Annotated in this window: 36 protein-coding genes and 1 pseudogene; 20 read left to right on the top strand and 17 right to left on the bottom strand. The window is 43.7% G+C overall.

Translation table 11 applies throughout. The annotated features are described in order from the left end of the window. Positions 1–364: 364 nt before the first annotated feature. The gene (locus BWI44_RS22375) at positions 365–514 is read left to right on the top strand and encodes an ORF6N domain-containing protein (RefSeq protein ID WP_390392789.1); all 150 of its coding nucleotides are present in this window, start codon (positions 365–367) and stop codon (positions 512–514) included. Positions 515–560: 46 nt separating this feature from the next. Beyond that, on the top strand, positions 561–800 hold the full coding sequence (locus tag BWI44_RS22370; RefSeq protein ID WP_374937247.1) for a hypothetical protein: 240 nt from the start codon (positions 561–563) through the stop codon (positions 798–800). A 455-nt stretch (positions 801–1,255) separates the two neighbouring features. Here BWI44_RS22370 and BWI44_RS10530 read toward each other — a convergent pair whose 3' ends face one another. The 13 genes from BWI44_RS10530 to BWI44_RS10470 form a co-directional block, all read right to left on the bottom strand. After that, positions 1,256–1,612 carry a hypothetical protein gene (locus BWI44_RS10530; protein WP_195209561.1) on the bottom strand — a complete coding sequence of 119 codons (357 nt, stop codon included), beginning with the start codon at positions 1,610–1,612 and terminating at the stop codon, positions 1,256–1,258. Between the two features lie 94 nt (positions 1,613–1,706). Then, positions 1,707–3,074: a sulfatase family protein gene (locus BWI44_RS10525; protein ID WP_212746784.1), complete on the bottom strand. Its 1,368-nt coding sequence runs from the start codon at positions 3,072–3,074 to the stop codon at positions 1,707–1,709. Between the two features lie 19 nt (positions 3,075–3,093). Continuing rightward, positions 3,094–4,899, bottom strand: a complete 1,806-nt coding sequence (locus tag BWI44_RS10520) for a family 43 glycosylhydrolase (RefSeq protein WP_195209562.1) — start codon at positions 4,897–4,899, stop codon at positions 3,094–3,096. 30 nt (positions 4,900–4,929) lie between these two features. Continuing rightward, positions 4,930–6,318: a sulfatase family protein gene (locus tag BWI44_RS10515; protein WP_118216333.1), complete on the bottom strand. Its 1,389-nt coding sequence runs from the start codon at positions 6,316–6,318 to the stop codon at positions 4,930–4,932. Between the two features lie 25 nt (positions 6,319–6,343). Then, positions 6,344–8,728 carry a DUF2264 domain-containing protein gene (locus tag BWI44_RS10510; protein ID WP_195209563.1) on the bottom strand — a complete coding sequence of 795 codons (2,385 nt, stop codon included), beginning with the start codon at positions 8,726–8,728 and terminating at the stop codon, positions 6,344–6,346. 521 nt (positions 8,729–9,249) lie between these two features. Continuing rightward, positions 9,250–10,800, bottom strand: coding sequence for a hypothetical protein (locus BWI44_RS10505; protein ID WP_195209564.1), 1,551 nt, complete (start codon positions 10,798–10,800; stop codon positions 9,250–9,252). Between the two features lie 20 nt (positions 10,801–10,820). Beyond that, a complete protein-coding gene (locus BWI44_RS10500; protein ID WP_195209565.1) occupies positions 10,821–12,641 on the bottom strand; it encodes a BACON domain-containing protein in 1,821 nt (606 codons plus the stop codon). A gap of 42 nt (positions 12,642–12,683) precedes the next feature. After that, a complete protein-coding gene (locus tag BWI44_RS10495; RefSeq protein ID WP_044532415.1) occupies positions 12,684–14,288 on the bottom strand; it encodes a RagB/SusD family nutrient uptake outer membrane protein in 1,605 nt (534 codons plus the stop codon). An 18-nt stretch (positions 14,289–14,306) separates the two neighbouring features. Further along, positions 14,307–17,366 carry a SusC/RagA family TonB-linked outer membrane protein gene (locus tag BWI44_RS10490; RefSeq protein ID WP_195209566.1) on the bottom strand — a complete coding sequence of 1,020 codons (3,060 nt, stop codon included), beginning with the start codon at positions 17,364–17,366 and terminating at the stop codon, positions 14,307–14,309. Between the two features lie 128 nt (positions 17,367–17,494). Continuing rightward, positions 17,495–20,521 (bottom strand): DNRLRE domain-containing protein, encoded by a 3,027-nt coding sequence (locus BWI44_RS10485; RefSeq protein WP_195209567.1) that lies wholly within the window; start codon positions 20,519–20,521, stop codon positions 17,495–17,497. Between the two features lie 23 nt (positions 20,522–20,544). Next, entirely contained in the window at positions 20,545–22,803 is a 2,259-nt protein-coding gene (locus BWI44_RS10480; RefSeq protein WP_195209568.1) for a sialate O-acetylesterase, read from the bottom strand. Between the two features lie 210 nt (positions 22,804–23,013). Next, complete coding sequence (locus BWI44_RS10475; RefSeq protein WP_195209569.1) at positions 23,014–25,893, bottom strand: glycoside hydrolase family 2 TIM barrel-domain containing protein; 2,880 nt, start codon at positions 25,891–25,893, stop codon at positions 23,014–23,016. A 22-nt stretch (positions 25,894–25,915) separates the two neighbouring features. Then, positions 25,916–29,908 carry a hybrid sensor histidine kinase/response regulator transcription factor gene (locus BWI44_RS10470; RefSeq protein ID WP_195209625.1) on the bottom strand — a complete coding sequence of 1,331 codons (3,993 nt, stop codon included), beginning with the start codon at positions 29,906–29,908 and terminating at the stop codon, positions 25,916–25,918. Between the two features lie 292 nt (positions 29,909–30,200). Between BWI44_RS10470 and BWI44_RS10465 the strand changes: the two genes are divergently transcribed. Both BWI44_RS10465 and BWI44_RS10460 read left to right on the top strand, forming a co-directional pair. Further along, positions 30,201–30,989, top strand: a complete 789-nt coding sequence (locus BWI44_RS10465; RefSeq protein ID WP_195209570.1) for a LiaF transmembrane domain-containing protein — start codon at positions 30,201–30,203, stop codon at positions 30,987–30,989. A 4-nt stretch (positions 30,990–30,993) separates the two neighbouring features. Next, the gene (locus BWI44_RS10460) at positions 30,994–31,800 is read left to right on the top strand and encodes a LytTR family DNA-binding domain-containing protein (RefSeq protein WP_195209571.1); all 807 of its coding nucleotides are present in this window, start codon (positions 30,994–30,996) and stop codon (positions 31,798–31,800) included. 86 nt (positions 31,801–31,886) lie between these two features. On the opposite strand, the gene BWI44_RS10455 is transcribed toward BWI44_RS10460, so the two are convergent. Continuing rightward, positions 31,887–33,545, bottom strand: a complete 1,659-nt coding sequence (locus BWI44_RS10455; protein ID WP_195209572.1) for a flotillin family protein — start codon at positions 33,543–33,545, stop codon at positions 31,887–31,889. Positions 33,546–33,569: 24 nt separating this feature from the next. Continuing rightward, positions 33,570–34,067, bottom strand: coding sequence for a hypothetical protein (locus BWI44_RS10450; protein ID WP_138292207.1), 498 nt, complete (start codon positions 34,065–34,067; stop codon positions 33,570–33,572). Positions 34,068–34,211: 144 nt separating this feature from the next. Between BWI44_RS10450 and BWI44_RS10445 the strand changes: the two genes are divergently transcribed. The 4 genes and pseudogenes from BWI44_RS10445 to BWI44_RS10430 all read left to right on the top strand — a co-directional run. Beyond that, positions 34,212–34,664, top strand: a complete 453-nt coding sequence (locus BWI44_RS10445) for a DUF8440 family protein (RefSeq protein WP_117706115.1) — start codon at positions 34,212–34,214, stop codon at positions 34,662–34,664. Positions 34,665–34,764: 100 nt separating this feature from the next. Beyond that, a complete protein-coding gene (locus tag BWI44_RS10440) occupies positions 34,765–35,196 on the top strand; it encodes a hypothetical protein (RefSeq protein WP_044533410.1) in 432 nt (143 codons plus the stop codon). Positions 35,197–35,204: 8 nt separating this feature from the next. Continuing rightward, positions 35,205–36,419 carry a sodium ion-translocating decarboxylase subunit beta gene (locus tag BWI44_RS10435; protein WP_009130245.1) on the top strand — a complete coding sequence of 405 codons (1,215 nt, stop codon included), beginning with the start codon at positions 35,205–35,207 and terminating at the stop codon, positions 36,417–36,419. Between the two features lie 192 nt (positions 36,420–36,611). After that, positions 36,612–37,103 (top strand): annotated as a pseudogene (locus BWI44_RS10430) (glycosyl hydrolase 2 galactose-binding domain-containing protein); the annotation flags it as partial. 156 nt (positions 37,104–37,259) lie between these two features. Here the strand turns inward: BWI44_RS10430 and BWI44_RS10425 are convergent. Next, positions 37,260–38,726, bottom strand: a complete 1,467-nt coding sequence (locus BWI44_RS10425; RefSeq protein WP_138292211.1) for a catalase — start codon at positions 38,724–38,726, stop codon at positions 37,260–37,262. A 160-nt stretch (positions 38,727–38,886) separates the two neighbouring features. On the opposite strand from BWI44_RS10425, the gene BWI44_RS10420 reads away from it, so the two are divergent. From BWI44_RS10420 to BWI44_RS10395, 6 genes are all read left to right on the top strand, one after another. Next, positions 38,887–39,552 carry a M15 family metallopeptidase gene (locus tag BWI44_RS10420; protein WP_138292213.1) on the top strand — a complete coding sequence of 222 codons (666 nt, stop codon included), beginning with the start codon at positions 38,887–38,889 and terminating at the stop codon, positions 39,550–39,552. A gap of 62 nt (positions 39,553–39,614) precedes the next feature. Further along, positions 39,615–40,772: a zinc metalloprotease gene (locus BWI44_RS10415; protein WP_138292214.1), complete on the top strand. Its 1,158-nt coding sequence runs from the start codon at positions 39,615–39,617 to the stop codon at positions 40,770–40,772. 78 nt (positions 40,773–40,850) lie between these two features. Then, positions 40,851–41,981 (top strand): AAA family ATPase, encoded by a 1,131-nt coding sequence (locus BWI44_RS10410; protein ID WP_007660834.1) that lies wholly within the window; start codon positions 40,851–40,853, stop codon positions 41,979–41,981. 12 nt (positions 41,982–41,993) lie between these two features. After that, positions 41,994–43,220, top strand: a complete 1,227-nt coding sequence (locus BWI44_RS10405) for a THUMP-like domain-containing protein (RefSeq protein ID WP_195209573.1) — start codon at positions 41,994–41,996, stop codon at positions 43,218–43,220. A 230-nt stretch (positions 43,221–43,450) separates the two neighbouring features. Beyond that, a complete protein-coding gene (gene xyl3A / locus BWI44_RS10400; protein ID WP_138292218.1) occupies positions 43,451–46,042 on the top strand; it encodes a xylan 1,4-beta-xylosidase in 2,592 nt (863 codons plus the stop codon). 22 nt (positions 46,043–46,064) lie between these two features. Then, complete coding sequence (locus BWI44_RS10395; protein WP_195209574.1) at positions 46,065–47,318, top strand: family 8 glycosyl hydrolase; 1,254 nt, start codon at positions 46,065–46,067, stop codon at positions 47,316–47,318. 267 nt (positions 47,319–47,585) lie between these two features. Here BWI44_RS10395 and BWI44_RS10390 read toward each other — a convergent pair whose 3' ends face one another. Then, positions 47,586–48,443, bottom strand: a complete 858-nt coding sequence (locus BWI44_RS10390) for a helix-turn-helix domain-containing protein (protein WP_195209575.1) — start codon at positions 48,441–48,443, stop codon at positions 47,586–47,588. Positions 48,444–48,662: 219 nt separating this feature from the next. On the opposite strand from BWI44_RS10390, the gene BWI44_RS10385 reads away from it, so the two are divergent. From BWI44_RS10385 to BWI44_RS10360, 6 genes are all read left to right on the top strand, one after another. Beyond that, positions 48,663–50,303, top strand: a complete 1,641-nt coding sequence (locus BWI44_RS10385; protein WP_195209576.1) for an alpha-L-fucosidase — start codon at positions 48,663–48,665, stop codon at positions 50,301–50,303. Positions 50,304–50,394: 91 nt separating this feature from the next. Beyond that, positions 50,395–53,472, top strand: a complete 3,078-nt coding sequence (locus BWI44_RS10380) for a SusC/RagA family TonB-linked outer membrane protein (protein ID WP_195209577.1) — start codon at positions 50,395–50,397, stop codon at positions 53,470–53,472. Between the two features lie 24 nt (positions 53,473–53,496). Then, a complete protein-coding gene (locus BWI44_RS10375; RefSeq protein WP_195209578.1) occupies positions 53,497–55,182 on the top strand; it encodes a RagB/SusD family nutrient uptake outer membrane protein in 1,686 nt (561 codons plus the stop codon). A 101-nt stretch (positions 55,183–55,283) separates the two neighbouring features. After that, positions 55,284–55,667: an L-rhamnose mutarotase gene (locus tag BWI44_RS10370; protein ID WP_007660871.1), complete on the top strand. Its 384-nt coding sequence runs from the start codon at positions 55,284–55,286 to the stop codon at positions 55,665–55,667. A 73-nt stretch (positions 55,668–55,740) separates the two neighbouring features. Next, the gene (locus BWI44_RS10365; protein ID WP_195209579.1) at positions 55,741–57,129 is read left to right on the top strand and encodes a family 43 glycosylhydrolase; all 1,389 of its coding nucleotides are present in this window, start codon (positions 55,741–55,743) and stop codon (positions 57,127–57,129) included. 12 nt (positions 57,130–57,141) lie between these two features. After that, on the top strand, positions 57,142–57,671 hold a 530-nt coding region (locus BWI44_RS10360; RefSeq protein WP_286813229.1), incomplete at its 3' end, for a family 43 glycosylhydrolase.

Below are 57,671 nucleotides of genomic sequence, written 5' to 3'. Positions count from 1 at the left end.
TTTGCTTATGATGACTGCCCACTACCGAAATCGGCTGTAATATAGGTCTGAAACGCTATTTGTTGACTAATTAAATAGTGTATAACATACTGATTATCAAAGCGAAAATTAAGAAGCAAGAACAAAAGTTAGATGGTACTTACAACGTAAAGCTAAGATTCACGCTTGACAGAAAAATGAGACGGCTGGCAACAAGTCTATTCCATCCCCCCAGAAATATTTTTATGCCATATACTGAAATTTTATCCGTACATTCTATTTACATTATACAGAGTTGGTTACCATTGCACCACGAAAGATTAAATCAATGGAACAATTACAAGTAATTTAAAGCAAAATATATAAAATCAGAGGTCAGAAAGTAATGCTTGACTTCGACCATGCAGAAATGTACCAAGTAGAAACTCGTGTACTTAAAGTCAAGCGTAACATAGAACGCTTTCCTAAAGGCTTCATGTTTCAACTTACATTAGAGGAATGGGACTCTATCTCATCACAATTTGTGATGAGATAGCGAATGAAACGACCTAAATCCGCTATGCCACTGGCTTTTACGGAGCATGGAGTTTAATGCTTTCAGTGTATTAAGAAGCGATATTGCCATTCAGACAAGTGTTCTGATGGTACGTGCTTTTGTTGCCATGCGACAACTGATTACAGCAGTTCCACAGATAGACAGAGTAGAGCAATTAGAACAGCAAATGAAAGAGTTGAAAGACTACATAGAAGAAGTGTTCGCCGATTACAACGATATTAATGACGATACGCGGATGCAAAATGAATGTTTCAGTAAGCCTTAGGTTTACTCTTAACAGACGAATGAAAAGATTATCTACAAGTCTGTTTGCAACCTCTAAAGACTTAACTAAGGACTTAAGAATCAAACAATCATCTCCCTTGAAACAAGAAGTAAACTACCTCATACAATGCTATCAAAACAAGTGTAACAAACCCCAAATTAAATTGAGCAACTACATGGCAATGTGATGGACTTTCTGGAGAACTTCAAAGCATTCTTGAATAAAGAGTGTGAAGCACGAATCATGAAATTAATACGACAGGGTAAGCATGTTCTTCCTTTTAATCGCTTCCCATCTCTTAACTTGGTAAGTATTAAGAAACTATTCAAAGAAACATAGAAGATGTACAACACAACTCTCTGTTTGTGAATTAATAGGAACATATTCTAATGATATAAAAAGGGCATCCAATTTTATCAGATGCCCTTTTTATACCTATTGAAAATAAGAAACTGTTATTCCAGATACAATGGCTCCACCTCCGTCACATTATCATGGAACCACTCATCGAGTTTAGCTTCCACTTTATCTTTAATCTGGGGAGTGATATATTTCTTTACCTTCTTATAAGCATAGACAGCAGCAAAACCTTTACCTACCATAAAGAGTTGTCCCAGAACATCCTCTATACTGGTAGGGAAGACAATGGCTACCAAAGCAAGCATTATATTGGTGCGCTCACTATCGGGAGTCGTATCAGCAGTCATTACATAATAGACTGTAAACACAGGACGACCTGTAGCACGGCCTGCTTTCTTTATATACTCTTCTACTTTTGTACGGATATCATCCATAGATAAATTTACTTTCATAGCTCTTCTGTTTTTTATTTATCTATTAGACGCAGAAAGAGAATCACAGGTTGCAAAAAAACATATCTTTTTTCATTAATGATACCCTAAAAGTCTATTTTTTAACTTTTAAAGCCTGGTATAGCTGCACTACTTCCTGTAATTCTTTCACCTTCTCTGGATATTCCAGATGAAGATTATTAGTCTCTCCAATATCCCGTTTTAAATTAAACAACTCAGGCACATCACCTTCCTTAAACTTACTATTTCCCGTTTTAGGCAAATAAACCCAATCTCCTTTACGTATTCCATGCACCTCACCACCTTTTACATAGACATACTCATCACGCAACCGCAAAGAAGGATTTTCCAAGAATGATGATATATCCACTCCATCAATCTCCTGCCTGAACGACCTGCAACCGGCATAATGCATTATTGTTGGGAATAGGTCAATACTGGCAATTATCGCATCACTGGTTACTCCTGCCGGGATAGTACCCTTCCAACGCAGAATACAAGGTACACGCACCCCGCCTTCATAATACGAGAATTTACCGCCACGTAACGGATCGGCAGAACCGCTATCTTCTTTATAGCCTAACCACGGTCCATTATCAGATGCAAAAATAACCAACGTATTTTCCGCCAATCCTTGTTGATCCAGATAGTCGAGAAAGCGTCCGACATTCCAATCTATTTCTTCCACAACATCTCCATAAAGCCCACGTTTACTCTTGCCTCTGAACTGCTCGGATGCAAATAAAGGAATATGGGGCATCGAAGGAGTAATGTAAACAAAGAAAGGTTTCTCTTTATTCTGCCCAACAAACTCAATCGCTTTATCAAAATAACGACGGGTAGTAGTAGACTGATCACAAGGATATTCTATGATTTCATCTCCTTCAAACAAAGGAGATACACTATTGAGTCTCTTTTTTATCGTCGCTCTGTTGGGAGCATTTCTCACAAAGTCCTGATCCGCTTTAGCTTCAGACAGAGTATACCCTTCTCTAAACACAGCATTAGAAGCAAATTTTTGAGAAGGACCGATATACATATCGTTACTATAAGGAATACCGAAATATTTATCAAACCCCTGATCTGTGGGTAGATGACCTTTCAAGTCACCCAGATGCCATTTACCGAAACAACCTGTTGCATAACCTTGTTCTTTCAATGCTTCTGCCAAGGTTATCTCTTCGGAAGGCATACCTTCGGATTCCGGGAAGAATACTCCTTTCACTCCATTCCGGGTATTCAGTCGTCCGGTTAAAAGACCCGCACGTGAGGCACTGGAGACAGAAGCAGATACATAGAAGTCTGTCAGTTTTAGTCCTTCCCTTGCCATCCCGTCTATTGCCGGGGTTTGTATCAATGGCGATCCATAGCAACCAAGGTCCTGATATCCCTGATCATCGGTAAAGATGATAACAACATTAGGCTTGTGCTGAGCTTGCATAAGCCCAGCACAAGTCAACATAGGAAGAAGAACCAAAGTCCTACTCCGAAATAACATTACCTTCCGTAATTCCACTGTCATTATAGGTATCCACACGATAATAATACTTCACACCTTTAGTGAGAATATGTAGCAAAAGTTCAGTGGTTTCATTTCCCTTCACCTGAATACATTGATTCAGAAAGTCGGGTTGATAACCAAAGCGAACCAAATAACCGTCGGCACCGGATGCTTTATTCCAGGCAATCGAGGCGTATCTTCCATCTTCCTGGTTTCTTTTCACAGAAAGTTCTTTCACCTGTCCGGGCTTATCCGAATAACCGGAACCGAATACCCGCAAATCCAACAGTGCAAATTTACCTTCTTTGGGAGTATGTACATTCTCCACCTTCATATAAGAAGCTTCTACAGGTTTGGAGAGTTCCAGATATTCATGAGGAACCGCTGTTTTGTTTCCGGACTTATCAGCAAGCAGCTTCCAGGTATGCCCATCGTTCGAAGTATATAGTTTGTAGGCATGATAGTCTGTCTCTTTGGGAGCCTCCGGATTTATATCCTGTTCGGCAAAGTTGATCTGAACAGAGTTAATCTGCACTTTCTTACCAAAGTTCATTACGAAATGCTCACCTGCATTACCGCTTTCTGCCGACCACCACGTCCTGACATTCTCATCCGCTGCTTTCTCCGGTTCAAAACCCGGAAGCGAAGAAGAAGCCATACAAGCTTTATTGAAAGACTGGAGCATCCAGCCAAAAGCAGAGATATCCTGCGGCTCAAACTTCTTCTGAGGTAATAGCATCGGATAATCACCCAATACGGTATGAGTTCTCATCCGCCCTTTCGCATCAAATGATACTGGGAACAATCCGATTCTTCTTTCAAATTCATCGTGGTTACCAATCCACATGGAAGTTGCCTGCCACCAGTTACCATACTTATCTTTGAATACACAACTATGGCCTGCCCCACCAATAAAACCACCGACCTTCAACGAAACAGGATTGTAAGGCTGTTCAACAAAACCTCCATTCGCACTGTCACTCTCCATAACAATATCGCAATACCAGTTACAAATGGTTCCCGGTGTGGCATATTGCAGGTAATACTTATCATTGTTCTTCACAATCCAGGCACCCTCAGGGCAAGGTATCTTCTCGAACTTACCCATCCAGGCAGAAGCGTCGATTTCATCATACAGTTCTCTGCGCCCGAAGTGATAACCGGAAGTGCACTCTTTAACGTCCGTGATATATTCACGGAGCACCTTCTTCGTACCTTCTATTTCCTCAAAAGTCTCAGGATTCACTTCAAAGAAAGTAGTAGATTGTTCTGCACCCAACCCATAATAGAAATAAAAGCGCTCATCATCAATGAACAGACAGGGATCGGCCATACGCCGTACCTCACCGCATTTTTCCCATTTTCCATTTTCCGGGTCAGCAGAGCGAATCACGTCTACTTTCTTTTTGGAACGGTCGCGGGTAAAGTTTATAAAATAGACATAATTATCATCCGCAGCTACAGCAGGTGCCACATAATGGTCAATATCAAGGGCAGATGCATGTATCTCCGGACTAAAATAGACATCCTTCCATGTAATCAAGTCGTCGGATACACGATAACCGCCGATATCCATTGTAGTAAAGAGATAATATTTGTCTTTGAACAATACGATTACCGGATCGGCAGCCGTACGGGCTTTCTTCTCTCTCTTTTGGAAACATCCCCAACCGTAATCCAAATTCATCGGATTACAAAACGTTGTCTGCTGTTCCGTTACCTGTTTGTTCTCCGCACAGGAGAAGAGAAAAAAAGACACCAATAAAAGGGATAATTTATTTTTCATGCCAATACTGAGATTAATAGAGTTTCCGGCTTATTTCTCTGCCGGAAGCTGTTCTGTTATTTTTTTAATTTCCTTCATCAATAAACCGTGCAAGCGTTCTTTCTCTGCTACATAAACCGGATCAGCAACTTTATCGGACATTTCGCCAGGATCAGCCAGAATATCCATCAAAGACGCTTCCTTATCTCCACGCGTAAAGGCTGTATACTTATAACGTCCGTCATTAATCTGATAGCCTGAACTAGACTCTACGATAATATATTCACGGTCAATCTTATCCGTTTGCCCGGTCAGAACCGGTTTCAGTGACTTACCGGACAAGTTCTCCGGTACGGGGATTCCTGTCAGGTCGCATAACGTAGGTACCAGATCAATTCCGCTAGTCAGGCTTTTTGAGTCTACAACTCCTTTCTTCACTCCCGGACCGGAAATAATAAGCGGTGTACGGGTAGCTTCTTCAAGCAAGCGACTTTTAAAAACAAGGCCATGAGACTGTCCCATTTCTCCATGATCTGAAGTAAAGACAACGATCGTATGATCTGCCAGACCGGAGTTTTCCAACGCAGCCAGGATACGTCCGATCTGTTGTTCCACATCTTCTACAAGCCGACAATACATCCAGCGATAGAAATCCCACTGCTCTTCTGTCCAGTCACGGGAACCGGAACCGATTGCTTTCATTTCGGCATACGTCCCGTTGGGTTCCACATTGGCAGGTACGGGAGGTATCTGTGCACGATATTCTTCATCACTTAGTGTTTTACGCAAATCTATATACTTCTGCGTAGCAGCTATCTGATGAGGGCGCAGCTCATCGGGAAATCTCGGATCAAAACCTGCCCCATAACAAATATCATGAGGATTCATGAAAGAGAGATATAGGAAAAAAGGTTCATCCTGAGCCGGATTATAGCCAGCAAGAAAGTTCTCGGCAAAATCGGCAGGACCCTCGTAATAATCCGTACCATTCTGGGTAAAACCATACTCCTCCATGTGAGTCCTTCCACAATAAAAGCCCGGATAACCGGAATAGACTGTCTGATAGCCGGCATTACGGAAAAGATTTCCAACCGAACTTTCACGGGCAACCGGCAAGACTCTTAAAGTATCCGGCTTAGTAGAGTTATTTGTATAACCTATTTCGCCGGCATAACGTCCTGTTGCCATTGCAAAACGTGACGGCATCGATACCGGATTTGCACAATAATTATGTTCAAACCGGACACCGTTCTCAGCCAAACGATCTAATGAAGGAGTACTGACATAGCGATTGCCTGCACAACTCAGCATATCATACCTCTGCTGGTCGGTCATGATGAAAAGGACATTCAGCTTCTTTTCTTCAGCTTTCTGCACACAAGAGGAAGCAAACAATGAAATGCCACATCCATACAACACGACACTTGCGAATTTCTTCATAAGCAATTCTTCTTAGAATTCATCCTTATTTCTTCAAGGCCTTGTCCACATTCAGATCGACGCCTGCCCATCCCTTCTTGCAAGTCCAGTCTGCTGCAGGCGAAGCCCAAAACTCATCTGATTCCGGCAAACCGAGGGCTACAAACACAGCAGAGCACAAGTAGAGGCTACCTGTTGAAATATAACTCTCTCCAATATGAGGCTGATAGCCGGCAAAGCCCACCCGCAGCCATCCTTCGGGGTTGAATGTTCCGGGAGCTTGTGTCTGCCGATTGATAATTGCTGTCAGTGCACATCTCACTTGTGCAGGTTTCACTCTTTCCGGAAGCAATTTCCGGTAAGCAACGTCGGACAAGGCATGGAAAGCCCCGAAACGGTAAGCTAATGAACGACCCACTATCGGAAAAGTCCCTTCGGGAGAAATCATTCTTTCCTGTTGCTCTGCATAGCGGGCATAACGTTCGAGTTCAAGTTCGTAAGGTATGGCACCTTCTATCTGGTGTTTCTTCATCACACCCAGCACTTCCGCCATCATCGGGTGGATAACGAAACTGTTGTAATAGTCCAGATGGAATTCGGCCCCGTCACCGTACCAGCCATCTCCCTTATACCACTGTTCAAAGCGGTCACAGGCATATTTCACCCGGTCATACTCCCACTCGCCGGTAAATTCCTTTAAGGCAGCCTCCACCATTGCCGAGAAAAACAGCCAATTGGTTTCGGAAGGTTTTATCACTCTTGATGATTTGAGTTCCTTGATTACCCGTTCCTGAGTGGTCTTATCCAGTTTATCCCACAGTTGTGTACGGGCTCTCAGTAATCCATGAGCCAGGAAAGCGGCATCCACCAAGGGTTGACGTCCGTTATTGAAGTTCAGGTAGTCGGGCGATTCCGGATCAACTCCATTGGTAATCGACTTTAACGCCAGATCGATGTACCGGGCACGCAGTTTACCTTCTATCGTATTGTCGGGCCCCAGTTCCAGCCAAGCCGAAATACCTGTAATCAGTCTGCCTAAAGCTTCCAGATGTGTCACTTCTCTTCTTTTCTGCATATCAGCGGCGATAGATTCAACCGGCATATTTTTACGAAGTTCACCTTTCGCCATATTTGTCAGCAACGGATAGGAGATACGATGGAGTGAACTCAACCAGGCAGAACGATCCGGATTTTCAGAGAAAGCCGTAATCGTCTCAACTACCGGACGCCCTTCCAACAAATTCTTATAGCGAAGCAAAGCCTCTACAAAATAATAATCGGCATACGTCAATGGAGCATCTATCTCATACTGCTTTGCCATGAAACCAGTGCAATGCTTGATGATAAAATGATTGTTATCGCCTACTTTCCTGGCACGATAGGCCGGAGAAGCCAACGACTTTATTTGCTGTTCACCTATTGCAAGGAATTGCTTGCACAGTTCGCCTTCTACATAAGTACTCAGCTCCACATAAGCCGAAGCCATAATGGCACCGGCCGAAGCATCTCTATCAGCTTTCGGAATGTCGGGAGCATCAAAGTCCCAGTAAGGGATTTTATCTTTAGGCAAACGCGGGTGATTCATAATGTACTTACCGATTTTAATAGCATGGTCCAGATACTCTTTCTTACCCGTTTGTCGGTACATCATAGTAAATCCATATAATCCCCATGCCTGACCACGCGACCAAGCAGATTGATCACCCACGCCCTGGTGTGTCACTTGGTTCAGCACCTTTCCTGTAATCGTATCATAACTAACCACGTGGAATGAACTGCCATCCGGACGGAAATGATTGATCATTGTACGGTCGGCATGAGACTTTGCTTTATTATAGTAAGAATTATCTCCCGTCATGGATGAGGCTACCGTAAAAAGTTCCAGATTCATCATGTTATCGATGATTACGGAGAACTGCCATTTCTTGCTGTTCCACGAGCGAGTGCAACCCGTCACCGGATGGAAGCGGGTGGATAAGGATTTGGCCGCAGTCTCTATCACTTCCCTGTAAGCTTCATTACGGGTAAGGCGGTAGCCATTGCCGAAACTGCAATTGATGATAAAGCCAACATCGTGATTGCTGGTCGTATACTTCTGCTTTTCTACACGCGAAGTCATTTCTTCGGCGGCTGCCCTCACCTGCGGATCATTGCTATACTCATAACAATACCATAACGTACCGGGATAGAAACCACTTGTCCACCAACCGGAATCGCAGGTAATCATCTCTCCATCCTTCGCCGTTCTGGGCAATATGCCTTTCTGGTCTTTCATCTCACCGAACATGGACATTGACTGTCTGACAGAGAAGTCGAGCGCATCCTCAACAACCTTTTTCATACCTTTTGTCACTGCCGATGCCGAAGAGGCGAATCCTGCCAACAGAACCAAACCTATAACTAAAACTTTCTTTCCGTTTCTCATCATCATCCTTTTAAAGGTTTATACTTATTATCTTATTTCTTATAATATCAGAATTTCCTATTTGTCTTTACAAAAAGAGAGGGAAACAGGCTTTTGCCTTACAACGCATTTTATCCGGAAACCCCAAACAGACTGTCAATGCCTCTTGGGCTTGAATATAAATGCGGAATATTGCATAATATACGCCCGTTATACATATTCTATGTACAGGAACTCTATATTCTGCAGATTGCATCTATAGTTCTGACGTATCAGATATATAGTTCCAACGCGTCAGATATATAGTTCCTGCACATTAGGTATATAGTTTCTGTACCAAAGAAGCATACATTCTGCAAAAGCCTTATAGTCAAAGAGCCCGAACAAGCTATTTCCCGTTTTTTAGAGTTGTACGTATTTATATATCCAACTCATAATCTGACAAATATAGATTTTCATTCGCGAATTTGCAAGCCTCCTCTCCCCGGGCTGCAAAGCAGAGACTCCCGGGGCTTTAGAAATGCAAAATGTCAATCTGATAAATCTGTTTATTTATCAAAATACTCAATAAGGTTGTAAACATTGTAATTCACTTCCTTCATGAACTTACTCAGATAGGGGTACATCTCGTAATAGTTGTCATACACCCCTTTATTAGCGGGCTTACTGCTATTATCCGTACCATCATCATCCTGATACTTGAACCAATGCCAGCCGACACAATTCTTGGCTTCCAACAAACCCAAAGTGAAATGCTGGTATGCGTACGCCCTGTCATTCTGAGTGGGAACAGAGAATCCGGCACCCGACTGGTTGTTCAGGTCAGAATCTTCCACACCCTTTGTATAAAACTCAGTAACCATAAAGGGAGCATCCGCCCAATCTTCGCCCCACTGCTTCACATAGGTAGTCAACTCCGGACTCCAACGGCTATAGTAATTGATAGAGATGATATCACAATACTTGCCCGCAGCAGCCACCACATGTTGCAGATATTTCGGTGTTCCATGCAGACGGGTTCCCAGATACATCATTCCCGGATCAATCTCCTTGATGGCTTCCTTAACTCCCTTGTAATAGAGTTCGGCCAACCTGCCGGCAAACTCACTATTCAGGTTATCGGTCACACTTGTTGCATTTTTCTCTTCCATAAACTTCTTAGCTTCCAGATAAGCGATATCCGTCCGGTCTGTCAGTTTCAGAAAACGGTCCAGAATTCTTGAATTCTGTGAAGAGAAATTTATCTCATTGTCCGAAAAGAATCCCAATACATTTGCATCATTCAAATAAGACGCCATAGCCGAACGGATATAAGATTTACAGAAGTCCGCCCAATCACTGTACAACACAAGCCCCAATTCATTATCAGAAGTATTTCCTGGATAGGCATGCCCATTCTGCGATCTAAACTGGCTGAGGAAGCCAAACGAAGGTGCAAGAGTCATAGGTGCATTGGGATTACTTTGATTATGCGCCTGAATTTTACTATATGTATTGGTACAAAAAGCACCGGTGCCATGAAAGCCGATAGAGGCCAGTTCTGCCTGCGTCTTCGATAACCACATATTATCATTGCCAAAACGCTTGTTCCAAGCTTCCTTATTACGCGAAGAAGAACCATACCTGAGGGAAGTCACACTTCTTTCATAGTGAGGATATCCCTCGGGATCGATAATCCACCAACGACCGTTGACTTTCTTCACATAAAAGCGTCCTGTGGCTTGTTGCTTGGCACCTGTGGTAAGGCTACCATATTTATTGGTGATAGCCTTGTAGTCACTCTCTGTTTTTATGCTTGGCTTATACTCGCCCATATAAGCCACGATGCGGGTATTTGCTTCAGTCCAACTGGTAACCGGTGGAAACTGGCTCGAATATTTCACTTTGATCGGACGATACGGTTTACCCAGAAGTGAAGGACTGTAAGCCTGCATTTCTCCGGGAGTCGGCAACCCCTCTATAATTTCATCGTCGTCACCTTCGTCCAGAACAATGTCCGGCGGCATGAAGTTAGGATCTTTCACTTCATAGTCTACACATGAAGTCAACATAAACAGACACGCAAAGGATGCCGTTATATAAAATGATTTTATTTTCATGATATTTGCCTTTAAAGATTTTATTTGGAAACACTTCTCACACAACGAACATAACGCGCACTTCCGGTCTTGGCGTTATTAGTACTGACATATTTACCAAAACGTATATAACAAGCTTTCTTACCGTCGGTAGTCTCCGTACTTGCCCAATAACTGTCACCGTTTTCCGTATCCCCCATTGTATTCAGGAGAATGCCGCCATGATCGGTGAAGGCCTTATCGAATGCAGCACGTGCAGCCTGTTCTTCCGCCGGAAGCTGACCGGGAAGCAAACTTGAACTATGATTTCCGTTGTAGGCATCATACAAGGCTATCAGCTCGTCTCTTGCTGGCCAATACCAACCTTCTCCTCTCTCCTTGCAATATTGTATAGCCGGAATATCCGCTGCATGTTCACTCTGCGCTATAGTCTGCGTATTGGCATATCCATTTTCACCGTCCGTTACCCCAAAACCTTCTGCAAAACCGTTCGTCCACTTCAGGCTCTCTCGTTTCAAAGATACGATCTTGGCTTTGGAAGGATCTGCCGGATCCACCCAGAACACAATACCGCCTTCAGCAAGTTCCGTATCCCCATCTTTCGTCACATACTCGCCTATCTTGAAAGGTTCCACAGCTATAGCTTTCTGCTGGCTTACGGTAATGGTAGCCGTAGCCTGGCCTTCACCGGAACCGGCTACGACGGTCACAGTCGCCGTACGCGAACCATCCGTGGTATTCTCCGACAAAGCGGTGAATGTAATCTTGTTTTCTGCCTTGCTTACGGAAAGCCATGTGGAGCCATCACCTTCAATGGTTACCGTATATGAACTCTTATTCGTAGTTACGGTAGACTCTGCCGTGGCACCGGCTTCACTGGTCAGTCCAACCTGGGTAGGGGTAACGGTCAGTGTCGCAGGTTCTTCGGGGAACTTATAGTTACCTATCACTTTCATGGCACGTACGAAGCGGCTTGTACCTGTCTTGGCACCAAAGTCAAATCCATACTTACCGAAGCGGACGTATCTTGCTTTCTGCCCATCTTCACTTTCCGTACTTGCCCAGTAGCTTTCACCATTACCCGTATCAGCCGCTGCATTTATAACAGCTCCACCCAAATCGGTCAGGTACTGGTCGAACATGGCACGGGCCGCTTTTTCCGTATCGCTGATATTGGCAGGCACTGCATTGGTGAATGCCGGATCTTCATGCCCGATACCATTGTATGCGTCAAACAAATCGAGCAATTCATTGGATGCCGGTAAATACCAACCCTCTCCCAATGCTGTACACAAGGCGGCAGCATCATTAGGACCTGCATTTACAAACAGGGCTGTATTCGCTGGACCGTCTACTGCTGACAGAGCACCATGTGGCATGATAGATGCTTCATACGGATTGCCGCCCCAACGTTCCAGTGAGATAGCCTTTCCGGATTCCGGATCAGACGGGTCAACCCAGAATATCATACCAAGTCCGTCTTCTGTCACTTGTCCCACTTTCAATGCCTTCTCTTCCGAAGCATCTTTATCTGATTGAGTCACTATTACGTCTACAGAGAACTCTCCGGAAACCAGCTTCACGACAGTCGAACGCGGTTCACCTGTTTCATTGGCAGCCGTAGCTTTATAAATGGCACGTTTCGGATTCACATCTACCGAGAGCCAGTCTGCCGTATACTCGGCGGTAACCTCACCCTCCGTCGTATAAATAAGAGCCGTTACAGAAGAACCTTCATTCTTCGATATGTTTATAGTGGTTTGGTCATAATTAAATTCCGGCATGATACGCACTTCCCCACGCTCTTTACATGAAATCAGTATCATACTCAAAATCAATGAAACCAGAGTTAGTTTTTTCATATTATGATTCTGTTTTTAATTTATAATTTAAAGTCAACTCTCCTATTTCCACGGATCGCTCTGCGGGAAGTTTTCTGCTCCCATCAGGTCTATCTGCTTCTGTGGTATAGGCCATATTTCGTGTTTGCCTTTCACGAAGTAATCACGACACAAGGCATAATCGGTATCCAGATACGGGTCTTCCGACTTCAAGTCGCCCGAGTGTTCACGAGCCCGGTCGTAGAGAAGTCCAAGACGTTTCAGCAATGGCCAGCGTACTCCTTCGAAGTGCAGTTCACGGGCATATTCATCCAGAATCATATCAAGGGTAAGCGGACCGTTCTCACGGGCATTGCCTGCCCTGCTCCACGTCTTGTTATAGTATTCGATGGCTTCGGAACTCGAACCGCCGTCGCGATGGAAGTAAGCCTCACAACACATCAGGTAGGTCTCTGCCAAACGGTAAACGATCAGGTCTTTGAAACTGGAAGTCCTGTCAGGCTGTGTAGCATTGGTCCATTGGTCAAAATGCTTCTTTGACATCGGATGCAGTTTCTCCAAATATCCGGCGGAACTGCCATACAAATCGGCTGGTATCTCTTTGCCATAATTGGCATTAGTGGGATCATTGTAATAGAACTTGTGGATAAAGAGCTTTTCATAGCGGGTATCCTTTTCCTTATCATACAGACCGAATAAGTAAGTATTCGGATAAACACGTCCCCAACCGTAACCACCCTGGGCTGCTTCAAAGGTACATCCGGCATTAGACTGATAGCGGGTAGTGGTAATAATGGCAAGACGGTGTCCCATCAATGGAGTACCGCTTCCGCCACCTCCCAGGTTCTCTGAGAATTGGTAGGACCACAGCACTTCGGAGTTACGCAGGTCCGCCCCGCTGAAAACATCTTCCGTCTTCGGCATCATGGAGTACATCGTGCCATCCCTGAAGATATCCTCACACTCTTTTATTGCTTTATCATAGTCCTTTTCCCACATGGCTACCTGCGCTCTCACATGTTTGGCAACCGCCTTAGTGATACGGCCATAGTCCTTATTCGGAATGTCCCAGGCAAGAGTGGCTATTGCATCTTCCAGGTCACCTTTAATCTGAGTGAATATTTCTTCCGTAGATGCCGGTTTATAGTCACGCACCAGATTATCTACCGTAGTAGGAAGTGTATTCAGATAGAGACGTTCAAAACGTTTCCATAGCTCAAAGTATGCATGCCCGCGGAAGAACTTAGCCTCAGCCCATGCTTTATGGACAACTTCGTCATCAAGCCCCAAGTTCTCGGCGCTTACAATGATTTCATTGGCTTTACCAATAATGGAATAATGGTGTGTCCAGAATGATTCGACATCGCTATTGTTAGGCAACAGCGTATTGAGACGGGCAATAGCTGCACTGGTTCCGGCACGGAATACCATGATGTCCGTATTATAGTCGCACATATTTACAACGTACAGGTTACCTCCATCTCCATTGGCTATCTGTCTCTCCATATTGTATAATCCTATCACGGCGCGGCTCAGACCATCGGGAGTACTTATCAGATAGTTGTAAGTGATGTCTGTCTTCGATTCAGGATTAAGAAAGTCTTCACAGGAAGGCAACGTCGCAATTGCTGCAATTGCTAAAGCTGCTATATATAATCTTTTCTTCATTTTTTCGGTCTTTAATAATTAGAATGACAAATTTACTCCAAACACAAACTGTCTTGACTCAGGATATGCACCGGGAGTCAACTCCGGGCTATACGACAGGAAGTCTGTGAACGTAAGAAGATTCGTAGCGGTTGCATATACTCTTAACTTTTGAAGCTGGATTTTCTTAATCCAGGCGGTGGGGAATGTATATCCCAGTTGCAAAGTACGCAAACGGATGTAAGAGGCATCTTGTATGGCCAAGGCACTCTGATACGTCACATTCGAATTATGGGTAGGACGTGGGAAGTCATTTGAAGGATTAAACGGAGTCCAGTAATTCACCTTCACACCGTTCAATTTTCCCTGTAATGAACCACCACTGTTTGCATCCGACAGATAGGCATTCTGAATCTTGCGTCCGGATACTCCATACCAATCCATAAAGAAGTCGAAGCCTTTCCATTTAAGACTTGTGTTCAATGACAGGGTAAAGTCCGGGTCTTTGGAGATGGGTGTACGGTCGTCTGCCGTAATCTTCCCGTCACCATTCAGGTCTTTCACTTTCACAGAACCCGGCGCCACTGCATCCTGACGTACCAGAACTTTGTCGGGTATACCGTCTCCATCCGTATCAATGGTTGGTTTTAAGGTATATGTCAGTTTGCCATAAGCATCACGGGTAATATCAAAATCAGTGTATTGATAAATACCGTCCGGTTCATAATTGTAATATACATTGATAGGTTTACCTACAAACCAGTTATTTCCAGGCTGGCTCAACGGTTTTCCATTCTCATCCACCTGATCGTCAATCTTAACGATCTCATTGGAGTATTGACTAAAGTTAGCTCCCAGGCTCCATGTGAAATCTTTCGTACGAATCACGTCACCGCTAACACTGATATCAATACCGCTCGACTTCGTTTCTCCCAGATTATCAAGCATCTTTTCGTAACCTAAGGCTGAATTCAATCCACGATAAACAAGCAAATCGGTAGTCCGGGTTTTATAATACTCAATGGTACCCGACAGTCTGTTTCGGAACAAACCAAAGTCCAAGCCCATGTTGACGGTTCTGGATTGTTCCCACTTCAGGTTAGGATTGGTAAGTTCTGCTCCGGGAAGATAACCCATATAGGAATTATCACCAAACTCATATCTGAGTTTGTCAGTCAGACCAAGAGTTGTATAATTACCGATACCGTTCTGATTACCTACAATACCATAACTCAAGCGTAGTTTCAGATTATCGATCCAGGTTGCATTTTGAAGGAACTTCTCCTGGTTCACACGCCATGCAAGGGCAACAGACGGGAATGTACCCCATTTGTTATTTTTTCCGAAACGACTGGAACCGTCTCTTCTGACTGCAACATTCATAATATATCTATCCATCAGGATATAAGAAGCACGTCCCATGAAAGAAACCAGGTTATTCTCGGTAAAGGAGCGTATAGGAGAACCTGTAAACTGTCCGTTTGCTATGAAGTTCCAATCCATATCCACCGGTAATTGGTCGGTAGCATAGCCCAACTGCTTTGTCTGCTTATGGTCAACAGACTGTACTGCGGTAATCGTCAGTTTATGCTTCTGGTCTTTAATAGGGACATTGTATGTAAAGATGTTCTCAATCAGATAACTTCTGTCTTCCCTGTCAGTCAGTTTAGCCGTAGCTCCACCACCCGGATAATTCACTCCTTTTGCTTCGCCATCTTCCTGTTCTCTGTTATAGAACGATGTATTCAGGCGGTAATTGAACCCTTTGAAAGGCTTCAACTCCAGAAAGACATTCAAACGGTAACTATTGGTGGAAATCTCACGCTTATAGTTTTCCGCTCTATAGAACGGGTTGACATCATTATTAGAATTAATATAGCGTGAATAGCTACCATCTTCATTATAAATCTGTGCAATCGGAGTACGGGTGATAAACTCGCTGAAACTACCATCTTCACGATCGGATTTGGTAAGAGCATAAGACGAGTTTACACCAAGGCTAATCCACTTATTAATGTTATAATCCACATTCAGGCGAAAAGCCGCCTTCTGATAACCAGAACCTGTAGTTACCATTCCGTCCTGATCGAAGTAATTGACACCGGCAGCCATCCGTATCTTATCATTTCCGCCACGCAATGTTACGTCATGATTGTGATAGAGTGCATTCTTCAACATCTCTTTCTCCCAATCTATAAATTGTCCGCTTGCCCACACTTGCTGCATGACATCATCTCCCAAGGCTTCAGCGATGGATATTTCGCGTGCATCAATCACACCTTTATCATTGGCTTTTGCTTCACGCCGTAACATTACATATTCTTCGGGTGAGTAGAAATCAAAGTTGCGCCATAAAGACTGTATACCTACATATCCGTTGTAACTTACCTCCATCTTACCCTGGCTACCACGTTTCGTTGTCACCAAGATAACACCATCGCTGGCACGGGCACCGTAGATAGCCTGCGAAGCGGCATCTTTCAGAATCTCGATGGACTCGATGTTCTCCGCACTCAGCGTACTGAATTCTTCACTGTCTGAGATAGAACCATCGATAACATACAAAGGAGTATTGGATGCACTGATAGAACGGTTACCACGAACCGTAATATTAGGATTGGAACCCGGCCTTCCCGACGAACTTGTTACATTAACACCGGCCACGCGTCCACGAAGCATATCAGCTACGTTTCCTGCCGGGTAACTTTTCAGTTCATCCGTCTTAACCGAAGCGACAGAAGTAGCGACATCACTTTTCCGCTGATAGCCATAGCCCACGACTACAACTTCTTCCAGTTGTTTGGTGTCCTCTACCATGACTACATTAATAACACCTTTATTACCTACCTTATGCTCCTGGTTCAGATAACCGATATACGAAAACACAAGTGTAGAATTCGAAGGTACCTCAAGAGAATATTTACCGTTTATATCGGTAATCACACCAGTTGCAGAATCTTTCACGCGAACATTCACGCCAATCAACGGACCTTGCGTATCAGACACAACACCTGTTACCCGCACGTTCTGCGCATGTACATCGGCCATAATCAATAGAAATACAACCGATAAGATTAGTTTAAAACAACAGTTTTTCATTTAATACATTAGATTTATATATTACTAAATAAAGGAACAAGACAAAATTCACAAAAAACACAGAATCGGAATCTAAAAATCATACGGAAAGAAAGCACAATCGTACGAACGAAATAAATCTTTTCCGCTTACCACACTATCAGAGCCGGTTTATTCACTGATTCCCTGGTTCCGAAAGAACTATTCTTATTATTATCAGAATCATCTCCCAATTGGCGGACTTCCCTGATCAATACAAATGTAATTTCCGACTGCCGGCATTTGCGTATCAATGAAGTGACATCAAGCTGATGCCAAGATGCTGTTTCAGTAACAACTATCTCACCGGCTACATGTGCCGCATTACCTACATCGGTTACGCGCACTTGGTCTTTTTCCAGATTGGGGGCATTCTTCCAGTTCAGGGTACTTTCGTCCCAATTACTATTATCCAGCGCGTAGACATGGAAGCGATAGGGAGATTTGGTTGACGAACTGCCATACAACCGGAGTATAGCGGCATTCATTTCCTCTTTATTCATACCCGACAAGTCGAACTTGAGATAGCTAACCTGATTGCCATTGGCTCGGGAAGCATTCATTTCTATATTCATCACTTTGGCTTTACCAAAGTTTTTCTCACTATTTGCCCCGGCCTTAACGGTTGCATCCGCCGTTGCCACCAGTGTCTTTGTAGCATTGGAACAGATAGGAATGGTAAGGAGCATTACACTCTGGGCAGGAAGTTCAAACGAAAGCTGTCCTTCTTCTGAGGTTTCTTTTATCCAGACCACTTCACCATAAGCATTTGCACTTACTTCCTCGGCAATCACCTTGGTTCCTACCGGAAGGTTCAGCGACTTCAGGTTCAATGTGAGATGGTTTGAAGAGAGTTTCCGTTGTACCAGCCATACATAATATCTCATTTCTTCCGGATTAAAAGAAGTTATTGCATCCACATCATTATCAGCAACCGACTTCACAGTATTCAGCAACGGGCGTTCTTCCTTAAATCCTTTTGCAAACAGGCGAACAACTTCACCCGTACGCTGAATGCCACTTATATCAAAAGAGGAAGGAATCTCTTTGACGGACTCCGCATCAAACAGTTTGATTTCCCTCACTTTGATACTCCCCTTATCCATTGCAACAAAGCGGACTTTGGAAGTAGTTACAGGAGCATCGAACAGAAAAAAGGATTGAGCATAACGTGCATCTTTCTCAACGGTTTCTTTTATATCCGCCCACTCGGTACCGTCCCAATACTGCAAACGGAATTTCTTCACCCGGTCGGGAGCCGTATAAACTCCATATGCCGAACCCGTATAGACTACAGCCCCACCCAATGAAGTACTTTTTCCCAGATTGATTTCCAGGCATTTCTCTGCATCTGTATCTTGAGACACCCACATGGAAGCATCTGCCTTATTACCATCGGTTACTACTTTCACCGCTACTGGGCGAGATGAAGTCAGATCCATTACTTTCTTACCCAATGCCACATTGGTATAGGTATCCTCCACAATCCGTTTGCCTTGCCAGATAAAGTGATGTCCTGACTTAATGCCACGCGGATATGTTCCGCTGGTAGTATTGGCAAACTTAAAAGCCCACATTCCATACCCTTGATTGAGTGTATTGTTTGTATATTCACCGGCCCACTCTGTGAACAAGGAAGGAGAATCCATCGTCTCTTCCTTATCGATCAGATATGCATTCATCCAACGCCCTGTTTCCGTATAAACGATCGGAAGCGGTTGTTTCAAAGGATGATTTTCCACTATAATCTTTCTTATATCAGAAACCTTGGACGCATAACCTGCTGCCGGAAGATTATAAGAGTGGGTAGAAAATATATCCATCAAGTCCCTGTCCGAAGGCAAGCCTCGATAGTCAATACGCAGATTCTTCACGACTTCGGCCCACCAGTTTGTATTGGAACCCGCTGTAACCGGACTCACAAAACGTGATTTCAGATTCTTCCCATACAGCCTATTCACATCCTGCACGGCACAATAAACAGCATCCGAAACTATTTTCATGGCATCTACATACTGGGTGATCTTCATTGGTCCGGCATGGCGATGATTCGGTTCGTTGTGCATGGCGTACATGGTTACATCCCCTGTCTTAGCCGCATAAAAAGCTAATGCATAGAAACGCTGCCACTGCTTCCATTTATTACTCCACGTTCCATCAAAATCGGTGGAATTTATCTGAAGAATAGCATCGATATTCAGGCGTTTCAATTCTTTCAACGTGTATTCGAATACCATGGAATTGGTAGAAAAATGTGCTTCCCCACACTTCGCCAGAATAGTTTCCCATTGAATGAAACGATTATGCTCCGGATTGTTTCGCAACTCATTCTTACAGGACTCAAAAGCCTCCAATGTAGAAAGCTCTTTATCATTGAGCACAACGGACTGGGGAATATAATCGTTCAGAGAAGTCCATACGCGCACACTGTTCACATTAGAGTATTCAAGCCAACCGGAAACATTACTTCCGGGTAAATAATATCCTTGATTGTAAGCCACATATTTCATGGACTTACCAATGATTTCTTTAGCCACCATCACCTGCATTTCCTTTTCCAAAGGTTCCTGGAAAGCTCTTGGAGCTTCACCTGTAGTAACAGGAATCGGCATACCCGCCTTTTCCTTACCGTATACTTCAAACTCATTAATCCGGATCGGTTCACCATCGGTAGATACCAGACGAATCTGAAAAGTGAGCAACTCCGGATGAAAGGTGAACTCAAGCTTATCCAACCTGTTCTCCGTGCATTCCGTATCCGGCAGGTCCGTCCAATTGGCATCATCCCAGTATTGAATCTTAAAATTCTTCACCGACCAGAATCCCGGTGCTTTTCCTTTCTCCTGCTCTGTTTGTTCGGCATCCGGAATTCCTGTATAGATAACAACCCGGTTTATATTATAATATCTCTCGAGATTAATATCCAGTGTATGGGGTGGACGCGCACTTTTACCACTCATCCAGGTAGATTTACGCGAAACGATTCCATCCGTCACATTGGATGCCGGAAACTCTTTCTGCTGCGATGAGGCAGTGACCGGTTTGTGTAATGCTACATTGACATTATCTGCATGTAGCCCTAAAAAGGGCATAACAATAGCACCACAGACTAAAAATAGTTGTTTCTTCAAGCTCATAAATTATCTTTTAATGGGTATTTCTATTCTTTAAAGTAACAGGCTTTATAAGCCGCTTCAGCATATCTCCTACCAAGGATTATCTGACTGTCAGCACTAAAATGAGGGTCATTTTCATTGATCAGGGGCACCAATTCCTGGGATGACACACAATAGGAATAGGGAATATGCCGGGGAACCGTACGCAACATCTTATTAAATGCATCCGAAGTCCCATTCACCCGCCATTCGGCAATCTCTCCTACAATGACGGGGAGCTTTGCATCTCCCAGATCTTCCCGCAAATCGGCAACCAGCTTTTGTAACTTCGCCATATACGCTTCCGGATTCCGACTATCGGCTTCACCCTGATGCCAGATAATCGCTTTCAACGTTCCGTACTTCATGGCCTGGCGTATACGTGACAAAGCTTCTCCATAATAATCATCCTTAGCTCCTTTCAACCACGAATTTATAGAACTCCCCCCGCGTGCATTAACCACTAACCCAAGTTTATGCTTCGTTTTGTCTGCAATGGCCTTTGCAAAAGAATAGGCCGGGCCTACTCCTTGCAGATCTATTTGCTTGCGGATAGTAGAGTACTTATTTAAAGGATTCCTTGCAGGTTCCATATCACCGTTCGGAGTCAGCAAGTATACATCCTTTATACTGCCTTTATAGTTATCAGTAATATATCCCCGTCCTGCCATGTTGGACTGGCCAATGAAAAGGAACAGATCAAGCTGGGGTATCATCGGTTCAGGATTGACACATACGCCTTCCGTTTCCAACCTGTATTTATCCGTGCGGAAGGGAAGGGCGGGAAAGCCTTCTTTATTAAAGAAATTCATGTATCCACTATTCACCCAGAAATAACGGACATCTACAGGGTCATTTACCTGATTGCTCTTTACACGTACCCTATTGTTATCAACAATCACTGCTTCAGCCGGATAAAACTGACCGTCTTTACCGGCAACCGTAAATCCGGAAAGCGAGGAAGAACCGTCTTTGGCAATAATCCCCGTACCTGCATTCGCAAATTCCAGAAGTAAACTGCCGTCTCTGGTTTTCGTTTTCTTTCTAAATTCAGGTCCCTGATAAACGATCTTCTTACCATAAACTTTACCCAAAGCCATCTGTGCAAGGCGCCAGCCAACTGTGTCTTTCACAATCGGATGAATATCTTTGGGATTTCCCTGGTCAAAAGCAACGGCCATACCTGTATTCTTCACATGCAGTGAGGTGAGGTATTGCGCCTCACGCAACTCATTCCAGTAACGGGTCTTTGTTTCAAATCGAGGTAACTGTACAAACAGGAAAGGAATATCTCCCTGTCCCCACGATGCCCTCCACTCCTTTATCATAGCGGGGAACAGTTTACGATATTGTGCCCCACGTGCTGTATTCGACTCTCCCTGATAGAAAATAAATCCTTTCAGAGTATATGGACTGACAACATTCAACATCGTTTCGGATAAACCAACCGGACGACGAAAGTTCCATTTTCCCATAGGCTCCGTAGGTTTACCAATGTATTGTTTCTTTTCTGCTGATAATTTGTTATACTCTGTCAAAGACTTAATATAACGGTCATATATCTTCTCGTACTCTCCAGACTGATAAGCATCAGCAATACTATCATAACGCTCTATGATAGGGCGGAAGTCTTTATCGGACAACAGCAACTTCCGGCTCGTCCACGCCTCAACCGTCGTTCCTCCTACGGGTAGCTGAATGATACCGATAGGAATATTCAAATCTTTATGCAGATTCTTCGCAAAGTAGTAAGCAACAGCTGCAAACTCTGGTGCTGTCTCAGGAGTACAAGTCTTCCAGGATGTTTCAGGTACTTCGTGTTCCGGATAATATTTTCTCGGTACTTTATAATAACGTATCTGAGGATAATCAGCCAAATCGATTTCCGCCTTCGCATCCTTCACCCTGCGCAAAGCAAACTCCATATTTGACTGACCACCCGCCAGCCATACGTCACCTACGAAAACATCTCTAAAACTAACCTTATTATTACCATTTATAACTTCTAATTTATAAGGTCCTCCGGCTTCTCCGGTCCTTAGTGTGACCATCCATTTCCCATCAACAACCTTACTCTTCCAGCTGTGTCCTTCAAACAACACTTCAACCTGCGAACCGTCTGCCGCCTCTCCCCAGATCTTCACGTTTGCATTACGCTGCAATACCATATGATCCGTAAAAACATCGGCAACCGTAAACCCACCGTCAGCAAAAACAACGATGCTGGCCAGAAATAAAAATAAAGAAAATAAAATGCGTTTCATAGTTCAATTCGGTTTAAAAATGACTCTGCAAAGATGTCCGTTTACCGAGTGAAGACATATAACAATCGTTCTTTTATGAAGCAACTTTGTACAGTCGTGTTTAATACTGGCATTTTGCCATCGGATTGGCAAAGTTTTGCCAACAGGGTGGCAATATGTTGCCAATACGGTGGCAAGGTCTTGCCTCCTTATTGGCAACTATCAGAAACCTTATTCTGCATGATCCGGACGCTCTGTACTTAATATTGTTTTCAGTAATATCACCCGACGGTCTCCTTTCAGGGAAACTTTCATTGTATTCTTTATATGCGAGATATCTGTTTCGACACTTAACTGTTGCTTGGGTTGAAGCACATAGTTCCCTGTTGTTTTGTCATTGACGGTGATGCTGATGTAAAGAGGCTCGTCCACAGGATTCTCCAATATGGTAATCATGGTTTTCTTCTTCCCGGACAATGTCATGTAGAAATATCCTTCACCGCTGGTAGATGATTTACTGATCAACGGGCTTCCTCCTTTTGAAAAAGTGAATGGAGCCATAGGTCTTCTTCCATAAGGTACATATTGCACACCCGGTTTTGAATTCCACCCACCATAAGCACCGGCGTACTGGTAACCATATTCATCAATCTTCACTTCATATCTGGGGTCATGCTCCTGTCCTTTTGGAATGATAGGAACAGTGTTTACCATCAGGCCATTACAAGGTGCGTTCACGATTCCCCGTTCGGAAGCATAGTCTCCCCAGATAATTGAGTCAGTCACTTCCACATACGGTTCATGCTGCTTGTCGACAGACATATAACGAAGCATATTAAAAAGAAGTTTATCAGCTACGGGGTCTACTCCGCAATGATTAATCAAATCGAAACCAGACAACAGTATGGAGCCTTCACCCATAAACATCTCCGACAAGGCTGTCGCAGCCAAAGCACGGCTATAGTTGGCAAGGACGGCTACATTCTCCATCCCGGATTCACGAAGATCATATCCTTTGTCCACCGGATAAATGGCAGGAAAACCTTTCTTCGATTCATCATAGGAGGTATAGTCGGACCAAAGGCGGAACTGCTTAGGGGTTAATCCGCTAAAAACCGGATGATACGGACGTTCGAGATTGATATTCATACCATCCGCATAGGCCAGAGACGGTGAAAGATAAACCGGATCATTATTGCTGTCTTTCAGAAACTCCACGGAAGTTGGCAACCACGATTGATTGAATGTTGCAGCATCTTGTTGCAGGCAAATAATGCGTCCACCCTTACTTACATATTCTTTCAACTGCCCTGACTGATTATCCAGTGAATCATCCCATGAATTCTCAGCCAGAATTAAGGTAGAGTTCCGGGGTAATTCCTTAACCATACGAACCGCTTTTACAGGGTAACCGAGTTTTTGCAAACAGTTCAAGGTTTGCTCTCCTGCCGAAGAATCGTACACATAAATGGTTTTCTTCATCACCTCTGTACCCCTCCAGTCTTTTCCGGCAATGAACAATTCACTCTCATTATAGGACACCTTCCTGCCTTTCGACCAAATCTCACCTTTCAGCATATAATCTCCCGAAGGCAGATTCTGAGGAATATCTATTGACAAAGGCCTCTTACAAGTGCCATAATAAGGAACAGATGGAAGATCGACCTCTCCCGCCAATACTTTCTCACCTTCCTTTTCAATCCACCACTGCAAATGAACTTCATCCAAATCATTGCCATAATCATCGTCATTGATGACATGGGCTACCACCGCAAGCTTACTCCCTGCATAAATCTGCGACTGCCAATTCTCCCAACTCAGTAATACAGGCTGATAGCTGATCTGGTATTGCCAGGCTACAGGTTTCGGTTTCATCTCAGCAAAGGACTTTACCCCATCCCAGTTATGAAATATAATTGTAAAGGGCATGGTACCTGCCAAGCAACTATTTTGACTTCTCAACCGACGGAACAATTCCGTTGCATTCTTCAGTACAAAAGCCTGATAGGTCATAGCTGCTCCAGCTTGTTCATCATCGGGCAGATGTCCTGTCCAACACTTCTGCGAACCCGGTTGTTTGGTTCTGGAACAGAGGTTGAAACGCCCGTCTATTCCTGTATAGTTTCCTACACATTCGGTAAAAGTAATCGGTTGTACTCTTCCCGGATTTTGCCACATCGCCTTATCACGCATATTGAGATAAGTAAGGAAAGTATTATAATACCATCCCCAATACCTATGTACATCATAGATATCGCCCGAATGTCCCAGTCCATAACCGGTATTGCCTATATACAATCTGGTATCATCCCATTTCTTGAGTTCACGACACATCTTTGTCAGGAACTCCCGATACAGATCGCCCGTTTTACCTTCATAAGGCATTTCATTGGATAAAATATAGATGACTACGGAAGGATGAGGAGTGAACGGTCCCAGATCAATCTCCTTATAGGTTCTGAGTGACAGGTCAAAGTCTGTCGGTGGTGCAGTCTTGGTTGCATGTTTGGGGCGACCATACCGACCGGCAAATATCATCATACCTTCTTCATCGCACACATCCATCCAATTCTGATCATCGGGAATACGGATGATATTTATGTTCAGGCTCTTCATAAAGCGAACATAATCACGTGCAAAGTCTTTGCTTCTTTCCAGCTGTTCGGGTATTCCCCGCTCAGGCGGATTAATGGCATTACCCCGCAGATAGATAGGTTTATCATTCAAATAAAATACACCATCCCGCATTTCAAACTTTCTGAACCCAATCCGCTTATGCAAAGTTTCAGTACCTGCCTTTACTTCCAAGTCATAAAGTGCAGGATTAACAGGACTCCATAGTTCAGGAGTCAATTGGTCTATTTTCCAGACCACCGTTGTATCCACTTTATTCTTAAAATAAAATTCTCCGGAATGGCTGCACAATATCGCCTTATTCCGGGCATGCGTAATTACAGCATCAAGGGACAAACTTTCGTTCGCCTCAGCAGACAACATTACTTCAATCCTGATATCCTTATCGGTAGTGATAGGAGTTATCTTATGAACCTTTGCCGCCAACAGAGACAACGGAAAGAATGCACATAAAGCACACAATAATCTTGTTTTCATAGTATCAATTATAATAGTAAACTTATTCTTCTCCTTTCTGATATTGGGCGGGAGTCACCCCGAACAACTCCCTGAAACGTTTTATGAAATAGCTTGGGGAGTTGAAGCCAACTTCATATGCTATCTCCGAAACAGTCTTCGTATCCATCTGTTTCAGTAGCATCTGCGCCTTCTTCAATCTGATATTCAGAATGAAGTCATTGGGTGTCTGCCCTGTGATACCCTTAATCTTCAGGAAGAGTTTGGTACGGCCGGTATTCATGGCCTGAGCAAACATATTCACGTCAAAATCCGGATTATCCAGATTTTGTTCAATACACGCTACACATTGTTCCATGAACTGATGGTCTGCGCTATTCGTTGCCAGTATATCCACATTGTTATCCATTTGTTTTGCATATTTTTTCTGTAACAGCTTTCTGCTGTTTACCAGATTGTTACAACGCATAAACAAATGTTTCACATTAAAAGGTTTAGTCACATAGTCATCTGCACCCATTTTTAACCCTTGCATTGTATATTCTTCGGCTGTCTGGGCCGTCAGTAATATCACTGGGATATGGGATGTTTCGAAATTACTCTTTATCTTCCTGCACATTTCTATACCGGACATCTTGGGCATCATGATATCGCTCAGTACAATATCGGGCTGTATTTCTTTTGTTTTATCCAGTCCTTCTTCACCATCCTGCGCTTCGCAAACGGAATATACTTTGGAGAACAGACGAACCAGTAAACCTCTGAGTTCTTCATTGTCTTCAACAATCAGGATTTTACTCTTTGTATCTTCCGATTCATTAGCAGGATTCTCATCATCCATCACATCAGTCAGTGCCTTGTCACCATACATGGTCAACTCTGAAATGCATGATGAATCGATATCGGGAGTTGCCACTTTTTGTGAATCGGCAATGTGACTATCTCCCAAAGGCAATTCAACCACAAAAGTGGTTCCCTTTCCCTCCATGCTCCGCACACTGATTTTGCCTTTATGGGCTTCAATTATACTTTTAGCAAGTGCCAATCCTATGCCCGTACCTTTCTGGTTGTCCGTGCTGTCGACCTGATAAAAACGATCGAATATCTTATCCAGACTCTTTTCGGCAATACCGATACCCGTATCTGAAATAAGAATAACCACACTATTTTCATATTCCTGTACTGATAAGGAGACTGTACCACCCAGAGATGTATATTTGAAAGCATTGGACAGCAAGTTATAAATCACCTTTTCAAGCTGTACTACATCAAACCAGACTTCCAGATTCCTATCCTTATTAAGAAATTCAAGATTAATCTGTTTACCCCGTGCATACTCTTTGAAAGACAGATAGATTTCATCCAGGAACGCATAAATATCCTGCTTGCTGTATTTGAACTTTTCGAAACCCTGTTCTTGTTTCCTGAAATCAAGAAGCTCGGTTATCAGGCGCTTCATACGTAAGGTATTCCGATGAATATTTACCAGTTTATTGTACACTAACGGCTGAATATCATTCCTTTCCATCAACATCTCCAACTGACTCACAATCAATGTGAGCGGAGTACGAAATTCATGTGAAATATTGGTAAAAAAGCGAAGTTTAGACTGGTTCAGTTCTTCTATCTGTTTCTTCTCTTTCTTCTCGTATTCAAGTGAAGCCCGCAACTTTAATTTGGAAGAATAGAAACTAACCACTATATAGACAGATACAATCACAATAATAACATAAATACAATATGCCCAGACAGATTTGTAAAAAGGTGGCTTCACCACAATATCAATTTCCTTAAAAATACTTTCCTTACCGGAATATTCCTCAGAGCTCTTTATCTTTAGCTTATACTTACCCGGATTCAGGTTGGTGTAAGTAATGCCTTTACGATAACCTGCACTCATCCAGTCTTTATCAAATCCCTCCAATTTATAGTAAATCCGGTTTCTCAGTACCGATACATAATTGGACAACGAGAAATTTATAGTGATGATGGAATGGTTATGATTCAGCGTAATTTGTGGCTGATACAAAATAGACTCAGAGAGAATATTGGAATCATCATTCGGCAATATAACCTGGTTATTCACTTCCAATGAGGTAAAGTTAAGCTGATAGGGCTTTACATAAGAATTCAATTCTTTTTCAAAGAAAGATATCATCATCTTGGGACCGGAAAGGAATATCTCATTATCGCTGGCCACAAACAATCCGTAAGGGTTCAATGCCGTCATCGGAAAACCATTCTGTTTATTATAGTTATAAAAGCGCTGGTTCTCCATATCAAAACGTGAAAAGCCCTGATTACTGGCTATCAGGAGATAGCCGGACAAAGACTCTTTTATATCAAGGATATAATCATTGATCAGGTCCGAATTGTGTGAGTTAAACGGTTTGAATGAATTGTTATCCGGCTCATATAGGAATATACCATCTCCCGAAGAACCTGCCCAGATATTACCTTTCTTATCTTCAAAAAGTACATTTATCAAATTACTGCCTATAACCCGGTTTGAACTATTAGGAACGAAATACTCATCTCGTTTCCGGGTTTCAAGATTATATTTAACCAGTCCCAATGAATAAGAGAACCATAAATTATTGTTCCTGTCAAGAAGCATATCAATGATCTGTCTGTTATTGAGTCTACTATCTTTCAGTAGCTTTGTGCACTCTCCTGTTTGAGGATCAAACAAACCTATTCCGTTATGGGTTGCCAGCAAAAGATTTCCTTTATACGGAATAACTTTGCGTACTACATCATTGATCAACGAATTCTCTTTCCCCGGAATATGCCTGTAATTGGTAAACTGATGCGTTTTCAAGTCCAATTTATCCAATCCTCCTCGTAATGTACCTACCCACAGAGTCTGGTTTTCCTCATCCAAATGCAGAGATTGTACCGTATTGGATGCAAGGGAATTCTTATTTATATCATGCTTAAACTCTGCGAAGCTTCTTGTTTTTCGATCGAGATAGTTCACTCCACCACCTTCCGTTGCAATCCAGATATTTCCTTTAGAGTCTTCTTTCATTCGTCCGGCAAAAGGAGAGGTCAGCTTTCCTTGCTGAGATTCATCGGAATAATAATAGGTATAAATCTCATAGTCCGGATTAAACAGATTAACCCCACCGTAATAAGTGCCAATCCAGAAAGTTCCTTGCTGATCCTTCATCATACAGATGATGGAAGAATTACTCAGGCTATAAGGTTTGTTATCTTCACTGTAATTGGTGAAAGTATTGGTGGTGACATCCAATTTATCCAAACCTTTAAAAGTCCCCACCCAATAGTTACCCAAGTTATCTTCGACCACACAACGGACGTAATTGCTGGAAAGTCCATTCTTATAAGGTGCATGCACATAGTTTGTTTTTCCACCGTTCCTGTCCAGTCGGAAAAGCCCGTCATCTTTGGTACCTACCCAAATATTCTTTTTGGAGTCTTCATAAATACAGGTTATATCCTTTGTTGGGAGATAATTAAGCCATTTCTTATTACGATCCAGCATGTACAAGCCATTATTCATGGTTCCTACATATAGATTCCCTTCATGGTCTTCGGTCACACAGGACATGCGTACATCCTCCAGGTGATAATAATATTCCAACTTATCTTCCGCACGGTTATAGGTGAATAAAGAGTCCTTGGTACAAGCCCACAGCCGAGAGTTACCGTAACTAATGGCCTGAATGTTATTATCGCGAATTGTATGAAAAATATTCTTCTTAATATCATATTCAACTACGGCATACTTGCAACGAATATAAATATGCCCGTCCTTATCACCACAAATCGTACCTATATTATTATTATAAAGACTATGTTTATCATTCTCAACCGGACGGAATATATAAAAATCGGTACCGTTATAACGGTTCAAACCATCTTTAGTACCTATCCAGATTATCCCGAATTCATCCTGATAAATAGATGTAACTGTTGGTTGCGAGATGCCATTTTCTACTCCGAATGTTTGAAAATGGATATCCTGTGCGAACAACAATCCGGGAATCAAAAATGAGAGCAGTAACAGCATCCGCAACACTATTATTGATAAGGGAGTCTTTTTCATCATCGTATACTTCAGTTATAAGGTTCCTTTTTTTATAGAAACAAAAATAGCGGAATCTATGTACAACCTATATAAAAATTGGACTAATCTGTGTCGTTATCGTACGAAAGCCCTCCGAATTCACCGATTCATACCCGGAACTCATCGGCTTTTCTACCGGAAATCACCCGGAAGGGCTATACAGGGATGAATAATTCGCTTACCTTTGAGCCATCAACCCATAACAATGGAATATGAATCAATAACAATAGAAATAATGGAAAAGAAACAAAACTTCCCGTCTCATGCAGGCTTATCGGGCAAAGCACTGATAGCTTCGCTCTTCATCATCTCCGGAATATTACTGTTTGCCCGTAACGTAGGTTGGATTACGTATGACTTATTTAGCATAGTGGTATCCTGGCATAGTCTTCTCATTGTATTAGGTATCTACACGATGACGCGCCGCCATTATCTGAGTGGTTCTATCCTCACCCTGATAGGCGTCTATTTCTTAGTTGGAGGATTATCGTGGTTACCGGAGAACTCACAGACCTTTGTCTGGCCTGTTGCACTGATTGTGGCAGGTATCCTGTTCTTTGTAAAATCCCGCCGTAGGGAACGCTGGATGAAAAGTCATATGAGCGGCCGTTATCAGGACTGGACTAAAAGAGGAGGTGGACATATACACATGAATATGGAAAACAATGAGCAACAATGCGAATCGGAAAACGGTTATCTGCGTTCCGACAATGCTTTTGGTTCTGTACGTCATGTCGTATTGGATGAATTGTTCAAAGGAGCCAGTATCCGGGCTTCATTCGGAGGAACCGTCATTGATCTACGCCACACGCATCTTGCACCGGGAGAAACCTATATTGATATCGACTGTACTTGTAGTGGAATAGAGTTGTACATTCCTTCAGACTGGAATGTTGTACCTCAATGTAATGCTTTTGCCGGCGGATGCGAGGATAAGCGTTGGCAAGGAGCAAATATTAATAAAGAAAGTACACTAATAATCCGTGGAAATATTTCCTTCGGTGGATTAGAGATTAAAGACTAATCCTATGAGAGCACATCCAATTATAGATTATCCTTATCGTTGGTTTCCGATGCTTGTGCTTGCATTGGTTCTGGCAATCATCCAGGCAACCCTGTTGTGGGGATATACCGGAACTGACTGGCTACCTGCCATCATCGACGGAATCACAACAATCGGATGGCTTGCGGCACTGGCATACCTGGCTTGGTTTGTAGTAGGCCAAGTATCCATTCTCCAGACAAATGTCATTACGGTTGTATCAGGAATATTGCTCTGGATTGCGGGCAGCTTCATGGTCTGCGACATTATGGTAAGAATTGCAGGAATACCTTATATCTCTTTTGCCTCTACCATACCTTTCAGACTTCTGTTCGGCATACCGACATGGATAGCCATTATATTGTGGTATCACCTGATAGTAGTGAAAGCCCCGGAAGCACAAGAAGATGAATTCATTGTACCGCAATCCGTAAAAGCAGAAAAAACGGAAGAGCAAGAGGAAACCATTGATCGCATTACTGTAAAAGACAGGGCACGAATACATATCATCAAAGTAGATGAACTGCTATATATCCAGGCGTGTGGAGATTATGCGACTTTGATCACCCCCACAGGAGAGTACATCAAAGAGCAAACCATGAAGTATTTTGAAGGACATCTGCCAAGTGACAACTTTGTGCGTATCCATCGTTCCACCATTGTAAACGTGACACAGATATCGCGGGTAGAACTATTCGGAAAAGAAACCTACCAAGTGTTATTGAAAAACGGAACTAAATTACGGGTTAGCCTGACGGGCTACCGGCTATTGAAAGAACAACTGGGAATATAAAGACCTAAACTATTCTATAAAACAAAAGCGAAGAATCCGCCCCATTGTGAATTCTTCGCTTTTGTTTAGCAGACAAGGTTATCTGATTATTTCTTCTTATCGTCTTTCTTTGGTTCATCCTTTTGGGTTTCCTGTTTATCTTCCTTTCCTTCCGGATGGATGATTCCCTTTACGGTCTCGCCAATAGGTAGTTTGTCCAGTACACCGAGGCTCGGAGCCACCGTCTTCACCAATGTATTCAGGAAGTTGCTTGTACCTCCGTTTCCACCATCGAATACAGTAATGTTTCCTAAATTCATGTGTTCGAATGCTTTCACCTGTTCTCCGGCAATTTCTTTCCATTGATCTACCATCTTATATTGGATAGCGATAGCCGGATTAGATTCTGCCGCACGTACCATAGCCTCAAAACCTTCAGCTTCAGCAAGCAATGATTTCTTCTTACCTTCAGCCTCAGCTTCCAACTTCATCTGGATGGCTCTTGCTTCAGCCTCAGCCTGTGCCAGAGTTGCTTTTGCACGAGCTTCAGCCTCACGGGTAATCTTTTCGGCAACAGCATCAGCCTGAAGAATGGCTTCTTGCTTTGCAACTTCAGCAGGTACAATCTTTTCAGCCTTCAAAGAAGATTCCACTTTACGGGCTTTAGCCTCTTCTACTTCTTTTTGAGCTATTTCGCGGGCAGCCTGTACGGCAGCTTCCGAACGTGCTTCAGCTTCACCGGCCTGTTTGTCGGCATTGGCACGCGTTACAGCCAGTTCGGCATCAGATTGTGCCACAGCTTTCTGAGCCTCATTTCGCCCGATAGCAGCTTTCTTTCCTGCTTCCGCCTGCTTAATCTCCATGTCAGAATTCAGTTCGGCAATACGGCTTTCCTTTTCCGTATTAGCCTGCTCAATCCTGATATTTTTTTCAGCTTCAGCCTTTGCCACCTGCGACTCTTTTTCAGCGTTGGCAATAGCTACCTGCGAGATTCGATCCTTATCAGCATTAGCCACAGAGATTTCCTGCAATTTTTTAGTCTCGGCAATGGCAATATCTTGGTCTTTACGTGTTTCGGCAACTTTCGTCTCACGTTCCTTTATTTGATTGGCAATCTTGATGGCACCCAGTTTCTCCTGTTCCTCAATGTTTGCCTGAGCCTCATTCAACGCCTTACTTTCAGCTTCCTTACCTAGGTTGACAATATAATTGGCAGCATCACGGATATCGCTGATGTTGATGTTCATCAGATACAAACCAAATTTGCGAAGTTCCGTATCGATGTTATCCTTTACTTTAGAAAGGAATTTATCGCGATCGGAATTCAGCTCTTCAATCGTCATATCGGCAATGACCAAACGCATCTGACCGTACACAACATCCGTTATCAGGTTCTGTTTATCATCTATTGTCAGCCCAAGCATACGCTCAGCAGCATTTTGCATTACTTCCGCATCAGTACTGATGGCAACTGTTATCGTGGTCGGTACATCCACACGGATATTCTGGGCAGACAGTGCACCGGTCAGTTTACAGTCTATCTGCATCGGTTTCATGGACAGGAATTCATATCCCTGGATTATCGGCCACACAAATGCAGCACCACCATGATACAACTTGGCTGACTTCTTATCACCGCCCGTTTTACCATATACTACCAGTACTTCGTCACTTTTACATTTCTGGTAACGGGAAAGAATACCAATGAAGGTAAGTAAGATAACCGCCACGAGTATGGCGGCCATAATCATCATTTCTTGTGTCATAAATCTATGTTTTTGAGTTTTGTTTTATTGAATATATAGAGTTCCGTCCTTATAGCCCGTAATAATAGTTTTATCACCTGTCTGATAAGTCTTATTCGTTTCAGATACTACATCTATCTCACGCATAGCTCCATCACGACTTGTCTGTACAGTAAATCTGCCATTTCCTTGCCCAAAGTAGATGGTACATTCTCGGCCTACTAATTTTTCCGTCTTTTCCGTCTTATTCACCTGCTGTAGCTGATAGGCTTTTTTATAAAGAAACCACACAGCAAAAACGAAAAACAGACCAATCAAAATGGCAATGGAATAACTCTGAATGTCAGTATTTCCAATCAGATACATGTACCATCCAAAACCGATACCGAAGTGCGTCAATCCCTTAAAAGACACCACACTACTGATGTCGGCATCCACATCTGTATCCGCATCAATGTCTCCGAAAAAAATGGAAAGAATGAACTGTATCACAAAAATACCAGTTGTGACCACGGCGATAATCAGAAATATATTACTGCTCATAGGAATTTGAATTATTGTGGTTTACAATATATTTAGATATATTATTCCAAATATACACATTTGCAGAACATACACAAAGAAACCGTTCTCTATTTAACAAAATTTTCTTGAGGAGGAAAGCAACATTACACAAAGATATTTGTTATGTTTACGGACGCTATGATGAAACATCTACACTATATATTTCTGTTTATGTGCCTCTCACTAGGAATGTCTGTCATTCTGCAAGAGGAACAGCCGGCACTTCGGATGATTACCGAAGCCTCGACAGATACTTCCGTCACCCCTACACAAACAGGATGTTTCATTTCAATGTCAGCAGATTGTTACTCAACCATTGCTCACCGCCCGTTCTTTAATGATGAAAACAATGAACGTAAAATCAACGGTATCCTCTTTCAGGAGAACTTTTATAATCAAGCTAATGCCCTTTCGAAATTACTGAAGCTTAAGATCCATCCGTCCGTGGGACAGATGCAACGTATATTCTCCACCCATTTACCGGTGGAACAAAATGCCAGCCTCTCTTTCACTCCCAGCGCTATCCGTTATTCTTACGGATATTACGTCTATGAGTTGAAGCATATTCTGATTTAAACCATCACTCTACTTGTTACTCCCCCCTTACCGGAGGTATGCTATTGGCATGTCTTGGGTCAACCTATTGTTTATTCACATCTAAATTAATGTAATTACTATGCTCGATTTATTAATAACCACCCTCGAAATGATGGGGCTTACATTCGTGATCGGCTTCTTCGTGGCTTTCATTATCAAAATGATTGCCGTTGCTGCCGACTCATTCGACTTTTACAGTTCACACCAGAAAGAACTGCTTCGCCTGCGGCGCCTGCGCAAGTTGCGCCAGAAGGTGGAGCTCATGATACGGGATATCCCTATGGAAGAAGACGGACTCTACAACGATAAACGCGAAGAGTTCAGCCGCGGAGTCAACCGTGAGCTTTCCGATTATCGTGGATATTATCATGGAGTAAGCGCCGGAGTTTCCAACGCTAACCTGATGGATTACTACTATCCCGAAGATACGCACATGATGTATCTGAAACAACAAGAAGAGATGTTATATCATAAGAAACAGTCCGGAAAATCTACCGGTAAGACCAAATAAGAAATAGTATGGAAAATATAGATTTCGCGACCCTATTCCAAGGTTTTGGAACAATGATGGAAAGTGGCTACCTACTTGCATCAGCCCGTGTGTTTTTAATCCTTTTGGGTTTGTTACTCATATATCTGGGCTGGAAAGGAGTGCTTGAGCCTATGGTAATGATTCCGATGGGGCTGGGTATGGTTGCCATCAATTGTGGAACACTTTTCATGCCGGACGGCACATTAGGCAACCTCTTTCTCGATCCGATGCTTTCGGATACGGACGACCTGATGAATACGATGCAGATAGACTTTTTGCAACCTGTCTATACACTGACGTTCAGCAACGGATTGATAGCTTGCTTTGTGTTTATGGGGATAGGCACGCTGCTGGATGTGGGCTTTCTGTTGCAGAAGCCTTTTGTCAGCCTTTTCCTGGCGCTGTGTGCGGAACTGGGGACTTTCCTGACTATACCCGTAGCTTCTGCCCTTGGACTGACATTGCAAGAAAGTGCTTCTGTAGCTATGGTAGGAGGTGCAGATGGTCCTATGGTTCTGTTCACATCACTGGCTCTGGCCAAACATTTATTTGTACCTATCACAGTAGTGGCTTATCTGTATCTGGGACTAACGTATGGCGGCTACCCATATCTGGTGAAGTTACTGGTTCCAAAACGCCTGCGTGCCATCAAGATGACTTCGAAGAAAGCACCTAAAAACTACGATGCCAAGGTGAAACTGGCATTCTCGGCTGTGCTGTGTGCAGTGTTGTGCTTCTTGTTCCCGGTGGCTTCGCCGTTGTTCTTCTCTCTCTTCCTGGGAGTTGCCGTACGTGAATCAGGCATGAAGCATATTTATGATTTCGTCAGCGGCCCGCTGCTTTATGGCTCTACATTTATGTTGGGCGTATTGCTGGGCGTGCTCTGTGATGCACATTTACTGCTCGATCCGAAAATTCTGAAATTGCTGGTATTGGGTATAGTGGCACTGTTGCTTTCGGGTATCGGTGGCATTATGGGAGGATACATCATGTACTTCATTAAGAAAGGAAATTATAATCCGGTGATCGGCATTGCAGCTGTTAGTTGTGTGCCGACTACAGCAAAGGTAGCTCAAAAGCTGGTTAGTAAGGATAATCCTGACTCGTTTATTCTGGGGGATGCCTTGGGGGCAAATATCTCCGGGGTCATCACTTCGGCTATTATTACGGGTATTTATATCACGATCATTCCATATCTTTAAGATAATTATAAAGTAAAGGTACACTGATTTAGGCGCGGAATCTGCAGATTTCGCGCCTATTATTATTATCTTTGGGTTGAGAAACATCTTATACATATGAAAAAGCCGAATTTGAACCTGAAGCGAGCGTCAGTACTGACCTCATCACTCCTGTGTAGTGCCCTCCTCATAGCCGTCCCCCTCCGAAAAGAGATGAACGAGGACTGGAAGTTTAAACAAGCCAGACTCAACAACTGGTATCCTGCCACCGTGCCCGGTGTAGTACACACCGATCTGATGGACAACAAAATTATTGAAGATCCTTTCTTCCGCCTCACCCCGGAGATGATGGAGAGGCAGAACATCGAACTTGTCTTCAAGGGACTGGATACGTATGCTGATGTGTATCTGAACGAGAAGAAGATACTGGAAGCCAATAATATGTTCCGCGAATGGAGGATCGGCATCAAGCCCCATCTGGAAGCCGGCGAGAATGTATTGAAAATCTATCTCCACTCACCCATCAAGGTGGACATTCCCAAGTGGGAAGCGCTGCCCTTTCAGTACGAAGCGGGCAACGATCAGTCCGAAAATGGCGGGGTATTCAATAAGAAAGTCAGCGTATTTGCCCGCAAGGCGGGCTATCATTACGGTTGGGACTGGGGTCCGCGACTGGTTACTTCAGGCATCTGGCGCCCGGTATACGCCGAGAAGTTCGGTAAAAGTAAAAATCCACACCGGTTTACCGCAAAACGTACTCGAGAAACAATTAAAGATCGTTTCGCTGAGTGATGAGTATTGAGTATGAAAAAAACCTCCGAAGTAAGCCAATTCTCCGGAGGGGTTCAGAACTTTCTATGGTTATCGAGTTTCTTTCAAAGCTGCATCCAAGTCTATACCTAAGGCTTTAGCTACCCCTGTACCATAAGCAGGATCCGCTTTATAGCAATTACGCACGTGGCGTTGCTTAATAAATAGTTCGGCATCACCCATGGCACGGGCAGTATTTTCGCATGTTAGTTGCTGATCCTCCGCAGTCATCAGGCGGAAAAGATCACCCGGCTGGCTGAAGTAATCGTCATCATACTCACGTTCGTTATAGTTATAAACGTCACCATGAACTTTCAAAGGCGGTTCTTTCTTTTCAGGAGAATCCTGCCATTCGCCGTAGCTGTTGGGTTCGTAACTCTTGGCACTGCCGTAGTTACCATCTACACGCATGGCACCGTCACGGTGGTAAGCATGGAACGGACAGCGGGGTTTATTTACCGGAATCTGTTCCGCATTCACTCCAAGGCGGTAGCGCTGCGCATCACCATAAGAGAAGAGGCGTCCCTGCAACATCTTATCGGGAGAGAAACCGATACCTTCCACAATATTCTGCGGATTGAAAGCAGCCTGTTCCACCTCGGCGAAGTAATTCTCCGGATTACGATTCAGCTCCAGGATGCCTACGTCCTGCAAGGGAAAATCTTTGTGCGGCCATACTTTCGTAAGGTCAAAGGGGTTAATGCGATATTCGTCTGCCTGCTCTTCCGTCATCAACTGAATTTGGAATTGCCATTTCGGGAAGTCACCCTTTTCAATGCTCTCGTACAAATCACGCTGGTGCGATTCACGATCTTTGGCAATGATAGCTTCGGCTTCTTGGTCGCTCAGGTTCTTAATGCCTTGCAGGGTACGTAAATGGAACTTCACCCAAATACGTTCGTTGGCAGCATTATAGAAACTATAAGTATGGCTACCGAAACCATGCATGTGGCGGTAAGAATAAGGAATACCACGGGGACTCATGGTAATGGTCACCTGATGCAACGCTTCAGGTAGCAAGGTCCAGAAGTCCCAGTTATTGTTCGGGCTACGCATATTAGTGCGCGGGTCACGTTTCACAGCATGGTTCAAATCGGGAAACTTCAACGGATCACGCAGGAAGAATACAGGAGTATTATTTCCCACTAAATCCCAGTTGCCTTCTTCCGTATAGAACTTCATGGCAAAACCACGGATATCACGTTCAGCATCCGCCGCTCCCCTCTCACCGGCTACGGTGGAGAAACGTACGAAGCACTCCGTCTTTTTGCCCACTTCACTGAAGATGGCGGCACGGGTGTACTTTGTGATGTCATGTGTTACGGTAAATGTACCATATGCACCGGAACCTTTGGCATGCATACGTCTTTCAGGGATTACTTCACGATCGAAGTGTGCAAGTTTTTCCAGAAACCAGGGGTCTTGCATCATAACAGGACCACGTTGTCCTGCAGTTTGAGTGTTTTGATTGTCGGCGATCGGGCGCCCGTTAGCAGATGTAAGTTTTTTCTTTTCCATGGTATTTTTGTTTAGAGAACTAATATATAGAACAAATGTAAAGATTCTTAAGTTCACATCAAACAGATAAATTCTATGGACAGATATACAAAATCTATGTATCCGCACAAGACGCCTAATCCAACAGGAATTCGTACCTTTGCAGGCAAAGAAAAAAGGTATGAAGTACATATATTATTTTCTACTTTCCCTCTGGTTCATCCCCGCATCCGCCCAGAAAAGCGAAACTGCAAGATATCTGGAGAGCATCGGACTGGTGAACATCGCTGAAGCAGACAGTAGCATCGTCATAGACCTGATGTATACCCGCGCAGACAACTTCACCGGAAAAGTCCTCTATGAAGATTTGCACGAAGCCTATCTACACCCCGACGTCCTAAAAGGATTGTTGCAAGCACAACAAGAGCTGAAGAAACATCACCCCACGTATCGCCTCATTGTATATGATGCCGCCCGCCCCATGAGCGTACAGCAAAAGATGTGGAATGTGGTGAAAGGCACTTCCAAATATATCTACGTCTCCAACCCGGCACGTGGCGGAGGACTGCATAACTACGGTCTGGCAGTAGACATCAGCATACTGGATGAGGCGGGAGTCCCCCTGCCGATGGGTACAAAAGTAGACCACCTCGGTCCAGAAGCACATATCACCAATGAAGCCGCACTGGTGCAAAGCGGAAAAATAACAAAGCAGGAACAGGCCAACCGGTTGCTGTTGCGTAGCGTCATGCGCACCGCAGGCTTTCGCGCTTTATCCAGCGAATGGTGGCATTTCAACTGGTGCAGCCGACAGGAAGCTAAACAAAAATACAAGGTTATACCCTAAAGTTCCCCATATTCCTTTATATTTGTGCAGACAAACCAAGTAAGAACTTCATCCATAGAACTATGAAACAAGCTCTCAAACTTATACTTTCCACCCTGTTCGGTGCATGCATCGGCTTCAGTGCAGTGGTGCTTTGCATTACATTCTTTACGGAAACCACACTCAGTGAATTCTTCGGCAACATGGGGAATGTGCAGCTCAGCAGATTATTGCTCTCCTGTATCCTGTCGTTGGTATGCCTCATACTTGCTGTCTTCGTACAAATCATCCTGCACGAAGGCGGACATCTGATTTTCGGGCTTGCTACCGGCTACCGGTTCGTCTCTTTCCGTGTGGGCAGCCTCACCCTGATAAAGGAAGGTGGAAAGTTCCGCTTCAAACGCTTCTCCATCTCCGGCACAGGCGGCCAATGCCTGCTTTCCCCACCGGATAAGCCTTACGAACAAACGCCTTACTTCTGGTACAATGCAGGCGGGGTACTGATGAATCTGTTGACGGGAATCATCGCACTTATTCTTTGGATTTCGTACCCTGAACTGCCGTTACCCCTGCATCTATTCCTCCTATTTTCCTTTATCTGCGGTTTCTTCCTGGCGCTGATGAACGGCATTCCATTGAAAATGTCGGGCATCACGAATGATGCTTACAACCTGATATTGATGCACCGCGACCTGAATACCCGGAAGTACCTGGCCCTTCAATTAGCCGTCAACGCTGAAGTTCAGAAAGGCATGAGACTGAAAGATATGCCGGACGAATGGTTCCCGAACGATGAAGTGACAGACTATAAGAATATCATGCAAGTTGCCGTAAAGTTACTCTATATCTCGCGCTATGTCGACCGGAAAGAGTTCAAGATAGCACAGGTTCTTTTCAGCGAGATAGAGCAACACAAAGAAGAAATTGTAGGATTATACGTAAAAGAAATCGAGTGCGAACTCTTGTTCCTCGAACTGATAGGCGAACGAAGACAAGAAGAAGTGGAGCGACTTTATACAGACAGGACAAAGAGATACATCCAGCGGTATAAGATTATGATGTCTTCCAAACAACGCTTGCTGTGTGCCCTTGCCTTGTATTGGGAGAACCGACCAGAGCGTGCGAAGGAGATTTATGAGAAGGTAGTCCGTAAACGGGACAAATATTTGCTGCAAGGTGAAGTCAACTCTGATCTGGATATCATGGAAACGATGCTTCGGGAAGCACAAATACAGATTTAAGTGAAGCCATTATTATTTTCTTTGCATTATTACTTTATAATAATTATCTTTGCATAATCATCATAAAGTAAAGAAGCCATGCCAATCATCCGAAACCCTTTCATTATAAACGGATACATATCCCCCGCCTATTTCTGTGACAGGAAAGCGGAGAGTGAGATACTTATCCGCCAAATGACCAATGGTAATAATATCGCATTAATCTCAACGCGAAGAATGGGTAAGACAGGATTGATACGTCATTGCTTCCAGAGTAAAGAAATTCAAAAGGCATATTACACATTCTTTATTGACATATATGCAACTAAATCTCTGCGTGAGTTTGTGTTTGCCCTTAGTAAAGAAATTATTGAGTCATTAAAATCCTCGGGCAAGAAAGCGATACAGACTTTCTGGGAAACGATGAAGTCACTGCAAGCCAGTCTGACATTCGACTTTAATGGTAACCCTTCATTCAATTTAGGCTTGGGAGACATCCAGTCTCCGGATGCTACATTGGATGAAATATTTCATTATCTGGAACAGGCCAACAAGCCCTGTATCGTAGCCATTGACGAATTCCAGCAAATCACCAATTATGCAGAAGACAATGTAGAAGCCATCCTGCGTACTTATGTGCAACATTGCAACAATGCCCACTTCATCTTTGCCGGAAGCCAGAGGCACATTATGGGTAATATATTCCTGACAGCATCACGTCCCTTTTATCAGAGCGTATCGATGATGCATCTGGAAAGCATTCCTTTAGAAGAATACATCAAATTTGCGCAGAAACATTTCAAAGAAGCAAATAAGACTATATCCAAAGAAGCCATCGAACACATATACAAATATTTCGATGGTATAACCTGGTACATGCAGAAAGTACTGCACACCCTTTATGACATGACCCCTGTCAATCAGGTTGCCGATATTTCGATGGTAGAGGAAGCCATCTGCCAAATCATAGGCTCATTTCAATATACCTATTCCGAAACCCTTTTCCGAATGCCCGAAAAACAAAAAGAATTGCTCATTGCCATAACCAAAGAAGGAAAAGCAAGCGCTATCACCTCCGGTGCATTCATTAAGAAATATAGATTACCATCTTCCAGCTCCGTGCAATCGGCATTAAAAGGGCTGTTGGAAAAGGATTTTGTCACGCAAGAGGCAGGGGCCTATCAGATTTATGACCGTTTCTTCGGGCTATGGCTTCAAAGAAACTACTAAACGACAAGGTTTATGGAATTGAATGACGAAACCCTTCGTTTTATACGTGAACACTGCAAGGATGATGTACGCAACCTGGCTCTGCAAGCACCGAAGTATCCCAATGTGGATATGCCTGTCGCACTGACACAGATAGCAGGCAGACAGTCAGCAGCAGAGAAAATGCCATCTTGGTATGCAGAAGAAGGCATTCTGTATCCCCGTCACTTACCCTTAGAACAATGCTCCTCTGAAGCTACGGCACGATATAAAGCATCCATCATTCCGGAGTCTTCATCCGCTGCACTGACCGACTTAACCGGAGGCTTCGGTATAGATTGCGCCTTTCTCTCTCCTAAATTCCATCACGTCACCTATGTGGAACGACAGGAAGCACTTTGTGAGATTGCTTCGCATAACTTTCCGCTACTGGGCCTGAACCATATCTGGATAGAAAACAAAGACTCCATCCGGCATCTGCAAGAAATGTCTTCTGTTGACTGGATATTCATTGACCCTGCCCGTCGCGACGGACACGGCGGTAAGACCGTCGCCATTGCCGACTGTGAACCGAATGTAGCAGAACTGGAACCCCTACTGCTCGAAAAAGCACACCACATCATGATGAAGCTCTCCCCTATGCTCGACTTGTCTTTAGCCATTCAGGATTTAAATCACGTACAGGAAGCGCATATTATTTCTGTAAATAATGAGTGCAAGGAACTCTTACTTATCTTAGCACACGACTCCATTGCCGCAGAAAATATTCCTATTCATTGCATCAACCTGCAAACGAAAGATGGAAGCAGTATAGAGAAAACCGGGCAATTCTTCACCTTCACCCGCGAACAGGAACTATCAAGTCCAAGTGAATATACCGATACTTTAGATAAATATCTGTATGAACCCAATGCATCTATCCTCAAAGCAGGTGCTTTCCGCAATATAGCTTATAGATATAAAATAAAGAAGCTGCACCCCAACAGCCACCTCTATACTTCCAATGCATTGATAGAGAACTTTCCCGGAAGAAGTTTCCGGATAACCAATATGTGCACATTGAATAAGAAAGAACTAAAAACCGTATTAGGGGACATAAAGAAAGCCAATATCACAGTCCGGAACTTTCCTAGTTCAGTAGCGGAACTTCGTAAACGGATTAAGTTAGGCGAAGGCGGAAATGTTTATCTGTTTGCTACCACCTTGAACAATGAACGGAAAGTACTGATCCGCTGTGAGAAAATAGATAGCATAAACTAACATTACCAATTTACAATATCCCCTCCCAAAAATACTTGTTACAGGGCATTTTTTCGTTGAATGTAACCCCAGCAAAACAAGATGTAACATCCGAAGGAAATCTGTAACATAGGCTCAACTATCTGAAATACGATTCTTCCCTTGAATCCCCTTTTCTCCCTATTTTTGTAATCGTCATCCACAATGACGAAACAGAAGTTCATTAATAACTATAAAAACGCACTACTATCATGAAAAAGAAACTTCAGTTGCTCACCGGAATCGGATGCCTTTGCTTGTGTTTCCTTTCCTGTTCACAACCTCCCTACAAGAACCCGGCACTAAGCCCGGAAGAGCGTGCCAATGATCTGGTAGGCCGACTCACACTGGAAGAGAAAGCCGCCCTGATGCAAAACACATCTCCCGCCATTCCCCGACTGGGCATAAAAGCCTATGACTGGTGGAACGAAGCCCTACACGGCGTAGGACGTGCCGGACTGGCAACCGTATTCCCGCAAGCCATCGGCATGGGAGCTTCTTTCAACAACGAATTACTTTACGACGTATTCACTGCTGTTTCGGACGAAGCACGCGCCAAAACCACCGAGTTCAGCAAAGAAGGAGGATTGAAGCGTTATCAAGGGTTGACCATGTGGACACCCAACATCAACATCTTCCGCGACCCGCGCTGGGGACGGGGGCAAGAAACTTACGGAGAAGACCCTTACCTCACCAGCCAGATGGGAGTAGCAGTCGTACGCGGACTGCAAGGTCCTGAAGGGGAGAAGTATGACAAGTTGCATGCCTGCGCCAAGCACTATGCCGTACACTCCGGTCCGGAATGGAACCGTCACAGTTTCAATGCCGAGAACATCGACCCGCGTGATCTTTGGGAAACCTATCTGCCTGCATTTAAAGACCTCGTTCAAAAAGCCCATGTCAAAGAAGTGATGTGTGCCTACAACCGTTTTGAAGGTGAACCTTGCTGTGGAAGTAATCGCCTGTTAATGCAAATCCTCCGCGATGAATGGGGATACAAAGAAATAGTAGTGTCGGATTGCTGGGCAATCAGTGACTTCTACAATAAGGGTGCTCATGAAACCGATCCCGACAAACAACATGCCTCAGCCAAGGCAGTACTCTCCGGAACAGATATAGAATGCGGAGATAGCTACGGATCACTGCCCGAAGCTGTAAAAGAAGGCCTGATTGACGAGAATCAAATAGATATCTCACTGAAGCGCCTGATGAAAGCCCGCTTTGAGCTGGGCGAAATGGACGAGCCCTCGCAAGTATCCTGGACACAGATTCCTTACAGTGTAGTAGATAGTAAGGAACATCGTGAACTGGCACTCCGCATGGCACGTGAAAGTCTTGTGTTATTGCAAAATAACCAAGATATACTGCCTCTAAACAAAAGTATGAAAGTAGCGCTCGTAGGTCCCAACGCCAATGACTCCGTAATGCAATGGGGTAACTATAATGGCTTCCCCGGACATACCGTTACTCTACTGGAAGGTATCCGCAAGTACTTGCCCGAATCACAGATCATCTATGAACCCGGATGCGACCTGACCTCCGACGTTACTTTGCAAAGCGTATTCCAGCAATGCAACATGGATGGCAAACAAGGTTTCAGCGCCAAATACTGGAACAATACGAAACAGGAAGGAACACCGGATGTAACCAATCACATCAGCACCCCCTTCCACTTCATCACCACCGGTGCCACGACCTTTGCAGCTGGCATCAACCTGCAAGATTTCTCTGCCAGCTACGAATCCGTATTCCGCCCCGTCAAGAGTGAAGACATCGCCTTCCGCTTCCAGACTCAAGGGATAACAAAACTCTCCATAGACGGCAAGGAAGTTGCCGCAGGCATGAACTTCAAGAATAATGCAAAAGTCTACACCCTCCAGGCAGAAGCCGGAAAAGAATATCATATCAAGATTGATTTTGCTTTCCGCAACCGTGATGCCGCACTCGATTTCGATATGGGACGCGAAGTTCCCATCGACCTGAAGCAGACTATAAATAAGGTGAAAGAAGCAGATATCATCATTTTTGCCGGAGGTATATCCCCTGCAGTGGAAGGCGAAGAAATGCACGTCAACATCCCCGGTTTCAAGGGAGGCGACCGCGAAACCATCGAACTTCCGTCTATCCAAAGCCGTCTGCTTGCCGAACTAAAGAAAGCTGGGAAGAAGATTGTACTTGTCAACTTCTCCGGTTCTGCCATTGCCCTGACTCCCGAAACAAAAACATGCGATGCCATCTTGCAGGCATGGTATCCCGGTCAGGCAGGTGGTACGGCCATTGCAAACGTTCTATTCGGAGATTATAACCCGGCCGGGCGTCTTCCGGTGACTTTCTATAAGAGCACCAACCAATTGCCGGACTTCGAAGATTACTCCATGAAAGAACGCACTTACCGTTACATGACGGAAGCTCCCCTCTTCCCCTTCGGACATGGATTGAGTTATACGACTTTCCAATATGGAAACGCTTCATTGAATACACCGGAAATCAAGGACGGAGAACAAGTCACTCTAACCATCCCTGTTAGCAACACTGGTAAATACGATGGTGAAGAAGTTGTACAGGTATATCTGCGCCGTCCGGGTGATAAGGAAGGACCGTCGCATGCACTCCGTGCCTTCAAACGCGTAGCGATAGCTAAAGGTACAACGAATCAGGTTACCATACCTCTAAGCAAAGAAAACTTTGAATGGTTCGATACGGGTACCAATACAATGCGACCGATAGAAGGTGAGTATGAAATACTGTATGGCGGTACATCAGAATTGAAACAGCTAAAATCCATTCCTGTCACTATCAAATAATGATTCTATAAAAGTTACTCCTATGAAGAACTTATTCTATCTTCTCCTCTGCCTCATCGCCGGTACATCGTGCAGCCAGGCAGACCCTACAAAGCCTTGGGATAAAGGTGCCTTTGAAACGCAAAAGTACCGGAATCTTTTCGCCGAGATGGGTTACAAACAGGCAGATATCGATGCCAAACTCCAATCCGTCTTCGACGGCGTATTCTACGGTCCGAACAAGGTTTACTTCGAAGTAGGCGACTCCATGGCATACATCAGCGACATCAAGAACCACGATGTTCGTACCGAAGGTATGTCTTACGGATTAATGATTGCTGTCCAGTTCGACCGTAAAGACATTTTCGACCGCCTTTGGCGATGGGGCACAAAGTACATGCAGCACCAGGAAGGTCCGTTGAAAGGGTACTTCGCCTGGAGCTGCAAGACGGACGGTACCCGTAACTCCCAAGGCCCCGCCTCCGACGGAGAGCTTTACTATGTAACCGCCCTCATCTTCGCCTCCAACCGTTGGGGAAATGACACCGGTATCGACTACCTTGCCGAAGCCCGGAATATCCTGAACTGTTCCATGGAGAAAGATGGTACAGACCGTGTAATGCCTTTTATCAACGTAGAGCATAAGCTCATCACCTTCGTCCCCGACATACGGGGTGGCCTCTTCACCGATCCATCTTATCATGTACCCGCTTTCTATGAAGTATGGGCACGCTGGGCCGATGATGGCAGAGCCGACTTCTGGCGTGAATGTGCCGAACGCAGTCGTGAATACCTGCATAAAAGCATCCACCCCGTAACCGGTCTGAACCCCGATTACAACAACTATGACGGCAGCCTGCTGGACAATAACCGCATTATTGGGGATGCTTTCCGCTTCGACTCCTGGCGTGTACCGATGAATATTGCTTTAGATTACTCTTGGGCATGTGCCGACAAAGAGTGGCAACAGGAATACGGCAATAAAATCCAGAACTTTCTCTACAGTCAGGGCATTGATACCTTCGTAGATCAGTACAACATAGATGGTACGCAGGTAAAAGATACCCTCAAAGCCGGAGAACACAAGGCGTTGAGACACTCTTTAGGCTTGGTAGCCACTTCTGCCGCCGCCTCACTGATGTGCACTCACGAGAAAAGCCGTGAGTTCGTAGATAAGTTATGGAACGCAAAACACGAGCCGTATGAAGACGGATACTTCGATGCTTACTATGACGGACTGCTCCGCCTCTTCGCCTTCATGCATCTGAGTGGAAACTACCGCATCATCTTCCCCTGAAGAATGAGTTACAAGGATTCTTCCCACTCGCTGGCGGAATTAACGGTCTCCTCCCCATACCCGAATAGAGACCAAGTCAGGAGTTGGGCAACATCAGGTCCATACCAACTCCGTAGCATCTTCGGATAGAGGTACTTCTACCCGAAGATGGTACGGAGCAAATAGGGATTTGATCCGTTGTTGGTACGGCTCTGACAGAATACCGAACAGCCTCTAATTCCGCCAACGGGTTAAGGTTGTCTTTCAAAATAGTCGGTTAAAATAACGTTAATGATAAGAATTACGATACTCCTGCGGAGTAAGTCCTGTTACCTTCTTGAATAAACGATTAAAGTAGGAATAGTCATCAAAAGAAAGAGAAAAAGCCACATTCTTTACAGACATCTCATCTGTTACCAGAATGAGTTGTGCTTTTTCTATTTTCTTCTGATTGATATATTTTGAAGGGGTCACACCAGTCTCTTTTTTGAATAAACGGATAAAATGGTCTTTCGACAAGCATGAATTCTCAGACAGAGTTGTCAGGTCTATAGCCTCATAGATATGTTTGCGTATATAAAGAATAGCTTTCTCTATCCGGTCATCTTTAGTTTCCACCTTAGCTTGCGCACGTTTCAGGAAATGTGCCAGCAATTGGTATACTATGCCACGCGACTCAACCTTGTCGCATAATGCCCGTTGCTTATTTTTCAGAAGGTTCTGCATGAGCATCGAGTTATTATCATAACTTGCAGGGTCCGACTTAGGCAAACTCATGTGAGGGTTTATTGCACAGAGACGCTGAAACAAAGCCAGGTCCAAATCTCCGGCAGGTATCTCAACCGGAAACTCCCACTCATCTAATAAATTGGAATCTGACTGATGTTCTTCATAAATGTGCAGGTAGTAATGACAGAAATAGGAGTTACAGATATAGCTATGCACAGTGAATGCCGGGATGAAATACAAATAATTAGGCTTTAATATCTGTGTACCTCCTGATAACTGTATCTGAGCAGTTCCTTCCGTTATATAATATAAACGTGTAAACGGACTATTTATATTCTTCCAGTTCCAATCTGCATTATGTACAGCCAAACCTACATTTAATACCAAAGGGTGTAGTTTATCAACTAATAGTGCCATAGTATATCGTATTTAGTAACTCGATAAAGGTAGGTGAATTTCTTTATCATTCAAAACGATTATCGATATTCTCAATATAAAAATCGTTTTTATCCTATCATATCAGATATATCCTGTTTATATCATCGATATTTTCTAATACAAACACTTTTTAATCCTATTACAACTATTAATTAATACATATCTTTGCAATGTACAATAGAAACAAAATTGATACCTATGAAAACGAAAATTTTATTAGCCTCTTTAGTTCTTTCAATAGGAACCTTATCTGCCCAGAACTATCAGGTTCCGGTTTCAGAAAAGAACGAACCTATGATGAAAGGTAAATTCCAACCTACATGGGAGTCTTTGGAGAATTACCAGGTTCCCGAATGGTTTAGGAACGCAAAATTCGGAATATGGGCGCATTGGGGACCTCAGTGTGTAGAAGGTTCGGGCGACTGGATGGCACGCTCCATGTATATGGAAGGAACATCAGAATATAAACATCATGTAGAGCACTACGGACATCCCTCTGAAGTAGGCTTTAAAGACATCATCCCTTTATTTAAAGCAGAAAAATGGAATCCGGATGAACTGATTGCATTCTATAAGAAAATAGGGGCGCAGTATTTTTTCGCTTTAGGTAACCATCATGATAATTTTGACCTTTGGGACAGTAAATACCAACCATGGAATTCAAAAAATATGGGACCGAAACGTGATGTTTTGGCGGAATGGGAAAAAGCTGCACGCAAGTACGAACTTCCATTTGGTATCAGTTTCCATGCTGACCATGCCTGGACTTGGTACGAACCCTCCCAACGTTATGACAGACACGGACCTAAAGCCGGTGTTCCTTACGATGGCACTTTAACAAAAGCTGACGGCAAAGGTAAATGGTGGGAAGGATACGACCCTCAGGACCTATATGCACAAAACCATCCGATGAGTAAAGGTAGCTGGGCGGATGGCATGATTCATAGCCAATGGGCCTGGGGAAACGGGGCATGCTTGCCTACTCAGGAATACTGCACAAACTTCTATGACCGTACCGTAGATGCCATCAACCGTTATAATCCCGATCTGATTTATTTTGATGTCACCGTAGCCCCATTCTATCCAATCAGTGATGCCGGATTAAAGATTGCGGCCCACTTCTATAACCATAATATGGCAACCCACAAAGGAAAGTTAGAAGCCGTCATGTTGAGTAAGATATTGGATGAAAACCAACGCAAAGCCATCGTCTGGGATGTAGAACGCGGTGCACCCAACGAAATAATGGAGCGACCCTGGCAATCCTGTTCATGCATTGGCGGATGGCATTACACTACATCTGTCTATGAGAATAACTGGTATAAATCAGCCTCGGATGTCGCAAAACTGTTGATTGACATCGTAAGTAAGAATGGTAATCTGCTTCTCAGTGTTCCATTGCGGGCCGATGGTACGTTTGATGAAAAAGAAGAAAAGATACTGAATGAATTCGGCGAATGGATGAATATCAATAAAGAAGCTATCTACAGCACCCGACCTTGGGAAGTGTTCGGCGAAGGTCCGATAGCCGAAGCCGATATCAAAATCAATGCACAAGGATTCAACGAAGGAGCATATAGCAAAGCTACGGCACAAGAGATCCGTTTTACCCAAACCAAGAAGGATTTATATGCCACGGTTCTGGCTTGGCCGGAAAATGGAAATGTAATCATCAAATCATTAGCTGCCGACAGCAAACTATTTCCGCAAAAGATAAGGAAGGTAGAACTGCTTGGATATGGACCGGTACGGTTCAACCGCACAGCAGAAGGGCTTTCCATTAATCTGCCGGAGAAAAAGCTCAACAACATAGCTCCCGTCTTTAAAATAAAGAAATAAAATCATAAGAAATAAGAGAGTATTTATCGGCTTTTTTAAGTCGATAAGCTCTTGTTATACCCTAAAAATAACCCAATAATCAATTAAAATTATGAGAAACAGATTAACGTATGGACTTATGCAACCAATGAGATTCATAATGATCCTATTGGTTTGTCATCTTAGCAACGCTACTTGGGCACAAGTGCAAAACAATGTGAAAGGCTTAGTTACCGATTCTTCTGGCGAACCCCTGATTGGGGTAAGCATATTGGTTAAAAGTACCAATAATGGAACTGTCAGCGATCTGGATGGTAAGTTTACCGTAACAGCTAAAACCGGAGATATTCTCCATATCAGTTATGTAGGTTATATTCCTCAGGAGATAAAGGCAGAAGAGAATAAGCAGCTTCGCATCATTATGGAAGAAGATACGAAGAAGCTGGAAGAAGTTGTCATCGTAGGTTATGGTACACAAAAGAAGGTGAATCTGACAGGGGCTGTATCTTCCATATCGGCCGAAGACTTAGCCAGCAAACCTGTGATGAGTACTGCACAAGCATTGGCAGGTTTAGCACCGGGACTGAGTGTTTTACAAACTTCCGGTCGTCCTGGAACAGGAGCAACGGTCAAAATACGTGGTACAGGTACCTTCTCCAATGCTGGAACAGATCCGTTAGTATTGATTGACGGTTTATCTGGGAATATAGACGATATAGATCCTAACGACATTCAGAGTATTTCTTTCCTGAAAGATGCCGCCTCAGCCTCTATTTACGGTAACCGTGCCGCTAATGGTGTCATCCTGGTTGAAACCAAAAAGGGAGTACAAGGAAAGACCACCATCACATACAGTAATTCTTTTGGTTGGCAACGCCCCACGGAGTTACCGGATTTCCTACCATCATGGGAGTATGCAGAATACTACAATATGGCTATGCGCAATATGGATAAGCAAGATGCCTACCTTCCTGAAGAGATACAGAAATTCAAAGACGGCTCAGACCCCGATAATTATCCTAATGTAAATCATCTGAAATGGTTATTGGAGTCAGGTTCCGGTTTCCAACATCAGCATAACGTCAGCATACAAGGCGGTAATGCCACAACGAACTACAACTTATCAATAGGCTACCGCAACCAGGAAGGTATGACGGCAAATACTTCTAACGAACGTATGACAGCATTATTCACGATGAAAAGTGAAATAGCCAAAGGACTTACCCTCAACCTGAATATCAATGCCTATAATAATAAATACAATGCTCCCAATGGAGAGCCTCAAAGTATTGATGGGATGATAGGATATGCCGTGCGCCAGGGTCCTATCTATGCAGGCCAGAAGTCTGACGGCAGTTTTGGGTATCAGGACAATTACAGCCCGGAGGCATGGCTGGCAAGTGAATCTTTCGTACAAAACATCAATAGAAATATCAGTGCTTCCGGACAGTTAAAATGGGACACTCCTGTTGAAGGACTCTCTTTCATCGGAAAAGCAGGGGTTAATTACTGGACTAAATATGATAAAGCTTATCGTGCGGATACTTATTTTGATGAAAGCAAGACTGTGGGACCGGCTTCCTTGAATGTCTGGACAGCCAACAATACGTACACTACTTTCGAAGCATTGGCTACTTATGAAAAGCGGATAAAAGATCATAGTTTTAAGTTACTGGCAGGTACATCTGTAGAGCAATCAGCCAATAGAGGGTTAGAAGGTTACAGAAATACATTCCCCAATAATTATCTGTATGAATTAGGTTCAGGTGACAAAGCAACAGCTACGAATAACAGTTCATTGGAAGAATACGCATTATTATCTTTCTTCGGACGTATCAATTACTCACTGAAAGACCGTTATCTGTTGGAAGCCAATTTGCGATATGATGGTTCTTCCCGTTTTGCAGACGGACATCGTTGGGGAATCTTCCCATCCGTATCTGCCGGATGGAGAATCTCAGAAGAAGACTTCTGGAAAAACAGTTCCGTTTCTAATATATTCGATAATCTGAAGGTTCGTGCTTCCTACGGTGTATTGGGAAATCAAAACATCGGTGTCTATCCGTATCAACAAACTTACAGCCTTGGACAAGATTATCCCTTTGGCAATCCTGCCGCCCTGCAACCCGGCGCTGCCGCAGGAACTTATAATAATCCGGAAATAACCTGGGAGAAGACAGCTATCACGGATATCGGTTTGGATTTCAGTCTGTTTAACGGACGCTTTACCGGTACTTTGGATTACTTCTATAAATATACCTCAGACATTCTGGCACCGGTAGAAGTATCCAGCATAATGGGACGCGGGGTTGGACAGTCAAACATTGGTGCTGTGTCCAATAAGGGTATCGAGGTGAATCTTACTTATAACGGACAAATCGGACGTAACTTCCGCTTTAGCATCTCTCCTAACTTTACCTGGGTAAAGAATGCCGTAGAGAAACTGGCAAATGGTGCTACTGAAGAAATCAATAATAACCGTATTGTGGGACAACCTATCGGAATAATTTATGGTTACGAGACAGATGGTTTATTCGTAGACCAGGCTGAAATAGATGCAGCTCCCGAACAATTGGTTGGTAAATCAAGCCTAAAACCGGGCTATGTGAAATACAAAGACATCAGCGGTCCTGACGGAGTGCCTGATGGCAAAGTGGATGCACAATATGACCGCACCGTATTAGGAAGCACCACCCCTAAATTCTATTATGGTCTGAATCTGTCAGCATCTTACAAAGGACTCGATTTCTCCGCTTTACTGCAAGGTTTGGGAGGACACAAACGCCTCATCGGTTCTTATATGGCCTATGCATTTTACAATGGCGGACAAATCCAGAGATGGCAGGCAGATAATTGCTGGACAGAAGCAAATCCCAATAAATGGGCAGAATATCCACGTTTGGAAACTCTGAATATGAATAATACAAACCTTCAGACCTCTGATTACTGGGTACGTAATGCCAGTTTCCTGCGTGTGAAGAATGTGCAAATAGGATATACCTTCCCAAAAACATGGACAAAGAAAATAGGAATGGAAAATGTACGTGTCTATGTGAGCGGGCAGAATCTGTTATCTTTCAACAGTTTCTATAAAGGTTGGGACCCGGAAAATGAAATTGCTACAGGAGATGGTCCATCCTATTATCCTATCAATAGCATCTATTCATTTGGATTTAATATCAAGTTCTAAGTTAACGATTCAATCAAGAACAATATGAAAAATATATATCATACATTAGAAATAATAAAAGCCTGTTTAGTTACTTTGGCTTTATCATTGGTAACAGTAAGTTGTTCAGACTTATTAGATAAAGAACCTCCTTCATCTATTTCTGATGGTAGCTTTTGGACAGGTGAAGGAGATGCTATGCTGGCATTAACCGGATGCTATCGTTTCCAGACCGGCTGGTCGCATGATGATTTTGCCACCCCACAAGGATTGCTCTATTTAGACTTTGCCGGAGGAAATGGTACGGAAAAAGAAAACTTTTCCACATTGATGGCAAGTTCCAACACAGTCGCCACTAATGGTAATCTGCGTTGGTATTGGGGAAACGCCTATACCCAGATAGCCAAATACAATGTCTTCCTGGAAAATATAACGGACTGTCCTATGGATGGAGATAAAAAAGAAATCTGGTCAGCCGAAGTGAAATGCCTGCGTGCCTATTTCTTATTCAATCTTGCATTTTATTATAAAGATGTACCGATGCCATTGAAAACATTGTCAGTAGAAGAAGCTAACACCATCTCACAAACTCCACAAGCGGACGTCTATGCCCAGGTGGAAACTGATTTGAAAGCAGCCATCAATCTATTGCCAACCAAATACTCGTCGGAAGAATATGGACGTTTCACGAAAGGAGCAGCACAAGTACTGTTAAGCCGTCTCTATCTGGCACAAGAGAAATGGTCGGAAGCCGCTGCTGTTTTGCGTAGCGTCATTGATTCCGGAACATATGAACTAGATCGCCGTTATGGTGAAGATAGTTATGAAAAGCTATTCCAGATAGGCGGAGAATATAGTCCTGAAACAATATTCTGCATCATGGGAGTAAAGGACTTATATACAAATTCACGTTATCAATATTTGTATCCTGAGGCTGCTTACGGTGGTTGGCACCAATTTGCCCCTTATAATGAACTGGTCAAAGAGTACTTTTGTACAGATGGTAAGGATATAAAAACATCTGAAGTATATGATGAAAATGACCCCTATGCAAATCGTGATTTACGTTTATATGCGTCCGTCTTCTTGCCGCCATTGGGAAGTTATCCGGGAACCAAATATAATGATATAACCTACGACTGTTTCAAAGGTGCCAACACTTCAGATTACTATAACAAGTTTGCCCTGTTTAATGGTTATTGCCCCAAGAAAGGATGTGACCCTTCCATAATCAACAATTTGGGAGCTACTCCCACTTATACGCCGATAATGCGTTATGCAGAAGTATTGCTAAGCTATCTGGAAGCCTTGAACGAAGCTCAACCAAGTGCCGTAGACCAAGACATTCTCGACCTTACAATAAACGACATTCGTGACCGTGTAAAATTAACAAAGCTTGAAAAAGCCAATATGTCTCAGGAACTAATCCGTGAAGCTGTCCGCAAAGAAAGGCGGGTTGAACTGGCTTTTGAAGGCCTGCGTTATTATGATGTACTGCGTTGGGGCATTGCCGAAAAAGAGTTGAACCATACATTCACAGGCGTTAAACTATCAGACGATCCCAAAGCCCGGAATTATCGGGGAAGCGGAACTGCAGCTTCTCCGGTTGATGAAGACATGTATTATCAGTTTGAGAAACGCACCTGGTCACCTCATAACCGTTATTTCCCAATACCACAGAATGATCTGAATGTCAATAAGAACCTCAAACAGAATACAGGATACAATTAGTTTTTATTTAATGGACAAGTAATTAATAGGTATGGTTAAGTATCCGGAACTTTGTCTCCGGATACTTATATTATTATATAGTTTTTTAATGCAATAAGATTATGACAAATAAAGGATATCAAGTGAAGGAATACCATTGCCCGGTAAAAAGATATTGCCAGACTATGGATTTAAAAGACAATCCAAAACTAATTAAGGAGTACATTAGGTGCCACAGCAAACCTGAAGCCTGGCCGGAAATAAGAGCCGGCATTCGTTCAGTAGGTATTTTAGAGATGGAAATCTATATATTAGGTTCCCGGTTATTCATGATTATAGAAACACCGCTTGACTTCGATTGGGAAACAGCTATGGACAAGCTTTCTCATTTACCCAGACAAGCAGAATGGGAAGAGTATGTATCCAAATTTCAGGAGTGTGTACCTACAAGCACCTCTGCTGAGAAATGGAAACTGATGGAGCGAATGTTTCATCTATATGAATAGTAAGAATTCTGATAGAAAAGCTTTACTTTGCTTTTTCTTAAAGCAGGTGTAACCCTAAAACGATTATAATATTATGAAGAAAAGTCTTTTTACCAGTTTAATGTTAGGGATTCTGATTTCAGAGCCACTAACAGCGCAGACAGGAGCAGACAATCCTTTCGGTAACGCCTTGATACCTGACATGATTGCAGATGCAAGCATTCAGGAAATAAACGGGACGTTCTATTGTTATGCTACCACTGACGGATATGGCCGGGGATTGGAAACTTCGGGACCGCCTGTGGTATGGAAATCAAAGGACTTTGTTCATTGGAGCTTTGACGGTACTTATTTCCCTTCTGCCGCGAAAGAAAAGTACTGGGCACCCAGCAAGGCTGTCGCTGCCAATGGCAAATACTATATTTATCCGACAATAAACGGATATATGTATCCCGCAGTAGCGGATAGCCCGGATGGTCCTTTCAGGCTGGCCCGTGGAAAAGATGAGTTTCATAAACCTTTCACGATTTCCACCTTATTACAAACAGAAGATCCCGGAGGCATTGATGCCGAGGTGTTTATTGATGACGACGGTCAGGCTTATGTGTTCTGGGGACGCAGGCATGTGGCTAAACTTAATAAAGATATGATAACGGTGGATTCAGACATTCAAATGATCTCCACTCCCCACAAAGAATATTCCGAAGGACCCATTTTCTTTAAAAGAAAAGGAATATACTATTATTTATACACCATTGGAGGGGACGAAAAGTATCAGTACGCCTATGTGATGAGCAAAGTTTCTCCAATGGGGCCGTTTGAATTTCCCAAGCAGGATATCATTTCCACGACTGATTATAAGAAGGGGGTCTTCGGCCCGGGACATGGTTGTGTATTCAATCCGGAAGGAACGGATGATTATTATTTCGCTTATCTGGAGTTTGGACGACGTAGTACAAACCGGCAAACTTATGTAAACCGATTGGAATTTAATGAAGACGGCACTATCCGGTCTGTCGAACTTACTCTGGAAGGAGTGGGCGCCTTGCGGAAGGTAAAGCGGGAGAAGAAAATAAAGATAGACACCATTTATGCGTCCAGCACAGCAGAGTCTTTACACATCAAACCGATGAAGGATACTTTGTGCCGCCGAACAGAATATTTTGTTCCCGCTTTTGCAGCAGACGGGGCCAATGGCTCGCGATGGATGGCGGCTGATAGGGATAATGAAAGCTGGATTGTTGCAGATTTGGGAACAGCCAGGAAGGTGCGCCGCAGTGAAGTCTACTTTGTGCGTCCCACAGCCGGACATGCCTATCTGCTTGAAGGTTCGAATGATGGAAAGATATGGGAAGTTTGTGGAGGACATGAAGATATAAGAATACAGTCACCACATACGGATGCACCGGACAAGAAATACCGGTATCTCAGGATAAAGATATCAGAGGGAGTGAAAGGAATTTGGGAATGGAATATTTACTAATAAGAAATTATTATGAAACACCTATTAGCACTAATCTTGTGCGTATATTTTAGCGGCTGCCTGATGGGGCAGCAACAAACCGAATGGGGGAACTGGAAAAACTGGGGCGACCAGGAAGACGGTACCTACCTGAACCCCATCATTCCGTCAGACTATAGCGATATTGATTGTATCCGGGTTGGTGAAGACTATTATGCGATATCCTCCACCTTCCAGTTCTCTCCGGGAATGACGCTGCTACATTCCAAAGACCTGGTAAATTGGGAAATATGCAGCAATATTATAAATGACCTGACCCAAATAAGTGAATCCCTGAACTGGACCCGCATGGACCGCTATGGCCGTGGCGTGTGGGCCGGAACCCTCCGCCATCATAACGGGCGTTTCTACTTATTCTTCGGTACACCCGACGAAGGGTACTTCATGACCTCTGCCGCTCACCCCGAAGGTCCGTGGGAACCACTGACACCACTTCTTGCCGAAGCAGGCTGGGACGATTGTACTGCAATGTGGGACGACAACGGAAAAGCCTACTTTGTCGG

This window comes from Bacteroides sp. Phil13, assembly GCF_001940965.1.
GTDB classification, from domain to species: domain Bacteria; phylum Bacteroidota; class Bacteroidia; order Bacteroidales; family Bacteroidaceae; genus Bacteroides; species Bacteroides intestinalis.
The sequence above is the reverse complement of the archived record's forward strand: the minus strand, read 5'-3'. Positions and strand labels throughout refer to the sequence as shown.

What these genes read in the sequence shown, in the direction of transcription:
- BWI44_RS10435 (WP_009130245.1), top strand. Translation starts at nt 35,205, where the DNA reads ATGGAAAATATAGATTTCGCGACCCTATTCCAAGGTTTTGGAACAATG.
- BWI44_RS10465 (WP_195209570.1), top strand. Translation starts at nt 30,201, where the DNA reads ATGGAAAAGAAACAAAACTTCCCGTCTCATGCAGGCTTATCGGGCAAA.
- BWI44_RS10375 (WP_195209578.1), top strand. Translation starts at nt 53,497, where the DNA reads ATGAAAAATATATATCATACATTAGAAATAATAAAAGCCTGTTTAGTT.
- BWI44_RS10440 (WP_044533410.1), top strand. Translation starts at nt 34,765, where the DNA reads ATGCTCGATTTATTAATAACCACCCTCGAAATGATGGGGCTTACATTC.
- BWI44_RS10530 (WP_195209561.1), bottom strand. Translation starts at nt 1,612, where the DNA reads ATGAAAGTAAATTTATCTATGGATGATATCCGTACAAAAGTAGAAGAG.
- BWI44_RS22370 (WP_374937247.1), top strand. Translation starts at nt 561, where the DNA reads ATGGAGTTTAATGCTTTCAGTGTATTAAGAAGCGATATTGCCATTCAG.
- xyl3A (WP_138292218.1), top strand. Translation starts at nt 43,451, where the DNA reads ATGAAAAAGAAACTTCAGTTGCTCACCGGAATCGGATGCCTTTGCTTG.
- BWI44_RS10515 (WP_118216333.1), bottom strand. Translation starts at nt 6,318, where the DNA reads ATGAAGAAATTCGCAAGTGTCGTGTTGTATGGATGTGGCATTTCATTG.
- BWI44_RS10455 (WP_195209572.1), bottom strand. Translation starts at nt 33,545, where the DNA reads ATGACACAAGAAATGATGATTATGGCCGCCATACTCGTGGCGGTTATC.
- BWI44_RS10460 (WP_195209571.1), top strand. Translation starts at nt 30,994, where the DNA reads ATGAGAGCACATCCAATTATAGATTATCCTTATCGTTGGTTTCCGATG.
- BWI44_RS10425 (WP_138292211.1), bottom strand. Translation starts at nt 38,726, where the DNA reads ATGGAAAAGAAAAAACTTACATCTGCTAACGGGCGCCCGATCGCCGAC.
- BWI44_RS10485 (WP_195209567.1), bottom strand. Translation starts at nt 20,521, where the DNA reads ATGAGCTTGAAGAAACAACTATTTTTAGTCTGTGGTGCTATTGTTATG.
- BWI44_RS10445 (WP_117706115.1), top strand. Translation starts at nt 34,212, where the DNA reads ATGTTTACGGACGCTATGATGAAACATCTACACTATATATTTCTGTTT.
- BWI44_RS10520 (WP_195209562.1), bottom strand. Translation starts at nt 4,899, where the DNA reads ATGAAAAATAAATTATCCCTTTTATTGGTGTCTTTTTTTCTCTTCTCC.
- BWI44_RS10365 (WP_195209579.1), top strand. Translation starts at nt 55,741, where the DNA reads ATGAAGAAAAGTCTTTTTACCAGTTTAATGTTAGGGATTCTGATTTCA.
- BWI44_RS10405 (WP_195209573.1), top strand. Translation starts at nt 41,994, where the DNA reads ATGGAATTGAATGACGAAACCCTTCGTTTTATACGTGAACACTGCAAG.
- BWI44_RS10525 (WP_212746784.1), bottom strand. Translation starts at nt 3,074, where the DNA reads ATGTTGACTTGTGCTGGGCTTATGCAAGCTCAGCACAAGCCTAATGTT.
- BWI44_RS22375 (WP_390392789.1), top strand. Translation starts at nt 365, where the DNA reads ATGCTTGACTTCGACCATGCAGAAATGTACCAAGTAGAAACTCGTGTA.
- BWI44_RS10415 (WP_138292214.1), top strand. Translation starts at nt 39,615, where the DNA reads ATGAAACAAGCTCTCAAACTTATACTTTCCACCCTGTTCGGTGCATGC.
- BWI44_RS10395 (WP_195209574.1), top strand. Translation starts at nt 46,065, where the DNA reads ATGAAGAACTTATTCTATCTTCTCCTCTGCCTCATCGCCGGTACATCG.
- BWI44_RS10390 (WP_195209575.1), bottom strand. Translation starts at nt 48,443, where the DNA reads ATGGCACTATTAGTTGATAAACTACACCCTTTGGTATTAAATGTAGGT.
- BWI44_RS10490 (WP_195209566.1), bottom strand. Translation starts at nt 17,366, where the DNA reads ATGAAAAACTGTTGTTTTAAACTAATCTTATCGGTTGTATTTCTATTG.
- BWI44_RS10510 (WP_195209563.1), bottom strand. Translation starts at nt 8,728, where the DNA reads ATGATGATGAGAAACGGAAAGAAAGTTTTAGTTATAGGTTTGGTTCTG.
- BWI44_RS10495 (WP_044532415.1), bottom strand. Translation starts at nt 14,288, where the DNA reads ATGAAGAAAAGATTATATATAGCAGCTTTAGCAATTGCAGCAATTGCG.
- BWI44_RS10480 (WP_195209568.1), bottom strand. Translation starts at nt 22,803, where the DNA reads ATGAAACGCATTTTATTTTCTTTATTTTTATTTCTGGCCAGCATCGTT.
- BWI44_RS10420 (WP_138292213.1), top strand. Translation starts at nt 38,887, where the DNA reads ATGAAGTACATATATTATTTTCTACTTTCCCTCTGGTTCATCCCCGCA.
- BWI44_RS10470 (WP_195209625.1), bottom strand. Translation starts at nt 29,908, where the DNA reads ATGCTGTTACTGCTCTCATTTTTGATTCCCGGATTGTTGTTCGCACAG.
- BWI44_RS10370 (WP_007660871.1), top strand. Translation starts at nt 55,284, where the DNA reads ATGACAAATAAAGGATATCAAGTGAAGGAATACCATTGCCCGGTAAAA.
- BWI44_RS10450 (WP_138292207.1), bottom strand. Translation starts at nt 34,067, where the DNA reads ATGAGCAGTAATATATTTCTGATTATCGCCGTGGTCACAACTGGTATT.
- BWI44_RS10475 (WP_195209569.1), bottom strand. Translation starts at nt 25,893, where the DNA reads ATGAAAACAAGATTATTGTGTGCTTTATGTGCATTCTTTCCGTTGTCT.
- BWI44_RS10505 (WP_195209564.1), bottom strand. Translation starts at nt 10,800, where the DNA reads ATGAAAATAAAATCATTTTATATAACGGCATCCTTTGCGTGTCTGTTT.
- BWI44_RS10380 (WP_195209577.1), top strand. Translation starts at nt 50,395, where the DNA reads ATGAGAAACAGATTAACGTATGGACTTATGCAACCAATGAGATTCATA.
- BWI44_RS10410 (WP_007660834.1), top strand. Translation starts at nt 40,851, where the DNA reads ATGCCAATCATCCGAAACCCTTTCATTATAAACGGATACATATCCCCC.
- BWI44_RS10385 (WP_195209576.1), top strand. Translation starts at nt 48,663, where the DNA reads ATGAAAACGAAAATTTTATTAGCCTCTTTAGTTCTTTCAATAGGAACC.
- BWI44_RS10500 (WP_195209565.1), bottom strand. Translation starts at nt 12,641, where the DNA reads ATGAAAAAACTAACTCTGGTTTCATTGATTTTGAGTATGATACTGATT.